General features: G+C 65.1%; 45 protein-coding genes and 2 pseudogenes. 31 read left to right on the top strand and 16 right to left on the bottom strand.

Annotation, left to right across the window (positions count from 1 at the left end):
* From IPP90_15850 to IPP90_15840, 3 genes are all read right to left on the bottom strand, one after another.
* A partial coding sequence (locus IPP90_15850; protein MBL0172164.1) for an amidohydrolase family protein occupies positions 1-1303 on the bottom strand: 1303 nt, incomplete at its 3' end.
* Positions 1300-1770: a PaaI family thioesterase gene (locus tag IPP90_15845; GenBank protein MBL0172163.1), complete on the bottom strand. Its 471-nt coding sequence runs from the start codon at positions 1768-1770 to the stop codon at positions 1300-1302. The genes IPP90_15845 and IPP90_15850, both read right to left, overlap by 4 nt.
* Positions 1767-2543 (bottom strand): hypothetical protein, encoded by a 777-nt coding sequence (locus IPP90_15840; GenBank protein ID MBL0172162.1) that lies wholly within the window; start codon positions 2541-2543, stop codon positions 1767-1769. The genes IPP90_15845 and IPP90_15840 overlap by 4 nt, the downstream gene beginning before the upstream one ends.
* 175 nt (positions 2544-2718) lie before the next feature.
* Between IPP90_15840 and IPP90_15835 the strand changes: the two genes are divergently transcribed.
* Genes IPP90_15835 through IPP90_15825 form a run of 3 tightly spaced genes read left to right on the top strand, consistent with a single transcriptional unit; the run spans position 2719 to position 4971 of the window.
* Complete coding sequence (locus IPP90_15835; GenBank protein ID MBL0172161.1) at positions 2719-3765, top strand: hypothetical protein; 1047 nt, start codon at positions 2719-2721, stop codon at positions 3763-3765.
* 9 nt (positions 3766-3774) lie between these two features.
* Positions 3775-4386 carry a DUF2238 domain-containing protein gene (locus IPP90_15830; protein MBL0172160.1) on the top strand — a complete coding sequence of 204 codons (612 nt, stop codon included), beginning with the start codon at positions 3775-3777 and terminating at the stop codon, positions 4384-4386.
* A 9-nt stretch (positions 4387-4395) separates the two neighbouring features.
* Positions 4396-4971, top strand: a complete 576-nt coding sequence (locus IPP90_15825; protein MBL0172159.1) for an RsmD family RNA methyltransferase — start codon at positions 4396-4398, stop codon at positions 4969-4971.
* 34 nt (positions 4972-5005) lie between these two features.
* Here the strand turns inward: IPP90_15825 and IPP90_15820 are convergent, their stop codons facing one another.
* On the bottom strand, positions 5006-5707 hold the full coding sequence (locus IPP90_15820) for a J domain-containing protein (protein ID MBL0172158.1): 702 nt from the start codon (positions 5705-5707) through the stop codon (positions 5006-5008).
* An 85-nt stretch (positions 5708-5792) separates the two neighbouring features.
* On the opposite strand from IPP90_15820, the gene IPP90_15815 reads away from it, so the two are divergent.
* Complete coding sequence (locus tag IPP90_15815; GenBank protein MBL0172157.1) at positions 5793-6242, top strand: GNAT family N-acetyltransferase; 450 nt, start codon at positions 5793-5795, stop codon at positions 6240-6242.
* A 195-nt stretch (positions 6243-6437) separates the two neighbouring features.
* Here IPP90_15815 and IPP90_15810 read toward each other — a convergent pair whose 3' ends face one another.
* Entirely contained in the window at positions 6438-8663 is a 2226-nt protein-coding gene (locus tag IPP90_15810) for a YfhO family protein (GenBank protein ID MBL0172156.1), read from the bottom strand.
* 154 nt (positions 8664-8817) lie between these two features.
* Here IPP90_15810 and IPP90_15805 point away from each other — a divergent pair, with 154 nt between their 5' ends.
* Both IPP90_15805 and IPP90_15800 read left to right on the top strand, forming a co-directional pair.
* Complete coding sequence (locus IPP90_15805; GenBank protein MBL0172155.1) at positions 8818-10137, top strand: M20/M25/M40 family metallo-hydrolase; 1320 nt, start codon at positions 8818-8820, stop codon at positions 10135-10137.
* A 155-nt stretch (positions 10138-10292) separates the two neighbouring features.
* Positions 10293-11759 carry an amidohydrolase gene (locus tag IPP90_15800; protein MBL0172154.1) on the top strand — a complete coding sequence of 489 codons (1467 nt, stop codon included), beginning with the start codon at positions 10293-10295 and terminating at the stop codon, positions 11757-11759.
* A 69-nt stretch (positions 11760-11828) separates the two neighbouring features.
* Here IPP90_15800 and IPP90_15795 read toward each other — a convergent pair whose 3' ends face one another.
* On the bottom strand, positions 11829-12899 hold the full coding sequence (locus IPP90_15795) for an NADH:flavin oxidoreductase/NADH oxidase (protein ID MBL0172153.1): 1071 nt from the start codon (positions 12897-12899) through the stop codon (positions 11829-11831).
* A gap of 131 nt (positions 12900-13030) precedes the next feature.
* Here IPP90_15795 and IPP90_15790 point away from each other — a divergent pair, with 131 nt between their 5' ends.
* From IPP90_15790 to IPP90_15775, 4 genes are all read left to right on the top strand, one after another.
* Complete coding sequence (locus IPP90_15790; GenBank protein MBL0172152.1) at positions 13031-14926, top strand: Ig domain-containing protein; 1896 nt, start codon at positions 13031-13033, stop codon at positions 14924-14926.
* An 88-nt stretch (positions 14927-15014) separates the two neighbouring features.
* Positions 15015-16247, top strand: coding sequence for an aminoacetone oxidase family FAD-binding enzyme (locus IPP90_15785; protein MBL0172151.1), 1233 nt, complete (start codon positions 15015-15017; stop codon positions 16245-16247).
* The gene (locus IPP90_15780) at positions 16244-16777 is read left to right on the top strand and encodes a GNAT family N-acetyltransferase (protein ID MBL0172150.1); all 534 of its coding nucleotides are present in this window, start codon (positions 16244-16246) and stop codon (positions 16775-16777) included. Before IPP90_15785 ends, IPP90_15780 begins: the two co-directional genes overlap by 4 nt.
* A gap of 117 nt (positions 16778-16894) precedes the next feature.
* A complete protein-coding gene (locus IPP90_15775; GenBank protein MBL0172149.1) occupies positions 16895-17968 on the top strand; it encodes a 6-bladed beta-propeller in 1074 nt (357 codons plus the stop codon).
* A gap of 18 nt (positions 17969-17986) precedes the next feature.
* Here the strand turns inward: IPP90_15775 and IPP90_15770 are convergent, their stop codons facing one another.
* Positions 17987-19480 carry an oligosaccharide flippase family protein gene (locus IPP90_15770; protein ID MBL0172148.1) on the bottom strand — a complete coding sequence of 498 codons (1494 nt, stop codon included), beginning with the start codon at positions 19478-19480 and terminating at the stop codon, positions 17987-17989.
* A gap of 125 nt (positions 19481-19605) precedes the next feature.
* On the opposite strand from IPP90_15770, the gene IPP90_15765 reads away from it, so the two are divergent.
* On the top strand, positions 19606-20604 hold the full coding sequence (locus IPP90_15765; protein MBL0172147.1) for a hypothetical protein: 999 nt from the start codon (positions 19606-19608) through the stop codon (positions 20602-20604).
* 17 nt (positions 20605-20621) lie between these two features.
* Here IPP90_15765 and IPP90_15760 read toward each other — a convergent pair whose 3' ends face one another.
* Positions 20622-21590, bottom strand: coding sequence for a hypothetical protein (locus IPP90_15760; protein ID MBL0172146.1), 969 nt, complete (start codon positions 21588-21590; stop codon positions 20622-20624).
* 133 nt (positions 21591-21723) lie between these two features.
* Between IPP90_15760 and IPP90_15755 the strand changes: the two genes are divergently transcribed.
* From IPP90_15755 to IPP90_15730, 6 genes are all read left to right on the top strand, one after another.
* Positions 21724-22779, top strand: a complete 1056-nt coding sequence (locus IPP90_15755; protein ID MBL0172145.1) for a hypothetical protein — start codon at positions 21724-21726, stop codon at positions 22777-22779.
* Entirely contained in the window at positions 22776-23207 is a 432-nt protein-coding gene (locus tag IPP90_15750) for a hypothetical protein (GenBank protein MBL0172144.1), read from the top strand. Before IPP90_15755 ends, IPP90_15750 begins: the two co-directional genes overlap by 4 nt.
* A 96-nt stretch (positions 23208-23303) precedes the next feature.
* Entirely contained in the window at positions 23304-24866 is a 1563-nt protein-coding gene (locus IPP90_15745; protein MBL0172143.1) for a cytochrome P450, read from the top strand.
* Positions 24863-25738: a cytochrome P450 gene (locus IPP90_15740; GenBank protein MBL0172142.1), complete on the top strand. Its 876-nt coding sequence runs from the start codon at positions 24863-24865 to the stop codon at positions 25736-25738. The genes IPP90_15745 and IPP90_15740 overlap by 4 nt, the downstream gene beginning before the upstream one ends.
* On the top strand, positions 25722-26435 hold the full coding sequence (locus IPP90_15735; GenBank protein MBL0172141.1) for a cytochrome P450: 714 nt from the start codon (positions 25722-25724) through the stop codon (positions 26433-26435). The genes IPP90_15740 and IPP90_15735 overlap by 17 nt, the downstream gene beginning before the upstream one ends.
* The gene (locus IPP90_15730; GenBank protein MBL0172140.1) at positions 26432-27997 is read left to right on the top strand and encodes a cytochrome P450; all 1566 of its coding nucleotides are present in this window, start codon (positions 26432-26434) and stop codon (positions 27995-27997) included. Before IPP90_15735 ends, IPP90_15730 begins: the two co-directional genes overlap by 4 nt.
* Here IPP90_15730 and IPP90_15725 read toward each other — a convergent pair.
* From IPP90_15725 to IPP90_15700, 6 genes are read right to left on the bottom strand one after another with little or no spacing between them, the layout of a single operon-like run.
* Entirely contained in the window at positions 27984-30191 is a 2208-nt protein-coding gene (locus tag IPP90_15725) for a molybdopterin-dependent oxidoreductase (protein ID MBL0172139.1), read from the bottom strand. The genes IPP90_15730 and IPP90_15725 overlap by 14 nt on opposite strands.
* Complete coding sequence (locus IPP90_15720; protein MBL0172138.1) at positions 30184-30642, bottom strand: (2Fe-2S)-binding protein; 459 nt, start codon at positions 30640-30642, stop codon at positions 30184-30186. The genes IPP90_15725 and IPP90_15720 overlap by 8 nt, the downstream gene beginning before the upstream one ends.
* Complete coding sequence (locus tag IPP90_15715; GenBank protein MBL0172137.1) at positions 30639-31121, bottom strand: FAD binding domain-containing protein; 483 nt, start codon at positions 31119-31121, stop codon at positions 30639-30641. The genes IPP90_15720 and IPP90_15715 overlap by 4 nt, the downstream gene beginning before the upstream one ends.
* Entirely contained in the window at positions 31100-31480 is a 381-nt protein-coding gene (locus IPP90_15710) for an FAD binding domain-containing protein (GenBank protein MBL0172136.1), read from the bottom strand. The genes IPP90_15715 and IPP90_15710 overlap by 22 nt, the downstream gene beginning before the upstream one ends.
* Before the next feature lie 52 nt (positions 31481-31532).
* The gene (locus tag IPP90_15705; GenBank protein MBL0172135.1) at positions 31533-32210 is read right to left on the bottom strand and encodes an oligosaccharide flippase family protein; all 678 of its coding nucleotides are present in this window, start codon (positions 32208-32210) and stop codon (positions 31533-31535) included.
* Positions 32182-33858: an alpha/beta fold hydrolase gene (locus IPP90_15700; GenBank protein MBL0172134.1), complete on the bottom strand. Its 1677-nt coding sequence runs from the start codon at positions 33856-33858 to the stop codon at positions 32182-32184. Before IPP90_15700 ends, IPP90_15705 begins: the two co-directional genes overlap by 29 nt.
* Between IPP90_15700 and IPP90_15695 the strand changes: the two genes are divergently transcribed.
* From IPP90_15695 to IPP90_15660, 8 genes and pseudogenes are all read left to right on the top strand, one after another.
* Entirely contained in the window at positions 33828-34556 is a 729-nt protein-coding gene (locus IPP90_15695; GenBank protein MBL0172133.1) for a hypothetical protein, read from the top strand. The genes IPP90_15700 and IPP90_15695 overlap by 31 nt on opposite strands.
* A 25-nt stretch (positions 34557-34581) precedes the next feature.
* The gene (locus IPP90_15690; protein MBL0172132.1) at positions 34582-35067 is read left to right on the top strand and encodes a DUF1772 domain-containing protein; all 486 of its coding nucleotides are present in this window, start codon (positions 34582-34584) and stop codon (positions 35065-35067) included.
* Positions 35068-35105: 38 nt separating this feature from the next.
* Positions 35106-36287, top strand: coding sequence for a VCBS repeat-containing protein (locus IPP90_15685; protein ID MBL0172131.1), 1182 nt, complete (start codon positions 35106-35108; stop codon positions 36285-36287).
* Positions 36288-36712: 425 nt separating this feature from the next.
* Complete coding sequence (locus IPP90_15680) at positions 36713-37300, top strand: hypothetical protein (protein MBL0172130.1); 588 nt, start codon at positions 36713-36715, stop codon at positions 37298-37300.
* A 400-nt stretch (positions 37301-37700) separates the two neighbouring features.
* Positions 37701-37908 (top strand): annotated as a pseudogene (locus IPP90_15675) (type II toxin-antitoxin system HicA family toxin).
* A 3-nt stretch (positions 37909-37911) separates the two neighbouring features.
* Entirely contained in the window at positions 37912-38127 is a 216-nt protein-coding gene (locus tag IPP90_15670) for a type II toxin-antitoxin system HicB family antitoxin (protein MBL0172129.1), read from the top strand.
* A gap of 113 nt (positions 38128-38240) precedes the next feature.
* Positions 38241-39506, top strand: a complete 1266-nt coding sequence (locus tag IPP90_15665; GenBank protein MBL0172128.1) for a beta-lactamase family protein — start codon at positions 38241-38243, stop codon at positions 39504-39506.
* Between the two features lie 22 nt (positions 39507-39528).
* Entirely contained in the window at positions 39529-39726 is a 198-nt protein-coding gene (locus IPP90_15660) for a hypothetical protein (GenBank protein MBL0172127.1), read from the top strand.
* Positions 39727-39947: 221 nt separating this feature from the next.
* Here IPP90_15660 and IPP90_15655 read toward each other — a convergent pair whose 3' ends face one another.
* Positions 39948-40256, bottom strand: a complete 309-nt coding sequence (locus IPP90_15655; GenBank protein ID MBL0172126.1) for a protein kinase — start codon at positions 40254-40256, stop codon at positions 39948-39950.
* A 210-nt stretch (positions 40257-40466) separates the two neighbouring features.
* Between IPP90_15655 and IPP90_15650 the strand changes: the two genes are divergently transcribed.
* Both IPP90_15650 and IPP90_15645 read left to right on the top strand, forming a co-directional pair.
* Positions 40467-43247, top strand: coding sequence for a protein kinase (locus IPP90_15650; protein MBL0172125.1), 2781 nt, complete (start codon positions 40467-40469; stop codon positions 43245-43247).
* A 22-nt stretch (positions 43248-43269) separates the two neighbouring features.
* Positions 43270-45201, top strand: coding sequence for a multicopper oxidase domain-containing protein (locus IPP90_15645; protein MBL0172124.1), 1932 nt, complete (start codon positions 43270-43272; stop codon positions 45199-45201).
* Positions 45202-45249: 48 nt separating this feature from the next.
* On the opposite strand, the gene IPP90_15640 is transcribed toward IPP90_15645, so the two are convergent.
* The gene (locus IPP90_15640) at positions 45250-46419 is read right to left on the bottom strand and encodes a transposase (protein MBL0172123.1); all 1170 of its coding nucleotides are present in this window, start codon (positions 46417-46419) and stop codon (positions 45250-45252) included.
* A gap of 310 nt (positions 46420-46729) precedes the next feature.
* On the opposite strand from IPP90_15640, the pseudogene IPP90_15635 reads away from it, so the two are divergent.
* The 4 genes and pseudogenes from IPP90_15635 to IPP90_15620 form a co-directional block, all read left to right on the top strand.
* Positions 46730-47179, top strand: a pseudogene (locus tag IPP90_15635) (PD40 domain-containing protein).
* A gap of 442 nt (positions 47180-47621) precedes the next feature.
* Positions 47622-47720, top strand: coding sequence for a hypothetical protein (locus tag IPP90_15630; protein ID MBL0172122.1), 99 nt, complete (start codon positions 47622-47624; stop codon positions 47718-47720).
* Positions 47721-47756: 36 nt separating this feature from the next.
* The gene (locus IPP90_15625) at positions 47757-48350 is read left to right on the top strand and encodes an isoprenylcysteine carboxylmethyltransferase family protein (protein ID MBL0172121.1); all 594 of its coding nucleotides are present in this window, start codon (positions 47757-47759) and stop codon (positions 48348-48350) included.
* A gap of 171 nt (positions 48351-48521) precedes the next feature.
* Positions 48522-50479, top strand: a 1958-nt coding sequence (locus IPP90_15620) for a serine/threonine-protein kinase (protein ID MBL0172120.1), incomplete at its 3' end; no start/stop codon positions are given.

Raw genomic sequence — 50479 nt, 5'->3', positions numbered from 1 at the left:
AGAGCGGCATGTTCATCGGCACCATATGTGGCCGGAACCAATCAACGAGAATCACGTCGGCTTTCTTTCCCGGCTCGAGCGAACCGATCTCCTTCTCCAATCCCAGCGCGCGCGCGGCATCGATCGTGACCATCTCCAGCACTTTGCCCGCGGGCAGCACCTTGGTGTCCCGCAAGGCGGCCCGATGATACCGCATGGCCTGGAACATGTGGCGGAACATGTCGTAGCTGCGGTCGGGGGCGACGCCGTCGGAGCCGAGCATCACGGTCACGCCGGCATCGAGCAACTCGACCAACCGGAATGGTTCACGCATGGCAGCGTTCGCGCTGGGATTGTGCACCACGCGTGTATTCGTGCGCGCGACAATCGCAATCTCCTCGTCGGTCATGCCGGTGGCGTGCGAGAGGAGCACGTCGGGGCCAAGAATGTCAAAGACGTCGTTGGCGAACTTCACCGAACCGCGCGAGTGGCCGTCCTGCGTGAACAGGAGACCGTACTTTTTCGATAGCGCGAGGGCCGCGCGTGCCTGCGCGGTGAGCTCGGCGAGGGCCGCTGCGGTGAGCGGCGTGGTTTCGGGATGATGCGTGGGGAATGCCACCGCCATATGCAGGCGCCCTTGGCCCGCCCCATTCCACGTCTTGATGAGCGTTTCCGACACATCGAGTTGCTGCTGGAACGTCACCGACACATCGCGTGATGAGTCGCCCTGCCATTGGGTGTACGTCCATGGGAATGGCGGGCGACGGGGTCCCACGGCCAGGAAGAAGCGGAGCCCCACGGTATCCATCGCGCTCATGTATGCATTGCCGTACACGGGATCGTCCGTGCGCATGACCATGTCGCCACCGCCAAAGAAACTGAGCGAGGTGGTCACGCCGAACCGCACCTTCTCCACCCCAGTCAGCAGCGCTTCGGCGCGCCAGAAATCCACCGATGAGCCGTGCGCGTATATCTGCTCGGTGGCCGGGTACCACTGTTCCGTATCCATCCCGAGTGACTTTACCAGTCCGTGACCGGCGTGTCCGTGCCCGTCGATCAAACCGGGCATCACTACCTTGCGGTGCGCGTCGATGGTTTCGCGTGGCGTGTAGCGCTTCGCCAGTTCGCCAGACGGACCCACGGCCACGATGCGATCGGCCTTGATGGCCACCGCACCGTCGTCCAGCACGCGACGCGTGCTATCCATCGTGATGACCGTGCCGCCGGTGATGAGAATGTCCACCGACTCGCGGGTTGCGTCGCGGCCGGCACATCCGACGAGTCCAAACACGATCAACGTGGGGACGTGTAAGAACGACTTCATGGGCGAAGCACCGCCATGGTGTCCGGGAGTCGCACCGCCAGCACCTGCCCGCGTGCGCACAGCACCTCGCCGGCGAACAGCTCCACCGCCACACGCACCTTGCGCTCGCCAGTTTCTTCGGCGCGCGCCCGCAGCACCAGTTCAACCCCCATCGGCGTCGGCTTCAGATACGTCACATGCAGTGAGGCGGTAACAAACCGGCGCGTGGGGTCGTGTCCTGGCACTTCACCGGCAGCCACCATCGAGGCCGCGGCGGCAGTGGCCATGGCATGACAGTCCACAAGCGACGCGATGAGACCACCGTACACGAAGCCGGGCATGGCCATGTGTTTCGGCGCCGGGTGGAAGTGGGCGGTGCACTCTCCGTCGTGCCACTCGGACTTTACGTGAAGGCCGTCCGCATTCAGACGCCCGCAGCCGTAACAGTACGAGTAGTCGTCGGGATACTTGTCTTGCAGGGCCGTCATGGGATGCGTCGCATCTGGGCGACCACGCAGTCGGTGAATTCTCCGGTCGGCATGCCGTCGGCGTCGCTCTCCAGTGCCGCCCGCAGCGCGTCGTCGAGGTAGACGTACGCATGGTCCTCGGCGTCCTGCAGGTCTTGCTCCACGACATAGGCCCACACGCGTCGCGTGATCTCGCGATCACCAACCGCATCGTCGCCAATCAGCGCCGCGAGTGCTTGGCTCGGCGCCATGGGCCAGAATACCAGGCCGTCGTCATCGAATCGCGCGCCGGCGCGCCGTGCGGCGTCTTGAATCACAAGAGAGAGTGGCTCCGACAGGGCGTTGAAGCGCGGGACCGGTTCGGCCATGTCGTCGGCCGCCATCGCATGGTCGTCATCGTCGGTGTCCACGGGAACTGCGGGTTCAACGATCGCATCGATCTCGACCGCCTCCGCCAGCTCCCAGAACACCGCGGTATCGTCCACGTCGCCAAGCAGGATGGCATCGTCTTCCGTGGCCACTTCCTCGAGTGAACCCAGGCTCCAGAGGTCGGCGATCACCGCCACACCGACCATGGCGTTGTGCGGCAGTGCGTCGAAGTCACTCGCCGCTTGGAACCCCAGCGCGGCCAGGCGTTCGGCGAATTCGGAATCGGTGTCCAGTCGCTCCACCGCTTCGCCGTCGATGAGATCGGAGGCATGAATGGCGACCGTGCCGCGATAGTCGGTGGCGTCGTGACGGACGATGAATCGCGCGGCACCGCGCGCGAGCAGGGTGGCCCAGGGCTGGGGCACGGAGAGTAGGCGCATCCGCCTAATCTACGAGCGACACCCGCGGCGCGAGTCCCCCGGCGCTGGCGGAATTCTGGTGACCGGGGCGCTCGGACAGCAGTCATCCTACCGGCCTCCCGCACCGATTGCGGCGGCCACGGCGTTCACTCTCCGCTGGTCTCGCTGAACAATGTCCCCTATGCGCCATTCGATTGCCCTGTCGCTGATGGCCCTCTCCGCCTGCGGCGGTCACGGCGACAGTACCGGTCCCGCGGACAACGGGAATCCTTATGGCCTCACCGCCACGGGGCCGGGCGTGCTGTCCGTTTCGCCGCTGGATACCAGCACCGTGTTCGCGGTCACGCCGCTGGGAAACCTGGCGCCTCCGGGGCACGTGCTGCCCACCGATCACGTGTACTGGTATTTCGTGAACCCGTGGAGTGGACAGCAGCAGAACAACGATTGTCGCGCGCGGCCGATTCGCGCGGCGGGCAGCGGAGTGGTGACCTTCGTACTGGTCACGGAGGTACAGGGCGACACGAAGGTGAATGTGCAGATGACCAGGACGTTTCACTACTACTACGACCACGTCATTCTGAAGCCGGGTATCGGCGTTGGCTCACATGTGAACGCCGGTGATACCATTGCGACCACCACGGGCCGCTGTCCGTCAATGGACTTGGGCGTCATCGACTATGACGTCACCCCGGCCGGATTCGTGAACCCCAAGCGCTATGGCGACATGGGAGCGCACGCGGTGTCGCCGTACAAGTACTTCAGTGAGCCGTTGCGGTCGTGGTTGTACGAGCGCGTGCGCATGTTCGAGGGCGTGCCGGGGAACAAGGACGGGCGCATTGACTGGGGCGTGCGCGGCAAGCTGGTGGGGGACTGGTTCCATTCGTCGATTGCCAACGACGGGTCGTCGGTGACGATGGGCCCGCAGGGGTGGCCCAAGACGCTGGCATTTGCGTACGACTGGTATGCGACGCAGCCGCGGATTTCTGTAGGTGGCACGCTGACGGAGGCCGGCGTGCTGCGCATCCCATCGACCGATCCCGACCCGGCGACGGTCAGCGTGGCCAGCGGACTCGTGGCCTTTCAGGGGACGCCGGTGATGGGTCGCATAGCGGCCGGCTGGATGCTGGTGCAGATGCTCTCGGAGGAACGTATTCGCGTGGAATACTTTGCGGGCGCCTCAAGCCGGCCGAGCGCGTTTACCGGTGCGGCGCAGGAGTATGTGCGGTAGACTGTCGGCATGACAACGCGCAGATGGGTGCCGTGGCTGGCGGTCGTGGTGGTTGCTCTTCTCGCAGTATCGGGTCTCCAGCCGTACGAGCGCAGCACCTGGCTCATGGAAGTGGCGCCGATCTTCATGGCCGCTCCCGTGTTGTATTGGACGGCGCGGCGTTTTCCGCTGACGTCGCTGCTGTACGTCGTCATTGCGCTCCACGCGATCATCCTGATAGTGGGCGGCGCATACACGTATGCGCGTGTGCCGCTGGGATTCTGGGTGCAGGATCTGTTGCACCTGTCGCGCAATCCGTACGACAAGCTGGGGCACTTTGCCCAGGGGTTCGTGCCGGCCCTCGTGGCGCGCGAACTGTTCCTTCGGTTACGCATCGTTCGGGCCGGTGCCTGGACCTACTCGCTGGCCGTGGCCGTGGCGCTCGCCATCAGCCTGACCTACGAATTGATCGAATGGGGAGCCGCCGTGGCCCTGGGGCAGGGGGCCGACGCGTTCCTGGGTACGCAGGGCGACCCGTGGGACACGCAGTCGGACATGGGCATGGCCTTCCTTGGGGCCGTGATCGCCATGGTGGCCTTCACCCGCCTGCAGGATCGCCAGATCCGTCGCCTGTCCGTGTAGCTTGTTGGGATGAGAATTGTGGGAGGGAAGTTTGCCGGCCGGAACCTGACATCGCCCAGCGACTATCGCGTGCGTCCAACCGCGGAGTTGGTGCGGGTGGGATTGCTCAAGATGCTGCACGCCGATTTGGAGAAGGCGCGCGTGCTGGACCTCTTCGCCGGCACCGGCGCGCTGGGCCTTGAGGCCATCTCGCGTGGCGCGCGCTACGCCGATTTCGTGGAAATCGGACCGTCCAGCCTGCACGCGCTGAAAGCGAACATTGCCGCGTTGCGCTTGCGTGAGAAGACGCGCGTGTTCAAGAAGGATGCCTTGCCGTTTGCCGCGGCACTGGAAGCCGATCGCTACGACATCGTGTTCGTCGACCCGCCATACGGTTCAAAAATGCTCGATCGTGTGATCGAAAGCTGGCAGGCGAACAAGTTCTCGCGCATCCTCGCGGTGGAGCACTCCACCGACCATGTACTGCCGCGCGGCTATGACAAGCGCATCTTCGAGGACACGGCGGTGACCATCTATCGGCAGGAACCGCCGGCACCGACGCCGGTGGTTGTCCCGCCGGTGGTTGTCCCGCCAGTGGTGGCGTAGCACCGCACGGTCGTGGCGCCGCGGGACGCGTTGGCTACGCGGTTTTCGACACGAATCCGCCGGTGGCGTTCGTGAACAATGCCGTAATCAGCCTGGCGTGCAGGGTGAACACCTTGCCCACTTGTCGACAGGAGACAATCACCGCCACCACGTCGAAGGCCGCGCCGACGACCCGGATGGTGCGGTGCACGGGGAACTCGGTGCCACTGTAGATGCTGATGCCGTCCAGCGACAGATCGCGCATGCGTACGTCGGTCACCTCCGACGGCCAGCTTTGATACAGCAGCGCCCAGTCAGACTTGGAGACCCGCAACATCCGGCGTCGTTCAGTGGTGCCGTCCTTTTCGCCCGGGCGCCGCACCGGCGCCAACGGCGCACGACAGCGCAGACACCGCGAATCGGCATGCAGCTGCGCGGGCATGCCCAGATGACACAACGGGCAGGCGGCTGTTGGCGCGCTGTGGCGCGGCGGCGCTGATTGCGACGTGCCGCCGCGCTGCTCGCGAAAGGACGCTCGACCGGCTTTGGCGGCACGTTGCTTGTCATACGCGGCACGCTGCGTCGTATCGGAGAGCACCGCGTACGCTTCGTTCAGCAACGCGGCCATGGCATGGTCGCCGCCGACGTCCGGATGATGGAGGGCCATCAGGGCACGATACGAGGCCTTGATGACCGCCGCCGGGGCGTCGGACTGCACATGCAGGAGTCGATAGTGATTGCGGCGATTGGGGGCCATATTCCCGGACGTTCGTGATCTGTCGCGCGGACTTCACCGCCGCACGGTACTAGCAGGACGCCGACGGCCCAGCCGGGGAAACACCGTGCCGCCTACCGTTTCCGTCGCCATCGCACCGTTGTCTGCTGCTGACCGCGCAGCCTGGGATGCCTTGGCCCGCGGCTACAAGGCGTTTTACCAGACACCAACCACTGATGCGGCGTTCGACGCGGCCTGGCACCGGTTGATGGCGCACGACGGCGTGTTCGGGCTGGGGGCCACGGTGGACGGACAGCTGGTTGGTCTCGCGCACTACCTGTTCCACACCAGCGTGTGGACGCCGACCGTGTGCTATTTGCAGGACCTGTTCACCGCTCCGGCGATGCGTGGCCGCGGTGTGGCGCGCGCGTTGATCGAGGCGGTGGCCGGCGAGGCACGTGGGCGCGGGGCGGCGCGGTACTACTGGTTGACGCAGGACCACAATGCCACGGCGCGCGCGCTGTACGATGCGGTGGCGAAATGCAACGGGTTCATTCGGTACGACTATCCGGTGTGAGCGTAGCTGAACATCACGCTGAGCGGCGGGAGCGGTGAGGGGCTGGAGGGGCGAGCAAAATAAGCGTTGAGCGCGTGAGGGGCCGGCCGGCGAGGGGAGAACCCAGTCCTGCCCTCACCGGCTCACCGCTCTGGCGCTCGACGCTTCCGTTGCTCACCCCTCCGGCCCCTCACTGCTCACCGCTCAGCGAAACCGTCACGAATCAATTGACCGAACGCCCACGCGCCGGGCTATCCATTGCGCCGGACCATCAAGGTGCCGGCGCTGCGTCACCGCTGCGGTCAACACGATCAGCGCCAACACCAGGAGCGGTACTTTCGAACGCGTTGGCACATAGCGCGCCTCGATGCGATGACGCCCAGCCGGCACGTCCACGCCGATGAAGCTGGGCGATACCATGTAGGTCAATGCCTCGACGCCATCGACTTGCACATGCCAGTTCGGGTGGTAGGAGATCTTCAACACCACCGCACCGGCCGTCGCGCATTCGGCGGTGAACGAAACACGTTGCGAGGTGACCCGTTCTTCCGACGTCCGACCACCGTCGGCGCAGCGCGGCGTCGGTGTGAAGGGAACGGCCGGTGTCAGTGACGACGGATAGTCCCATCGCGTGACCTGATGCGCCCCCGGTGCGGCACTGACAAACCAGTCGGACGCCCCGATATACAACTCGCGCTGGGTCCGCGCCGGTCGGCGCGCGGTGATTTCGACGTACTGGGCAATGCCGGTCGTGGGCACGCGCCACACGGCATAGTGGCCGTTGCGCAGCACGTTCTGGAAGAACGGAGGCACCGCGGCGGCCGACGGTGTCACCACCATCCGCACATCGAAGGCATCGTAGAGGCCGGCATCACCGTCGCGAAAGTTGTACAGCAGTCCCGAATTGAGCGCGAGCCCCTGGAATGGATTGCCGATCGATGCCATGCGGTGCGCATTGACGACATCGAAAACGCGAAGACTGGGACCCACCATCAACTGGCCACCCCAGCCGCGGCGCGGTCCGGCGTACACTCGGCCATGGTAGGCGGTGTCGGCCGATGCCGCGCCGAGGGCCGTGAGCACTGCCGACAAATCGGTGTCGGCCGACAGGGCGGTACGCGTTTCGGCGATCACTTGCCGGTTGCCTTCGTAGTAGTGCGTGCGCTCGATGACCGCCGGTGCGAGCACCAGCGCGATGACGGTGAATGCGGAGGCAGACCGAAACCGCGGCGGGAGCACGGTGAGGCGGCTCACGGCATTCCAGATCGCTTCACCACCGATGCCCATGAGCAGGATGGCAAACAACTCCACGGCACCGACGAAGCGATAGCTGACAAAGCCTGAATGTGCCGGCAATGTCCCGCTCAGGCTTCGCAACCATTCGCGCATGGTCAGCAACGCCAGCCAGAGTCCGAATCCACCGAGAGCAAGGATACGCTCCGGTCCCCGGCGTACGGTGGCCACCAGTGCGCCGATCAAGGCGAGTGCGGTGAGCACCGGCCATCGTTGATAGTCGAACAGCCGACCCGACACCACCTGGAGCATGGCGTTGCCCGCCGGCCGAATCGTCAGAATGCCCGGCAAACTGCTCAGGTATGCGTAGCTGGTCTGCAGGAATGGCCAGATCATGTAGGCGGTCAGGGCCAAGGCGAGTCCCGACACCACCAACAGCCGACTGGCGCGCGGTGCCAGCAGACGCCACTGAGCGCGCCACGGCGTGCCCACGATGAGCACGATGAGGCTGGTGACCCCCAGCATGTAGGCGTACACCAGATGTGAAAGCACGGTGGCGCCGAACAGGAGCGCGGTGCGCACATAGCCGCGTCCCTCGTTGACCGTGACGACCAGCGACGCGAGGGCAAGCAGAAACAGGTGCATGCCCCACAGCTGGGTGTAGAGGCCGATCCCGCGCCAGATGTAGCTGTTGTACTCAACGCCAAAGCGCGCATTGGCATTGAAGAGTGTCGCGGCCGCGGCGCCCACGGCCGCGGCCATCCGTGAAAATCCCATGCGCCGCATGGACCAGGCGACGGTGAGCGGAAAACTCACCAGCAGCAGATATCGCACGAGGTGAAAGGCCGTTTCCAGTTCCAGCGTCCCCAGCAGCGCGCGGTGCAGCGCGACAACCGCCAGATGCGGCAAATGCTGGTAGTACACGAACTGCGGGAAGCCGAGTTCGAGCTGCGGAATCCAGAAGTCGAACGGATTGCTGCCGTCGCGGACGGCGTCGCTGGCCGCGTGAACGAGCAGCAGGTGCAGGGCGCTGTCGTTCTTGCTGGGAACGCCGGTGGCAAACTCCGGTGTCAGCATGATCGCGTTGAACAGCACCGGCGCCAGGACCAGCAGCCAGTACCACCACGCGGATTCCGAGTCGGCGGCACCGGGCGCGACATCCTGCTGAGGCGATCGTTTGGAAGGGGCCGGGGAACCGGACGTGCGCATGAATGGCGTGGCAGAAGCAAACGGGCGATGGGCGTACGCGCGGTGGCGCGGCATGGTACGACGATAGCGCCGACGATCTCTCCGTGGCAGAGGTGACGACAGGATCGGCTGGCGTGGCTCGCGCTTCCCCAAGGCCGGGCCCTACATTCTCCAGATGCTTCTCACTACGCTGATTGCCGCCGCGCTGTGGCACGCGCCGCTTCACACGCTGAAACCGCCGGTCGATTCGCTCAAACCGGTAGAGCGGGCCATCGCCCGCGCCGTCGATCGTCGGACGGCCGAGGCGATCGCCCTGCTGGAACGCCTCGTGAACACCAACAGCGGCACCATGAACCTTGCCGGCGTCCGACAGGTCGGCGCCATGCTGCGCGTGCGTCTCGACTCGCTGGGCTTCCGCACGCGTTGGGTGGACGGCACGTCGTTTGGTCGCGCCGGTCATCTGGTGGCCGAACATCCGGGCCCCGGTCCCAAGCTGCTGCTGGTGGGCCATATCGACACGGTATTCGAGCCGACCAGTCCGTTTCAGAAGATGGAGCGGTTGGCCGACTCCACCGCGCGTGGCCCCGGCATCATCGACATGAAGGGCGGCGACGTGATCATGATCCTGGCGCTCGAGGCGTTGAAAGACGCAGGAACGCTGGACGCACTCAACGTCACGATTGTCATGAACGGCGACGAGGAGAACGCCGGCGAACCCATCACCGAGGCGCGGCGCGCGTTGATGGACGCGGCGCGAGGGGCAGCCGCGGCAATCGGCTTCGAAGATGGCGCCGGCATTCTCGGTACGGGCGTCGTGGCGCGCCGCGGGGCGGCGTCATGGCAGCTCGATGTCACCGGCGAAGCCGCGCACTCGTCGCAGATTTTCAAGGACAGCATCGGGTTCGGTGCAATCTTCGAAACCGCCCGCATTCTTGACGCATTCCGCACGCGGCTGTCGAAAGAGGCGTATCTCGCCTTCAATCCGGGCGTCGCGGTGGGTGGTGCGCGGGTGACGCTCGATGCGGAAGCCAACACGGGAACAGCCGAGGGAAAGAGCAACATCGTGGCCGAACGCATGAAGGTGCAAGGCGATTTGCGCACGCTGTCGCCGGAGCAGCTGGCGCGCACGAAAGCCACCATGCGCGAAATCGTCGCCGCGCATCTCGGACACACCACGGCCACCATCACATTCGATGACGGCTATCCGCCGATGGCGCCCACCGACGGCAACAAGCGACTGCTGGCGTTGCACGACCAGGCCAGTCGCGATCTCGGACTGGGTCCGGTCAATCCCGTGGATCCCTCCAAGGCCGGTGCCGCCGATGTGTCATTCGTGGCCGGCATCGTGCCCATGATCATCGATGGCGTGGGATTGGCGGGCCATGACGATCATTCGCCGCAGGAAACGGCCGACCTCCGATCGCTGTCGGTGCGCGCCAAGCGTGCCGCGGTCACGATGTATCGTCTCTCGCAGATGAAAGCGCTGGTTCCCTGACCCCCTCGATCGTGCATACTCTCGCGCGCTGCCTTATTGCGGGTTGCCTCGTTCCCGCGCTCCTGGGCGCGCAGGCGACCACCGACCCACGCATTGACCGCCTCAAGGCGGAACTGGCTCGGGCCATCGACGGCAAGGCCAAGCTTGCCCAACAGATGGTCGATCAGGTGTATTCGTTCGGCGAGCTGGGCATGCAAGAGATCGAGACCTCGAAGTATCTCGCCGGCATGCTGGAGAAGAACGGATTCACCGTGGAACGCGGTGTGGCCGGCATTCCGACGGCGTGGGTGGCCAAGTGGGGAAGCGGCAAGCCGGTTATCGCGCTGGGCTCCGACATTGACGGCATCCCGCAAGCCGGACAGAAGCCCGGCACCGCGCAACGCGATTGGGTGGTGACGGGCGCGCCGGGTCACGGTGAAGGCCACAACAGTGGCGTCCCGCTCAACATTGTCGCGGCGCTGGCGGTGAAGGACATCATGGTGCGCGAAAAGATGTCCGGTACGATCATGCTGTGGCCCGGCGTGGCCGAGGAACAGCTGGCCAGCAAAGCGTACCTCGTGCGCGCTGGGGTGTTCAAGGATGTCGACGCGAATCTGTTTGCGCACGTGAGCGACGAGTTCGGCATCTCCTGGGGCGACGAGCCGGCGCTCACGCTCATCTCGGCGTTGTTCAAGTTCAAGGGGCAGAGCGCGCACGCGGCAGGCGCCCCGTGGCGCGGCCGGAGCGCGCTTGACGCCGTGTTGAACATGGCCAACGCGTGGGAGTTTCACCGCGAGCACATGGAACTGTCGCAACGGTCACACTATGTCATCACCGACGGTGGCGACCAGCCCAATGTCGTGCCCAGTACAGCGGCCATCTGGTTCTTCTTTCGTGAACGCGACCCCGAGCGCGTGACCAAGATGTTCAATGACGCGAAGCAGATGGCCCGGGCGTCGGCGATGGCGACGTTTACGGAGCTTGATACGGCGATGGTGATCGGATCTGCCTGGCGGCCGCACTTCAACAAGCCCATTGCCACCGCCATGCACGCGAACGCCGCGCGCGTGGGCATGCCGGTCTGGGATGAGAAGGACCAGACCATGGCCAAGGCCGTGCAGAAGCTGATCAGTCAGCCCGACAGCGGACTGCACACGACGGTGCCTCCGCTGCGCACGCCGGAGGAAGCGGCGAAAGCGAGTACCGGCACCGGCAGTGATGACATCGGCGACATCACCTGGAGTGTGCCGTCGGTGACACTGTACTATCCGGCCAACATTCCCGGTACGCCGGGGCACAATTGGGCCGATGGTATTGCAATGGCCACGCCGATTGCGCACAAGGGCGTGGTGGCCGGAGCGAAAGTGCAGGCGATGACGCTGCTGGACCTGATGATGCAACAGCAACTCGTGAGCGACGCCAAGACGTACTTCACCGACGTGCAGACGAAGACGGTGAAGTATTATCCGCTGATGTCGGCCAGTGACCAGCCGGCCATATGGCTGAACGCCGAGAAGATGGCCAGATACCGCGACGAGATGCGGAAGTACTACTACGATCCGACGAAGTTCAGCACGTATCTCGAGCAGCTGGGCATCACGTATCCGAAAGTGCCAGCGGTGGTGCCGAAAATAGTGCCGTAGCGATAGTCCGGTGTGCTGCGACCGGGTGGTGCCTCAGCGAACATGTCAGGATTCCGTGGAGACACCGCACTAACGCAGTTGTGCCCGTTCGTATTGCGGCGGCCAGGTGATGGGCGCTCCCAGCGCATGGGCGGCCATCAACGGCCACCGGGGATTGCGCAACAGTTCGCGCGCCATCAGCACCATGTCGGCATCGCCGTCATCCACGATACGCGCGGCGTGCGCCGGTTCGGTGATCAGTCCCACCGCCGCAGTGGCCACGCCGGCGTCGGCGCGAATGCGCCTGGCGAACGGCACCTGATAGCCCGGGCCAATCACCAGCTGTTGGTGCGACACCAGCCCGCCCGACGAGCAATCGATGACGTCAATGCCGAGCGCCTTGAGTTGCATGGCGAGTTGCACGGATTCATCGATGTTCCACCCGCCTTCGGCCCAATCGGTGGCGGAGATGCGTACGAACACGGGGAGCTCATCGGGCCACGCTTTTCGAACCACCGACGCGACCTCCAGCGTCAACCGTGTGCGATTGGCCAACGATCCGCCGTAGTCATCGGTGCGATGATTGGACAGCGGAGAGAGAAACTCGTGCAGCAGGTATCCGTGGGCGGCGTGAATCTCTGCCACTTGAAACCCGGCCATCAGCGCACGCTGTGCCGCCGCGCGAAACGCCGCGACAACGCGCGCAATGCCTTCAAGGGTCAGCGCGTGCGGACGTGGATACGTGTCCGAGTAGGGAATGGCACTGGGCGCCAGCACATCGTCCCATCCGCCATCCCCCGGCAGCACCGCCCCCCGGCCTTCCCAGGGACGACCGGTGCTGCCTTTGCGCCCGGCGTGCGCCAGTTGAATGCCGGCGGCCGCGCCCTGCGCGCGCACAAAGTCGGTGATTCGACGCAGCATCGGGATGTGCATGTCATCCCAGATGCCGAGATCGTGCGGACTGATGCGTCCCTCGGCCGTGACGGCTGCGGCCTCGGTGAACACCAGTCCGGCCCCACCAGTGGCCAGACCGCCCAGATGCACGAAGTGCCAGTCGTTGGCCAGACCGTCGGCACTGGAGTACTGACACATCGGTGAGACGCCGACGCGGTTGCGCAACGTGAGCGACCGGAGCGTGAACGGCGAGAAGAGCGAAGACATGGGGCGCACGGTGATGGTTGGTGCTGGTGGGAAAATGGACATTTCGGTGATTTCACCGCACTATGAAAGTCTACTACAAGTATGCTTGGTGGTCCCGGTTCGCCGCAGAATATCCCTCTTCTCCCATGCCAATGCCCTCACGCGATCGTACGTCCCGCCCGGAATTCCCTGTTCGGTGGCGCGCGGTTGCCGCCAGCTTTGGCGTCGTGGCGATTGCCGCGTGCAGTGGTGGCGGCACCGACGTGACGCCGGTGTGCACGGTCAGTGCCATCAGCGTCAGTGCGCCGAGCACGACGCTGACGGTGGGGCAATCGACACAGGCGGCCGCCGCGTATACGGCGCAGAACTGCTCGCCGACGCCCACGCTGACCTGGACCACCGACGACGCCTCGATCGCGTCGGTTGCGTCTGATGGACGGATTACGGGCGTGGCGCCTGGCGGACCCATTGTGATACGCGCCGCCACCAACGGGCAGTCGGGCACGGTGTCGATAACCGTGGTGCCAGTGCCTGTGGCGACAGTCACCTTGGCGCCAACCACGGCGACCATTATCGCCGGGCAGACCACGACGCTGGTCGCCACGGCGCGCGATGCGGCGGGTGGTGTACTCACAGGGCGTGCGGTGACGTGGGGATCGTCGAACAACGCGATCGCCACGGTGGCGGCTGGTGTGGTGACTGGCGTGACGCCAGGCGGACCGGTGACGATCACCGCAACGATTGGTGGTGTCGCCGGCACTGCCGCGGTCATCATCAATCCTGTCCCCGTCGCCACTGTGAGCCTGAGTCCTGCCACGGCGAGTCTGGTACCAACGCAAGGCGTGGATCTTGTAGCCACGGCGCGCGACGGAGCCAACAATGTCCTGACGGGCCGCACCATCACGTGGACGTCGTCAAACTCAGCGGTCGCCAGCGTGGCGAGTGGTCGGGTGACGGCGGTAGCGCCCGGGGGGCCGGTGACCATCACCGCCACCGTCGAAGGCGTTTCAGCGACCTCGGCCATCACCGTGACGGTGCCCGTCTATCTCGCGTATGGGGTCGCCAATAATGGCACTCCGTCGGCGCCATATCCGGCCACGGAGGCGTACACGGGCGCCGGCGACGCGCCCACGGTGGCCAAAGTCGCCACCGGCAGCTACGAGGTGACGATTCCCGGCATGGCGGCGGGCAACGCCACGCAGCGCTTTGTGTACGTGAATGCCCGCGGGTCGTTTGCCCAGTGTCATCCGAATGGCACGCCAACCAACGTTGCCAACGGGGCGTTGCTGCTCAAGGTGATCTGCGGGTCGGTGAACACCGGTGCGGCCACTGATTCGCCGTTCTCATTCGTGGCGTTCGGTGCTGGCGTGTTCTCGGCGCGCGCCGGTTTTCTGGCAACGCCAACCGCCGCCATCGCGGCCTCACCGTTCTCGCCCACCTCGCCATTCACCTATACGTCGCGCGGCACGGACGCCAACATCACGGTGGAAGGCAGCGCCACAGCGGGCGCGTACACCGTCAAGTTTCTGGCGCTGGGGCGCGTCGGTCCTGACAACCCCGAGAATCACTTTTCGCAGTCCTGGGGGACGGCGCCCGGCACGTGGTGCGCCGACGGCGGTTGGTCCTCAAGCGTATTTTCGGCTGGTGTCTATTGCTATGACCAAACCGGAGCCTTGGTGAACGAACGCTTTGGCACGCTGGTGATTGACGGTGGTCGCGTGGGCAAGCGGTTCGCCGTGGCCTGGGTGAATGACCCTGCCGGGGCCACAAATCCCACGACCGGGTATTCCTGGAGTACGGGTGCAGCGGTCACGCTCGCCAAGGTCGGCCTGGGTATACATGACGTGACATTCCCAGGGCTCGCCGGTTCGGCCTCGGTGCCCGTATCGGTCATTGTCTCGTCGTACGGTGGTACCAGTTCCAACAGTCACTGCTCCGTCCTCACGGTCACCCGCACGGGTGCAGACCTTGTGGCGCGCGTGATGTGTGTGACGGCAGGCGCGGCGCTCAATTTGGATCAGCGCTTTACGATCGCGGTCATCGAATAGCGGTTGCGCGGGGGAGTGTTCCACCGGCGTCGCGGGGCAAACTCGCCCTGCGACGCCGGTGGCGCATTCGAGGCCCTATGTTGTAGGGATGACGAAACGTGTGGTGGTGATTGGTGCCGGCGCCGCCGGCTCGATGGCGGCGATTTTTGCGGCCACTGCGGGCGCGGACACGGTGCTGGTGGAGCGCACGCGCGACGGCGGGCGGAAGATCCTCATCAGCGGCGGCGGACGATGCAATGTGCTGCCGCTGCGCGTGGACGAATCGCGTTTCGTCACCGATTCGTCGCCCAATGTGCTGCGCAAGATGGTGCGCGCCTGGCCGCTGGCGCAGCAGCGGACGTTCTTCGAGGAGACGCTGGGCATCCCGCTGGTCGACGAAGTGGAGTCGGCAAAGGTCTTCCCCGCCTCACACCGGGCCCGCGATGTGCGCGACGCGTTGCTATCGCATGCGCGGGCGCAGGGCGTGGAGATGCGCATGGAGACGCGCGTGACGGCCGTGGCGCCGACGGCCGGCGGATGGGCGGTCTCCATCGACAATGACGTGCCGCTGCTCTGTGACGCGGTGATTGTCGCGACCGGTGGCTTGTCAGTGCCGACCACGGGAAGCGATGGTGCCGGCCTGGACATGCTGGCGGCGTTGGGCCACGACATGCATCCCACGTACGCGGCGCTCACACCGCTCACCACGCAGCACGCGGCGTTCAATGAACTCTCCGGTGTGTCGCTCACGGTCTCGCTGACTGCGCGCAGCGATGCACGACAGGCCCACGCCACCGGCGGATTCCTGTTCACGCACCATGGATACAGCGGTCCGGCGGTGCTGGATGTCTCCCACGTGGTGGTGCGCGCGCGTGCCGAAGGATCAACGGCCACGGTACAGGTGCAGTGGACATCGTTGGATGAAGCAGCGTGGGAAGTGGCGCTCAAGCCGCATGGCGCCCGCACGGTCACCGGCGCATTGCGTGCCGTGCTCCCGGACAGGTTGGCGGCGGCGTTACTGGCCCAGGCCGGGGTGGACGTCACGCGCCCGTTGTCGGAGCTACGGCGCGAAGAGCGACGGGCGCTTGTCAACACGCTGGTTCGCGGCGATCTGCCGTGGCACGGTGACGAAGGCTACAAGAAGGCCGAGGTGACCGGCGGGGGCGTGGCGTTGAGCGAAGTGAATCCACGTACGATGGAAAGCCGCCGACACCCTGGACTCTTCCTCTGTGGCGAAGTGCTTGATGCGTTTGGTCCGATCGGGGGCTACAACTTCCTGTGGGCGTGGGCAACGGGACGTGCGGCAGGCATCGGCGCCGCGGACGTGCGCCCGACGCCGTGAGCGACATCCGGCTGGCGCAGCTCGATGATGTACCGGCGCTCAACACGCTCATTGTCGAGTCGGCCGACGCACTGAGTCGCGGATTCTACCGCCCTGACGAAATCGAGGCGCTCATCACCCACGTGTTTGGTGTGGATACGCAGCTCATTCATGACGGCACGTACTTCGTGATCGAGCAGGAGGGCACGCCCGTGGCCTGCGGTGGCTGGAGTGCCCGCTGCACGCTGTTTGGTGGCGACCAGGCCAAATCGAACACCGACCTGCGACTGGATCCGACCACGGAGGCGGCCCGCATACGCGCGTTTTTCGTGCATCCGTCGGTGGCACGGCAGGGTTTGGGACGGCGGTTGCTGGTGCACTGCGAGACCGCCGCCGTGGCGGCGGGATTTCGGCGGGCCGAGTTGATGGCTACGCTGCCGGGCGAACCCCTGTATCGGGCGCTGGGCTATTCGGTGCTGGAGCCGGTTAGGCATGAGCTGCCGGATGGACGGGCGGTGGCCTTCGTGCGCATGGGTCGGTCGCTGGCCTGACGCTGGCGTGAGCGTTGATGCGCGCCGTGCTTGCGGAATTGACGAGGGTGTCGCAGCCTATGGGGCCGCGCGATGTGCGCGAGCAGACGTGCCGACCTTACCGCTGGAGAGATGTCGATGAATCGGATTGCCGCTGCCGCGCTCACCGCGCTAGTTGTGCCATTCGCTGTGGTCCATGTGGCAGCGGCGCAGTCCGCAGTGCCGGAGATCCGGTTCGACGCCAATGTCGAACCGCTCAAGCTGCCGCCGACGGTGCATTTCGGCGAAGTCGTCGGCATCGCATTGAATTCCAAACGGCATGTATTCGTGTTCACGCGCACCGGCGTGCGCTCCACCGTGCACGGCGCGTCGGCCTCGCAGCTCTTCGAGTTTGACGCGACCGGCAGTTATCTGCGCGAGATCGGCAAGGACCTCTACGGCTTTTCCTTTGCCCACACGGTGCGCATCGACAAGGACGACAACATCTGGGCGACGGACGAAGGGACGAACATGATCGTCAAGTTCAACCCGGCCGGCCGCGTCACGATGGTGTTGGGGCGGCGACCGGAAGCGGTGGAGCAGGAAGTGGCGCTCCCGCCCGGCACCGAGCCACGCGCCGGTTGGGGCACGTTCAATCGACCAGCCGACGTGGCGTGGGATCTGGCCGGCAACATCTTCATCGCCGATGGCTACGGCAATTCACGCGTCGTGAAGGTGGACAAGAACGGACGCTGGATGAAGACCTGGGGTTCGCGAGGCTCGGCGCCGGGGCAGTTCAACATCCTGCACACCATCGCCAACGACGCCAAGGGCAACATCTACATCGGGGATCGCACCAATCGTCGCATTCAGGTGTTCGACGCCGACGGCAACCCGCTGCGGATCATGACCATCGACGTGCCCTTCACGAAAGAACCGAATGTCATGGTCGGTGCCGGGCCTGCGGGTGCCAACACGCTGGCCGTTTCCGGTGCGCCATGGGCCATGTGCATCACACCTGGGAGCACGCAGTACCTGTACGTGTCCGATGCCGTGCCGGGCCGCATCTACAAGCTCACCCTCGATGGCAAGGTGCTGGGTGTGCTGGGTGAGGCGGGGAAGCAGGCGAAGCAGTTCGGATGGATCCACGAGATTGCCTGCCCGTCGGAGAACGAGTTGTGGGTGGCGGAGATCCTGAACTGGCGTGTGCAGAAACTCACGCTGCATCCCTGATCCAGGCATACCGGCGAATCACGCGGCATCCTGCTGGGCGACAGTGCCGGAAACGCTGCGCATCCGGCGCGCGACCCCGAGCAATTCGCGCAGCGCCGTCCGTCCGCCGGGAAGTGCGAGCCATGTCACAGCGTACGCTGTAGTGTAGAACAGCGCGCTGACCGCGAGCCGCGGTCCTGCGGTTTCCGGAAGCGATGCCGCCACGCCAAAGAGCCCCACACCAGCGACGACACTCGCACACGCCGGACGCCAGACCACCTTGCGGTAGTCGTGCCACGTAATCGGGGATTGCCCGAACGCGAGTGTCAGTTCCGGCACCAGCAACAGCCATCGCGCTACAGCGTAGGCTACCGCGACGCCGACCAGCTTCCACTGCGCGCCGATGGCGACAGCGCAGGCCATCACGGCCAGTTGTACGAGGCTCATGCGCAACTGCTCACGGGTTCGCCCTTCTGAAAGAAACAACCAGCGCGTGTGCCGGCTCAAGGCCAGCGCGATGCCGCCAATCGTGACGTATCGGAATACTTCAATGGTTTCCGTCCAGCCCGAACCCAGCAGCGTCAGAATAGTGGCACCCGGCTCCACCACGAAGAACGACAGCGCCGGCAGCATGACGGACAGGATCAACAGCAGCGCGGTGCGCCAGTAGTGGCGATACAGCCGTTCGTTCTCGCGCGAGCGTGAGAGCCCTGCCACGGCCACGTTCAGCAGTGGTGCGTACAGCTGCCACACCGGATAGTGGCCCCAGCGGTAGGCGAGATCGTACAGCCCCATGGCATAGGTGCCGCTGCTGATGCCGATCGTCACGCGGTCGATATTCACCGCTGCGAAGGTGGCCAGATTGGTCGTTGCGTAGCGACGCGCAAACGCCAGCATGGAGTGCGTGGCCGCCGAGTGCGGACCGGCCGTTTCGACGTGCGCGACACGTCGCCGCGGTCGCCATGCCACCAGTTGCCAGGCACTGAAGGCGCGCACCAGCCCCGTGGTGGCACTCTGCGCCACCAGTGCCCAGTAGCCCGCCCCCAACCAGGCCGTCACCAGCGCGACGGCCATGCCTGCGGCGACACTGCCCACCTCGACACGGCGCAGAGCGGCAAATCGCATGGCGCGGATGGCGAGGGCTTCGGGCAACTCGGCCAGCGACATCGCCACCGAGCTGGCGGTGACCGCCACGATCACGGCGGTCAGACGCGGTTCTTCGTACATCAGTGCGAGCGCCGGCGCCGCCACCAGCATCCCCGCGCCCAGCCAGAGCGCGTACCGGAGCCCGACGCGAAACAGCTGATGCAGATCGTCTTCCGATACCTCCTTGGCCTGCACCAGCGCCATCGAAATACCGAACCCGCGGAACGTGGCCACGAAGGCGGTCAGCGTGCTCGCCATGGCCATCACGCCAAAGTCCTCCGGTGCCAGCAATCGCGCCAATGCCAGCCCCGAAACGAGCGACATGACCAGCAGCATGGCCTGCGCCACGATCTGAACGGCGCCCGAGTGCACGGCACGCCGACCCACATCGCTGCTCCCGACCTGAAGGTCGCCGATTTCCGTCAAATGGCTCGTGGAACTGGAGAATGGGTGGGTGGATCGCCACCTTCTACGGCGCGTACGTTGCTCAACCTACAGTCGCAGGGTCTCTGGTGTCACGGCTTTTTGATGTCTACGGCTACGAATTCCGCATCGAAAGCGACTCGCCCGAGCCCGCGCGCAACCTCGCGTCCGACTTCGAGTACTTCGCGGTCACACGCCCGCCACGCGGTCGGCCGGTGAACATCCGTATCCGCAACGAGGATCCGGACTATGACCGCTTGCCGCCGCTGTGCGCCACCGTGTACACGCCGCGGAACGCCTCGTATCGCGACGTCGACGTCACGTGCGCCGACTATCACGGGCGTGGGCTGGGTGTTCACCATCGTCCCACTGGCGATTTCGAGATCATCACCCGCAGCGTGGACCTGCAGTACGAAGCCTGCTACTTGTTTTTGCTGGCCCAGATCGGCGAAGCCCTCGACCGCCGTCACCTGCATCGCGTGCACGCGTTGTGCATCAGTCTGGACAACCGCGCCGCGCTGGTACTGCTGCCCATGGGGGGTGGCAAGAGCACGCTGGGTTCGAATCTGCTGGCCGATCCGGACGTCAAACTGCTCTCGGATGACTCGCCGTACATCGATCGCCGAGGCCAGTTGCACGGGTTCCCGACGCGCATCGGTCTGCTCCCCGGATCCGAGGAGATCGTTCCGGCGGAGTATCGTCGGACCATCCAGCGCATGGAGTTCGGCCCGAAGGTGCTGATCGACTACCGCTATTTCGCCGATCGCGTATCCGGGGCTGCCGATCCCGCTTTCGTCTTTCTCGGCAGTCGCAGTCTTTCTCGCACGTGTGAGATTGTCCCGGCGTCGCACCTCGACGGCCTGCGCGCCATGGTGGCCAATTGCGTGATCGGCATGGGCCTCTTTCAGGGGCTCGAGTTCTTCCTGCAGAAGAGTACCGCGCAGATCGCCGGTCAGGCCGCCATCGCCTGGTCGCGACTGCGCGCGTCACAGCGGCTGCTGAGTCGTTCGCGCGTGATGCACCTGCATCTGGGCCGCGATCAACAGGAAAACACGCGCTGCCTGTTGGAGTACATGCGGTCTCACTAGGCACGCGCGACGTGGTGCTACCAGGACTGATACAGCGCGGAGTCCGCGAATTCCCGGCAAAACGTCTCACCCGAAAGAAACGAGATGTCCTTGGCGGCGAGATACTCGTGTGCGGCGCGGACCTGCGCGGGATCGGTGGCCTTGACCGCGGCCTCATCGAGGCTGTCAAAAAAGAGGGGATAGTCCACGCCGAGGTACTCCATGGCGCCCGGCAGTCGATTGATGAGCACGGGCGTGCGTCGCACGATGCATTCGATCACGGCGTTATTGGCCACCGCCGCGTGCAGGTCGAGAAAAACGACGCTCCGCGCCAGCAGCGCGTCATAGTCGGCGTTGTGGTGACGCGGCAGGACATTGGTGTGCCACTGCTCGAAGGCTGGCGCGTCGGTATGCTGTCGCTCCGATTCGAGCGCGTTGAGGAAACGCGGCATGCGGTCCGTACCGACCGGGATCAACAAATGCTTGCGCGCTTTCGGCAGGGGCAGAAAGTGGATGGAGGCCAGACGTCGCAACCACCACCCCACCTGTACCACCGGTTGTCCGTGGCGCACATAGGTGTCGAAATCGAAGGTGCGTGCCGGAAATTCCGTGGGATGGTGCAGGGCCAGCACGGGAACATCGGGCACCTGTGCACGTACCCAGTCGCGCAAATCCCGCGACAGCGTGATCAATCCGCGACATGAAGGGAGGCTGTCCCGCCACTGGTCGAGCGTGGCGATGTGTCGAAGCGACTTGCTGGTGTCCTGCCAACGGGGTACATCCGGTGGTGCATGGATGAAGCCCGCCCACGGCTGGCAGTAGGGGATCCGCCCTTCGCTGGTGGCAAGATCAAGCTCCCGGGCAAAATTGCGTTCGATCATCGTGTCGAGCACGATGGCGTCCGGGGCGTCAGTGAGGAGCGGCGCCAGTGATCGCTGGGCATAGGCCCACCCGCTGCGCTGGGCGGGGTAGTCGATGAACTGCTCGAATCGGACTTTCGGGATCACGTGGAGCCGCGTATGGGTTCAGTGGTCGCCGAACGTCATCGACCGTCGCTTCTGAGTTCTGGAGGTATCGCTGCTACACGACTCACCGTCAACCGCGATCTACCAATGGGCCGGCCGAGTTCTCGGTCGGACTGTGCTGGCCTCGCCGATTGTGCGAACGATTTACATCCGGCGGAGTGTGGCGGCAGGTGAAGCGGTCTTTCCGCTCAGCGATCTGGATCTGGCCATGGTCATCGATCCGGCGTCCGGCGTCGAGATCGAGACGTTGCGGCGGCGCTACCGATTGGCGCGTCTGGCGTTCCCGAGACTTGGCGAGTGCCAACTGTTCACGCAGGCCGATCTCGACGAGTTCGCGGTCACCGATCCGTATCGGGCGTCGCTCGATCGACGTTTCGCGGTCACCGTGTACGGGCCGCCACCGGCCATTCCAGCGCGACCGATTCCACCGTTGGAGACGGCGCGGCGCCTGGTCTTCTGGTTCGAGCACTTCATCCCGACGGCGATTCGTCAGGGGAATCGCCGCAATCTGCGAAAGTTCGCGCTGGAGATGGCCAATGCGCTGGGCGTGCTGGAAGGTCGGTGGGGGGAGCCGCTCCGGAGTCGTCGCGAGACATCGCAGCGGATGGACCCTCGGCGCACCGACGCCCGGAACGGCAGTCTGCTGGCGGACTGTTGCGAGTACGCCGCGCGGGCGCAAGCGCTGGTTCGGCCGCCGGCACCCTGGCTGTCGCATGTGCTCGAACTCCCAGGGCTCCAGGTGGTGCCGTCGATAGATGCCATTCGCACAACGTCGCGAGCCGAGGCGATGACCGTCGAGGTACTCGACCTGTTGCTGCATACGCAGAGCCCGTGGTTGTGGCGCACGCATGGGAGCGCACTTGAGGCGGCGGGTTTCCAGGTGCCCTCGCCGCTCACGTGGGTGGCGGCAGCGCGACGGTACGCGGGCGGCGAGCGGGTGCGTGGACCGGGATTTCTCGAGTCGGGTACGCACAGTGTTGTCGCGCGGTTGAAGGCCGCAGCGGATATTCTGGGCGGCGAACGGCCGGACCTGCCGCCGGACGGAACGTCCGCCCCGGTGTTCTATCTGGACTATTACGATGCCCTGGTGGCGTGGGCCGCCCGGCTTCGGTCGCGTGTCCCGTCAGTGTCCGCGCCGCGCGCGGCGATCCCCTTTCTGGAGAGCACATGAGATTCGTCACAGTGCGTTTCGCGTTCGCCGCTGCGGTCCTGTCGGTCACGCCGTTGCACCTTCGCGCGCAAGTCGCGACGCCGGTCGCACCGCGCGTTGCGACGTCGGCTGCCATGTCTCCGGACGAAGTGCTTGCCACCCTCAAGAAGCTGATAGACGCACCGGCGCCAGCAGGACTGAACGATCGGGACCGCGTGGAATACACGTCGCACTCGGCGTGGATCAAGAGCGCGTATGATCGCGTGCTGACCGCGCGGGAGCGCGGCAGTGGTATGGCCACCGGCAAACGCCAGCACGGCGTACCGGCGGCGGACATTGTCCGCCTCCAGACCACATTCGAAAGCGAGGGTCGCAAGTTGCAGACGCTGTCCAACACATCCAAGGCACGACACGATATCGCGATGAATGCCATCCGCAACATGAAGTGAGCTGAGGGCGCCAGCCACGCGCACGGACCGCAGATGCGTCGCGTGCGCTGGTGGTGAGGATGGGGCCGGCGGCATAGCTTCACCGCTACCGTGAACATGCTCCGTCTCTTCGAAATTGCCCTCGTCGTAGTCGCCGCCGGCCAACTGGTACGGATCGGCCTCAAGCCGCCGTTCCGTCGCGACATGGTGGCGCTGCCGCACCTGGCACTGGCCGGTGGGGGCGTCGCAATCCTGACTGGCATGGCCGCCGTTGCCGTGGTGTTGCGCTGGCCCGTCGCACTGCACGTCGCGGCGGTGGTCTCGCTGGCGGGATGGGCAATGGCCTGGTGGCGTGCGCGACCATCGTACGGACAGGCGCGACATTGGCCGCCCGGCTCGCTAGGCATCAACGCCTCGCTCGATGCGATTGATGATCGTGACTACTACGGGAATCAGGCCCGCCTCCACGGACCGGTCTTCAAGATGAGCCAGTTCGGTCGTCCGGTCCTGTGCGTGGTTGGCCTCACCCATATCCGCGACCTGTTGCATTCGCATCCGGAGGCGCTGGCCGGCGCGTCGCTGCCGTACAACCGATTTGTGCCCAAGGGGTCGCTTCGCTACATGTCCGGCGACGATCACAAACAGGAAGGGCCGCTGTTCCGCAATGCATTCTCCACACTCGAACTCGAACCCAACGAAGACGCGGTGCGCGCGGCGTGTCGCACCATGTTGTCCACGCTGGCTGAGGATTCCCGGCATGCTGACGGTGGTGTGCGGGCGCGGGAGTACATCAGTCAGTGGGTGCTGCGGTCGCTGGCAAAAGTGTTCTTCGGGATTGAACCGTCCGACCCGCGCGTCCTCGAATTGGAACGGGCCCACCGCGCCCTGGTGCTTGACCGATCCGGTGGACGTGCATGGCGCCGGCAAATGGAAGGCGCGTTTGTCAGCGCGACGGACATTCTTCGCAACAAGGTGCGTGAGGATCTCGCGAATGGTCGCGAGATATCGTCCGGTTCTGCCCTGGGTGCTCTCCTGGCGGCGGATCCGACGGCGCTGGACAACGAAACCAGGATCCGGAACCTCTTCTTCATCTTCCGCCTGGGCGTCGGAGATGCCACGGCACTGCTGGACTGGGTGCTGTATGAGTTGACTGAGCATCCGGAGTGGCAGGTTACGGTGCGCGCGGCACTTCGCGCGACGGGTGCGCCAAAGGGCGCGCAGCCTTCCGATATCGGTGCGCGGGTGGTGCTCGAAACCGTGCGTATGGAACAGAGTGAGTTCCTGTATCGCCGCATCGTTCGCCCGATTGCGTTTGAAGGCTATACGATTCCCGCCGGGTGGCTGCTGCGACTGTGCATCGCCGAGAGTCACCGGGACCCAGCCATCTTCCCGAATCCCGACCGCTTCGATCCTGACCGTTTCATTGGACGCGCATTCGGCCGCAGCGAGTTCTCCCCGTTTGGCGCCGACGGGCACGGCTGCCTGGGTGTTCCACTGGTGCACTTCCTCGGCCGCATTCTCGTTGAAGAACTCTGCCACGGATATTCCTGGCGCGTGGTGCGCGATGGTCCGCTCGAGCGCGGGACTCGACATCGTCATCACTGGCGACCCAGTGCCAAACGACAGATCGTGGTCACGCCGCTCGGGTCGGAGCACCATGCCGACGCGTTCGGTCGATGAACATCATCTCGAACATGGAACTGTGGCTGGAAGTGCTCGCGCTGGTGGTCGCGGCGGCGCCGGTGATGCGCGTGCTGCTCAAGGAACCCGTGCGGCGCGAATTCCGTGCACATCCCGCGCTGGGCGTGTTCGCGGTCGGCGCGGCCGTGTTGGTACTGGCGGTGGTCGTCCGGGTGAGTCTCCACTCGGATATCTTCCGGCGCAGCCTTGTGGTGATCGTAGTGATCGGCGCACTGGTCGTCGCATTCCACGCGCGCGCCAGCTATGGCATGTCGCGCGGACTCCCGCCCGGTTCACTCGGATTGGCGACGTCGCTGGACGCCATTGGCGACCACGACTTCTACGCGCGCGCCGAGCGGCAATGGGGCCCGGTGTTCAAGATGCGGCAGATCCATCGTCCCGTTGTGTGTGTCACCGACATGACGATCGCGCAGCAGCTCCTGCATCGGGACGATGACGCCCTGGGCCAGTCAGACTGGTCGTTCAACCGTCTCGTCCCCGGCGGATATGTCGAGTACATGAACGGTGACGTGCACGCAAAGTACCGTGGCATATTGGCGGCGGGGTTCACGAATGCCATGCTGGCGGAATGCCAGCCCACCATCAGGCTCGCCGCCAGTCGACAGCTTGCGGAGATGGCCCGACAGTCCGGCTCGGCGGGCGTCCACCCGGAGCCGTTCCTGTTGCCGGTGACAATGACCAGTCTCATTCAAGGCGTCCTTGGCGTGTCGCGTGACAGCGATTCCAGCGCCGAGCTCGAGTCGCTCTTCATTCAGTTGCTGCGCCCGGTGGAGTTGTTCCTGCCCACGCCCCGCGTCACGCAGCAGACCTACGAGGCGCTGTACACCGCCATCCGTGCCCTTGGCGGATGATGCCCGCGGGTCGTCGCTCGAAAACGCGCACGATCACTCGGTCCTGTCCGCCATTGTGCGGGCGCACCCAACGGAGGCACCCGATGAGACGGTCATCGGCAACCTGATTCTCATGGTGAAGGAAGGCAGTATCATGGTGCGCGGCCTGCTGCGCTGGCTGGTCAAGCGTCTGGCGGAAGACCCGCGGTGGGCCATGCAACTGCGCGCCACCGAAGGCGACCCGGCGCGGCTGGACGCACTGGCCACCAGTTTCGTGCTCGAAACGATTCGCCTGCATGAGAATCGCTATGTCTATCGCGTCGCCGCACGCGATCTGCGTATCGGACCGTACATGGTGCCGGCCGGTTGGCTGGTGCGTCTGTGTCTGGGCGAGGCGCACGAACATCCTGTGCGGTTCCCGTCGCCGAGAGAGTTCCGGCCCGAGCGATTTGTCACTGGGGAATACGATCATGAGTCTTTCTGTCCATTCGGCGCGGGCCAACACGCCTGTCTCGGCGCGGATATCGCCGTCGAAATCGCCAAGACGTTTGTCCGGGAAGCGGCGCTTGGCTACGACATGGCGGTCGTGCGGGATGGTGCTGCGTGGCGCATCAACAGACATTGGGGGCTCTGGCGCCCAAGCCTGCAACTGCACGTCACGGTGACATCGCGCGGGAAGGGTACCGGCATGCAGTCTCCCTCCGGTATGCCGGCGTGAACCTCACGGCCGACACGGCCATCCGGTGGTTGCTGTTGCTGGTGGCCGCGGTCCCGGCCATTCGCGTCATACTCAAGCGCCCCGTGCGCGACGAGGTGGAAGCGCGACCGTGGCTGGCGCTGGTGATGGTGGCCGGCATTGGGGCCGCGATGGCGCTGGTTCGCTGGAGCGAGTCGCTGTCGGAGCGTGCGCGCTGGATCGTTCCGGTCGCGGCCGCGGTCTGCATGGTGATGGTCTTCCTGCGGGCGCGTCCTGGCTATGGCATGCACCGCAAGCTTCCACCCGGATCATTGAGTCTTGCCACCTCGCTGGACGCGATTGCGCAGGAGGACTTCTATGCCCGGGCGGCCAGGCAATTCGGACCCGTCTTCAAGATGGCGCAGTTCCATCGACCGGTGGTGTGTGTCGTCGACCTGCCGATCGGACTTGCGGTGTTGACCACGCAGGCACAGCGACTTGCTCCACCGAGTCTGCCGTTCGGTCGCTTGTCGCCGGGGAACTACATCGAGTTCATGCACGACGAGCAGCATGCGCGGTATCGCGGCATCTTGCGCACCGCGCTGAGTGGTCGCGTGGTGGCCGAGTGCCGTGACGGGGTGGCGGTGGTGATGCGTGAACAACTCGATGCGATGATGGCACAGGACCAGGGGCAAGGAGTCGATCCGCAGGACTTCCTGGCGCGCATTGCCGTGGTGAGCATGCTGCGCGTCATGTTCGGCATTCCCATCGACGATGCGCGACTGGATGAGATGCAGCAGCTGTTCAACGCGCTCGGGTCGCCGCGGGCATTTGCCGAACGGCGGCCGGAACAACGTGTGGCCACGTTCAGCCGATTGACTCGCTGCTTCTACGAGGTTGGCGACACCATCCGCATCCAGCTGCGGGACGGCCACCAGCCGGCGCGATCGGTGTTGAGTGAAATCCTGCGCGCGGATCCGGCCCATCTGGATGACGAGATCCTGCTGGGGAACCTGGTGCTGATGGTCCATGTCACCCGCAGCAATGTGCACGGCCTACTGGGATGGATTCTCAAGGAGTATTTCGACCATCCCGGTACCGCGCTCCTGCTGCGAGCGGCGGCCCGCCCGGATACCGCCGGCCGTTCACGCGTCGAGGCGTTGGCCACGAATTTCGTGAATGAGACGCTGCGCATGCATCAGAGCGAGTACTTCTATCGTGAGGTGATTGAGGAGCTGTCAATTGGCGGGTTCCGTATTCCGAAGGGTTGGCTGCTGCGCATTTGCGTGCGCGAATGCCACGACAATGCGGCCGTCTTCCCGGATCCGAAGACCTTCAGTCCGGAACGATTTGACGGTCGTCAGTACGAGAAGTCGGAGTACTGTCCCTTCAGCGACGGAACGCACTCCTGCTTCGGCGCGGGGCTGGCGGTCATGATCGCGCGCACACTGGTGGTAGTGCTGGCGTTGGATTTTGACGGGCGCACCGTGTCGGACGGTCCGGTTGAACGCGCCGGCAATCGTCACTGGAGCCATTGGCGTCCCAACCGATCATTCCGCGTCGCACTCGCGCGTCACGACCGCGCGCCTGCTACCCACTCGTAGGCGCTCGGTTGCGCTGTGCGGCCAGCGCCTCGCGAATACGCTCCGGTGATGCCGGCAGCGTATCGATCCACACACCGCAGGCATCATGAATGGCGGCCGTGATGGCGGGAACTATCGGGATCATGGTGATTTCCCCAATCCCCCGCGCCCCAAATGGCCCCGACATCGCGCGATCCTCTACTGCGATGATCTCGATGACCGGCACCGCATCCACCGACGTCGGCACACCGCACCCCTCGAATCCGGTCGCTACCGGCATCCCGCGCTCTACGCGGCAGCGCTCCTGCAACGCGTAGCCCTGTCCCATCACCACACCGCCTTCCACCTGCCCTTCAAATTGCACGGGGTTGATCACTCGCCCGGCGTCAACGGCATTCACCACACGCACCACCGAGACCTGTCCCGTGTCGACGTCGACCGCGACATCCACAATGCAGGTGCTCCACCCGAAAAGCGCCACATGTCGGGCGCGCCCCACGCCCAGCGCCCGGGTCTTCGGGAATCGGAAGGTTGCTCGCGCGGTAAGACCTTCACTCGGGAGCGCGGCCAGGCCGCCCCGTGCCGACATCGAACGGCGCGCGCGCTCGCAGGCGCGTAACACGGCATTCCCGGACGCGATGGTCTGGCGGGACGCGGAACTGCTGCCCGCATCGGGCGCCACGTCGGTATCCTGCCACTCTACCCGAATGCGATCAACAGGCAGGCCCAGCGTTGCGCCGGCAATCTGCGCCAGTACGGTGGCCACTCCCTGTCCCACCTCGGCTGCGCCCACCCGCACGGTCGCACGGTCACGCATGACGTGCACCACCGCAGTGGCATGATCGTCGAATCCGAACCCGAATCCGATGTTCTTCATGGCACTTGCCAGCCCGCGTCCGAACTTCACCGTGTTCGTCGCCGACGGGAGTTTGAGAGCCCGCGCCCGTTGCCGGGCCACCGTCAGCGCCTTTGGCAATCCGGCGCTGCTGGCCAGCGTCGAGCCCGCTCCGAACGTGCCCGGCGCTCGCACGTGGTTTCGCCGGCGTAGTTCGCCCGGATCGAGGGTCAGCGCGTGAGCGAGCTTGTTCATCTGCTGCTCCATCGCGAACGCAACCTGATTGGCGCCGAATCCGCGAAACGCACAGGTGAACGGGTTGTTCGTGTACACCGCCCGCCCGCTCAACGCGACCGCTGCGATGTCGTACGGCCCGCACACATGCACCAGGGCGTTGTCGAGCAGTTGCGCGGAGGTGCTGGCGTAGCATCCGGCGTCTATGAGCACATCGACACGGGCCGCGAGCAGACGACCCGTGTGATCGGCGGCCAGCTCGTGGTGGATGCGAAACGGATGGCGCTTGCCATGCCCGCGGGTGGATTCCGCGCGATCCCACACCATGCGGACCGGGCGCGCCATTTCGCGCGCGGCCAGCAGCAGGAGAATCTGCAACGAAACGTCTTCCCGCCCGCCAAACGCGCCGCCAATCGTTTCCTGCACGAGCCGCAATCGTTCGCGGGGTTCCCCGAGCGCCACCGCCGCCTGCCGCAAATCGGCCTCGGGCCATTGCGTCGCCACATGGATCGTCAGGCGTCCATCAGCATCGTGGTAGGCGACACCCGCTTCCGGCGCGAGGAACGCATGTTCAACGAACCCGGTGTCATAGTCGCCGACGATCACCACGGCAGCGCGCGCAAACGCGCGCGCCACCAGGCCGCGCCGAATCGCCCGTTCCGCCACCAGGTTGGGATGTCGCACATGCGCGCGATGATCGGCATGGACAACAGGAGCGTCCGCGTGGAGCGCCATCGACGGGTCGAAGAGACCGACCACGGGTGATATGGACAGCCTTACACGCCGCGCGCCTTCACGCGCCGCCCGCTCCGTGTCTGCCACCACCAGCGCCACCACATCAGAGGCGCCGCAGATGCGCGATTCCACCAGCACGGGCTGGTCGGCATGAATCAGCCCGAACCGATTGGTACCGCGGACATCGGCGGCCGTGAGCACGCGCCGCACACCGGGATAGGTCAGTGCGCGACTCGCGTCGATTCGCGTGAGCATTCCGCAGGCCACATCCGCACGTACGGTGGCGACATGCAGGCAGTCGCGCGGAACCGGGAGGTCCTGCGGATACACGGCCGCTCCCGCAACCTTCGCGGGGCCATCGGCCCGTTGGACGCGTTGCCCAATGCTGCCCAGGCGAGACGGCTTAGCCACGGTGTTTGCGTCTCTCGTGGGCGCGCTGCACGGCCTGCACAATCTTGGTGTATCCGGTGCATCGACAGATGTTGCCAGCCAATGCCGCGCGAATCGCCGAAGGGCTGGCGCCCGCCCGGATCCGACTCGCGGCGATGATCATGCCAGGCGTGCAGAAGCCGCATTGAAAGGCGCCCGATTCGAGGAACGACGCGCGCATGCGCTCAATCCGCTCATCGCTGCGGGATTCGATGGTGGTCACCCGTCGTCCCTGCGCTTCCACGGCGAGCACGAGGCAGCTGGGAACCAGCTGGTCATCCAGCAGGACGGTGCATGCGCCGCATTCACCCACCGCGCACCCGTCCTTCGTGCCCGTCAACTGGCATTCGGATCGCAGCATCTCCAGCAGTGTGGTGCCGGGTTCGATCTCCCTGGAGACAAGTTCGTCATTCACCTGAAGTGAGACCTTCACGCCTCACCTCGTGTCCGTGCCCGCGACGCTCGCCGGCGCGCGCGATCGATGAGCGCCTCGGCAAGATCCCGATGGGCGTTCGTACTCCCGGGTATGGCGACGACGCGGCACTCGGCGTCAAGGGCCGACGCAATGGCCACACGGGCATCCAGCGACGTGGAGACGCGTCCCGCGATAAACGGGCGCGCACCGATACCGCCAATCGACACACAGTGCAAGCCGTCGCGAATGGCCACTGCCACCGCAACGACGGACCGACTGAACGCATGCCTCGTGCCCAACTTCTCAAACGCACTGTGTCCGCACTTGGGCACACGAACGGCCACGATGAATGTCCTGCCATTGGCGCGCGCGCCGCGGCGCGCCAACAGTTCCGCCAGGGGCACCAGACGAATGGTGGCGCCTGGACTCGCCGTGACCAGTTCAACCGAGGCACTGAGTGCCAGCAGCGCAGTCGTCAGGTCGGCCGCCGGATGCACCGAGGACAGATTACCGCCAACAGTGCCGCGCGCGCGCAACTGCGGTGCGGAGGTTTCCGCGGCCGCTTCAACCAACGCCCGGGCGTGTCGCTTGGCCACGGGATTCGCGATGAGCTCAGTCGCCGTGGTGAGCGACCCGATCCGGATTTCCGCACCGACGTCGGTGATGCCCTGGCGTCGCCAACACCCTTGATGTCGACCAGTACCCGGACCGTGCGCACCGAGGCGTGTCGCTGACGCAGTGCAACCAGCAGGTCGGTGCCGCCGGCATAGATGCGCGCCCCTCGACGCTGCAACGCGTGCAGCACCCCCTCGACGCTTCCGGGTCGACAGTACGACAGGATGGGCAGGTCCGACATGCGACGAACGTTTCTCTCTTTGGTGGAAGCGAACGGGATCACGCGGAGGGCGTTACTTCGTGGAGTCGAGTGGCACCACCGCCGGCCGGAAATCCCGAACGGCAGACATCAGGGCCCGGGCACTGTCGACCCCACCGGGAAGAGCCAGCCAGACCGCGGCAAATGCCATAACGAAGACGATGGAGGAAAGCACAAGGTGCAGTGCCCCGGGTGAACCGCCCAGCCTCGCGCCGACGATGGCCACAATCAATGCGGCACAGACACTGGTGACCAGTGGACGCGCAGCCACGCCAATGATCACGCGAAACGTGATCGGCGAGCCGCGTACGGCATAGGCCACGGCGGGCAACGCCAGCGCGCTGGTCGCGATGGCCATGGCCGAGGCAACGCCGAGCGCACCCCACTGGTACCCGATGAGCGCGGCCAATGCGACCGTCGGCGCCTGGACGAACACTGACCATCGCACCAGGCGCGCGGCGTTCCCCCTCGACAAGTGAATCCACTGGGTCACGCGGGCCAGTGATCCGACGAACGCAACGATGCACAGCAGACGCATGAACGGAATGGCCGGCAGCCATTTGTCGCCCAGCAAGACCTTCACCAGACTGGCCGTGTCGGCGGCGGCGAACGCAATGGCCGGCATGGAAACGGTCAACGTCACCAGAATGGCGCGAGTTGCCACCCGCGTGAACCGCGCGGCGTCACCTTGGACCTTGCTGAGGCTCGACACGGCCAGGTCCGACAGTGAGGAACGACTCCTCGAACGGGTACCAGGACCAACGACGGGCGGTGTCGTAGTACCCCAGCACGGTGGCGCCGCCAACACGACCCACCGCCAGCAGATCGGGTTGGTCATTCAGCCACGCGGCGAGATTCAGTCCGCCGAGGGCGCGCCAGGCGCGTCGCAACTCGGTTATGTCGTCAGGCGCGGAGTGGGCGACCCATCGTGGCCGCCAGTCGCTGAGCACGAAGATGCCGACGGCGCGCGTCACTTCAGTGACCAGCAGTTGAATGGGGAGCGACCAATACCCCGCGCCTTGCCAGGCAGCCGTCACGGCCGCCGCGACACCGAGTACCAGCGCCAGGAGCTGTACCAGCGTGATACGGGGAAACAGCAGGCGCCGTTTGAGGAGTGCTTCCTGAAACGTGGTGAGCGTGAGGAGGAAGACGAGCGCTGCCCACATGGCGGCCACTCCGGTCACCCGGGGCTCGTCGAAAAATCGGGACAACGCGACACCGGCAGCCAGCATACTCGCCGCGATGAACAGGTTCATGCGCACGGCGAACCGGAAGAACGTGCCCAGGTCCGCGTCAGTCAGCGCCGGGCGCTGCAGCAGGGCGGTTTGAAAACAGCGTCCCGACAGGCCCGTAGCGATGATTCCCAGTGGCACGACCATCGCAAAGACGCCAAAGTCGTCCGGCATCAGCATGCGAGCCAGAACGATTGCCGCACCCAGGGAGACGAGGGCTTGGCTGATGCGGGCAACCAGCACAGCGAACCCAGACACAATGGTTCGTCGGCGAAACTCCGCGGGTTGAAGTGCGTCGCCGGTCAATCGGAGTGCAGTGTCGTCCGCCCACTCATGCAGCAGCAGGTTCAGATCCAGATCCGGTGCCAGAAAACACCCGTGACCATGTCCTGCCAGCACGCGCATGGTGGCCCGTGGTGCACGCGACGACATGTACGTGGCCTGCTTGACCGATGGAATGAGGTGATCCTGGTCGGCAGCCAGAAACAGCGTCGGGACGTGCAACTCGGCCAATCGCTTTCGCATATCGTAGCGCGTGAGGATGCGCAGTCGATTCACATACCCGCGCTGCGTGGTGCCGGACGTCAGCATGAGAAATTTCTTGATCTCGTCCCGGTGCGTGTGCGGCGATTGCAGGCGCCAGGCGGTAAGCCGACGCGCGAACTGCATGGTTCGCCAGGGGACCAGACTCATGCCGGCAATGGCCACGTGCAGCTTGAATTGCGGTGCAATGCGTGAAAACGAGTTGAGGATGACCAATTGGCGCACCCGGTGCGGATGTGCCAGGGCAAAACTCATGGCCAGTGCGCCACCGAACGACTCGCCAACGACGACCGCGGGCGTGCCATCCGGCACCGCACGGTCGAGATGGCGCGCCACGTCGGCGATATGCGTCTCCATGTCCTGCGCCTCATCGCGCAACCGGAACGTGATCACGCGAAAACGGTGCGCAAGTAACCGCGCCTGGCGGTAGAATAGCAGACCGGTACCGTCCAACCCCGGGATATAGATGAGCGGCGGTCCCTCGCCCTGCACATGCAGTCGGGCCGGATCATCCGTCCGGGAAAGCGGTATAGACTCGTGGGAGGTACTGTCCAGTGACATCGACTGCGTCGTTGAATACGTCATGGCGTCGGGGAACCCGCCTGGTGTGGGGCGGCCTGTCGGTGGTGATGCTTGAAACGGTCCTGCTTGGTCTCGCGCTGCTGCCGGTGGTGGCGTTCCTGCATTGGCAGTCCATCTGGAGCGTGCCGTTGTGGAAACGGCTCGCGCTAGATGCCATCGCATTCGTGCCGTTGTACCTGACGTTCGCGCTCTCCCTCATGTTGTACTCCGCCTTCGCCACCAGGCTCCTTGGATGGCGCACGCCGGAACATGTGGAACTTCGACTGTCTGACTTCAGCTGGCCAGTGCTGGACTGGGGACGATACCTGATGACGATCCACGTGGTTCGGGTGTTCGCCGGTCCGGCGTTTCGGGCGACGCCGTTCTGGAGCTTCTACATGCGGCTCAATGGCGCAAAGATCGGACATCTGGTGTGGGTAAACAGCCTCTCCCTGATGGACCACAATCTGCTCGAGTTTGGCGACGGCGTCGTGGTCGGGTCGGACGCGCACATCTCCGGGCACATCGTTGAGCGCGGATTGCTGAAGACGGCCCGCGTCCGCCTCGGCGCCGGTACGGTGATTGGGATTGGCAGCGTCATCGGCATCGACGTGTCGACGGGGGCGGGGACGCAGGTCGGTCCGCTCAGTGTCGTGCCCAAGCATACCGCGCTTGAGGCCGGCGTCGCATATTCTGGCGTTCCGGTACAGCGAATTCACTGAGCAGCGGCGAGACAAGGTGAGGCACGTGCGAATCACACGCTGGGTACTCTGGGGGCTGGTGCTGGGCTACGCTTTCTTCCTCGGTGGGCACCTGTACGAAGTCACCGCGGTGGTCCCAAACTGGCGCTCCGGCGATGTCGCCGATGTGGCGCGCTATCGGGACTTCTTTGCGCGCAGCGGTCCGGGCGTCTATTTCGAGCGAGTGCTGTACCCGACGCTCCTGCTGGCGATGCTGGCCATCCCGCTCACCTGGTCCGCGCGCAAAACGCGTTGGATCGCCGCGGTCCCCCTGCTGGTCATTGTAGCATATGCAGTATGGACCATTCGCTATTTTGTGCCCATCAACGAGTACATCGGCGGTACGACGTACGATGCGGCACGACTGCAGTCGTTGGTAAGAGGGTGGGTGATGTGGGAGACGTGGCGGGCACTGCTGGTGACCGTGGGACTGGTCGCGTCCGTCGGCTTGTGTGAGCGATGGGTGGGTGTGCCTCGGCGTCAAGCGCCATAGTCCGGATGCCCTGTCAACTCTTTGGTCGAAGGACTCGCATGCGTTTCACCGCAAGTGCCACCAGCCCTATCGCGGCGTCACTGATACTGATGTGGTCGTCGTCGATCTCCGCGCAGTCGGTGCCCACGTCGCGTATCGCCGAACCCCGTACCTTCGAGCGTGTCCTGCTGCTCGAAGCGCAAGGCGAAACATCGGCCGGCGTGAGCCTGGGTGATGTCGATCGCGATGGCGACCTGGATATCGTGCTGGCCAAGGGCCGCCACTGGCCGCTGAACAATCTGGTGCTGCGCAATGATGGCAAGGGACACTTCACCAGCGACCCCGTGGCCGATGCGCCAGACCGCACGTATACGGCGGCGTTGGCCGATCTCGACGGCGACGGTGATCTCGATCTCGTGGTCAGCAACGATCGACCCGATCGCAAGCTGGTGTATCTCAACGACGGCAAAGGCTACTTTCGCGTGGCCAGCACGTTCGGAGAGGCGGATTGGTCTACACGCTACGTCACAGTGGCCGATGTGAACGGTGACGGTCGTCCCGATCTCATCGCCGCCAATCGCGGCAGCGACTCCACCAAGCCTCGACCAAGCTTCGTGTGTTTGAACGATGGCAAGGGCGCGTTCCCATCGTGCACCGCACTGCCCACGCAGTCAGCCACTATCATTGTGGCGGCGGATTTCGATGGCGACGGCAAGATTGATTTGTTGGTCCCGCATCGTGACGGCGGACAGAGTCTGTTGTTCTGGAACGACGGCAGTGGCACGTTCTCGGCGCCGCCCACGCGCATCGGTCCGGCCAGTTCAACCATTCGCGCGGCCGCGGCGGCGGACATCGACGGCGACGGCGCGACGGACTTTGTGGTCGGTGATGCGAAGACGGGATTGTTCATATACCTAAACAAGGGCGCTCGCGCGTTCGCCGAGCCGGTCATGCAGGGCACGGCCGCCAGTGCGCCGTATTCCATTGGCATTGCGGATCTCAACAAGGATGGCACGCTGGATATTGTTGTCGGCAACGACAATGCGCCGGGCGTGATCTATTTCAATCAGGGTGCAGGGAAAGCATTGAAGTTCGTGTCTTCGACGTGGAATGACGGGAAGGGCGCGGTGTACGGGCTGGCCATCGGCGATCTGGATGGCGATGGATGGCCGGATATCGCGGCGGCGCGATCGGATGCGCCGAATGGGGTGTGGTTCAGCGGGGGTGTGCGTCGCCCGTAGGAGTCACGCGCTGTCCGCAGGCTGTCCGTCGCGGTGGTTGCGCGGCGGGCCGTGGGGAGTTTGTAGACGGCGAAGTCTTTCACGTAGAAGGGGCGGGTAGGCGCGCTCTCAACGATAGCGTGTGCTATGCAGCATTATTCGCAGCATCACTCGACGCAGCGAGTCGGGCGTCGGCTGCACAACCTGTTGCTGCGGAAACGACTGCTCCCAGCTCCGGGGAACTCGGGGAAGTGCTATGCTGCAAAGTCCGCAGGATAACACGCTGCCTGCAGTGACCCCCTGCAGTTGAATAGGCGTTAGCGAGGCAATTCGTGAAAAACTTTCGCGGGCATCGTGTGCATCGCCTCGTGTGACAGTCGTGTTGCACGCGTCGGCCGAGATTGCTTCTAGCGGTGAAGTGGTGGTCAACCTGAGAGGAGTAGACGATGACAGCTGCTGTCGCGATGGACCACGCCGTCCGTTTTGACGCCGCTCGACTTGCGTATGCGTTGCTCCGAATGGAAGAGCCGATGGCGTCAATTCTCCGCACATGCAAGCGAGCGGATGCTCCGGTGCTTGGCGAGGACGCCTATTCCTTTACTCCGTCGTGGGAGCTGATCCCGCGGGCCGAAATTGTCCCATTTCTCGTGTCGCTGCCGTCACCTGCACTGTTGGCTCCCACGACGACGCGAGGCGTCGTCGCGTTGACGCTGCTTCACGAACTGACTGGCGACCGGCGGCGCTGGGGGGAGAAGGTGCTGTCCAATTTTTCCGCGGGTCTCGACCGCTTCATTCTTCAGCTGGGGTTGACCGACGACACCGACGTGCTGCTCGAATTTGAGCAGGAGACCGAAGTCTATTCGTTGGCCGCCGTTCGAATGTGGACACAGCAGTATGGTGTCCTACAGGTCGGGTGGAGCTTGGCCCCGCTGCGTGGCGATGCCCGCGCCCAGGCCCAACTTGTCGTATGCCGAAGCGATGGTCAGTGGTTCCCATCGACGCAGATTGACCAATCACCTGGTGCGGCCACGTGAGCTGCGCGAGCGAGCCCGTGGGGCGTCGTGCCTTCTGCGCACCGCCTTACGACAGACTCCGTGACTACGACGTGCGAGCGCAATGGTGGCGCGCCAGAGTTACGTCGCTCGCGTGCCATTGCACGTCCGTTTGCGCCTAACATCAATCGGGGATATTGTCGTTGATGCTGCAGATTTGGGATACACCGCCACTGGGCTCGCTAACGATGCGTTGCTGCCGTCAGCGCATTTCGGAATGCGCGCTGCGCGCGCAGATTGTTGGGAGCGCTGCGGCAGAACGCTGTCGCGTTATGCTGCAATAGAATGATCGTAGCATTGGCGACGGCGAGGCTGAATGTTGCCGTATCGCGCGTTGACTGCAAACGCGTGCAGTGTCATTCCACTGGCCGAGAGGTGCAGGGTGAAAGTACGCGACGTGCTGCGCTGGCTCGCTGCAGACGGGTGGGTACTGGTTCGCACACGCGGCAGCCATCAGCAATTCCGGCATCCGGCATCCTGTAGAGTCCGGCGTGATCACCGTGGCGGGCTCTGGCAATGACGACCTCGCGCCGGGTACTTTGAATAGCATATTGAAGCAGGCAGGGCTCAAGACCCCGGGCAAGGAGTAACGCGTGCACCGCTACCTGATCATTATCGAAGCCACCCCGACGGGATACTCGGCATACTCGCCCGACCTTTCCGGGTGTATCGCTGCCGGCGCGTCACAGGCAGACGTGGCACGCGCGATGCGCGAGGCGAGCGAGCTGCATCTGGAGGGTCTCCGCGACGCGGGCCTGCCCATTCCGGTCGGCGCCACGTCGGCCACGTACGTCGAAGTTGCCGCATAACGACGCGTTGCTGCTGTCAGCGCTGTGTGGAAGGCGTGCTGCGCGCGCACTTTCATGAGAGCGCTGCAGCAGAGCCAGCGTTCTGCAGCATCCACACACCAACCAACGATTCGATGAATAGCAGATTCACGGTACTGATAGCGCTAGTCTCGTTGGGGGTTGCCCCGAGTCGTGTCCTGTCACAGGATCGCCCAACGGCTGCGCTGATGGCGCGCATCGAAGCGGCGCAGCCTGGCGCCGGTCCGAACGATTTGGGCGCACTGACACTCGCGCAACTCATGGAACGCTTCAAGGTGCCTGGCGTAAGTGTTGCCGTCATTCACAACTTCGAGATTCATTGGGCCAAAGGCTACGGCACGCGAGATGTCGAGACCGGCGCGCCGGTCGATGCGGAAACCATGTTCCAGGCCGCGTCGATCAGCAAACCGGTCGCCGCGATGGGTGTGATGAAGGCGGTGCAGGACGGTCTCTTCACCCTCGACACCGACATCAATCGCATCCTCACCTCATGGAAGCTGGATTGCCAGGGCTTCACGACGGAGCGGCCCGTCACGCCGCGCGGGCTCACGAGCCATACCTCCGGACTCGGCGACGGCTTCGGGTTTCCGGGATATGATCCCGCCGGGAAGCTGCCCACAGTCGTGCAGATTCTCGAGGGACAGCCGCCGTCGAATGTGCGCCGCATCTTCATGGAGCGTGCGCCGGGTACGCTCATGGAATATTCGGGTGGCGGCGTGACGCTGATGCAGCTGGCGCTGAGCGATGCCCGCAAGCGCCCGTTTGCGGACGTGCTGCGGGATGACGTGCTCCGACCCATCGGCATGGTGAACAGCACCTACGAACAGCCGTTGCCGCCGGCCCGAGACCGCAACGCGGCGCGCGCGCACGACGGTGAGGGGAAGCCACGGGGCGCCAAGTGGCATGTCTATCCGGAACTCGCTGCCGCGGGCCTCTGGACCACCTCGTCGGACCTCGCACGGTTTGCCATCGAGGTGCAGAAGTCAGCGGCGGGCGCCTCGAACCGCGTGCTGTCGCGCGCGTCCGTGTTGGAAATGCTGACCCCCGTCGGCGTGGGTGATTTCGCGGTCGGATTCACGATCGAGAAATTGGGGCAAGGATGGTATTTCAGTCACGGTGGCTCGAACTGGGGGTTCCAGTGCCAGCTGCGCGCGCACCGCAGCAAGGGATACGGATTTGCCATCATGACGAATGCCGATCGCGGTGGCGCGCTGGCCGCCGAGTTGGGCCGACGCATCCAGCGGGCGTACGAGTGGGACGCGGTCGCCGAGCCGGCGCCGCGCGGGTTACGCGCCCCCGCCCGCGCGCACCGACATCACGCTCCCGCGCGATGTGCTGGCGCAGTACGTGGGCGTCTATGAATCGCCTCAGCTCACGTTCACGATGTCGCTCGAGGACGGATTACTGCACATGACACCGTCCGGCCAGTCGAAGGTGCGTTTGTATGCCGCAGCGAGGGATACGCTCTTTCCGCGCGTCGTTAACGCGACCGTCGTCATGACGCGCGATGCGACGGGCCAGGTGGCTGGCCTCCTGCTGCGCCAGGGCGGGCAGGATCTGCCGGCGCGCAAGGTGCGCTGAGCATTCGACGGAATTGTTTTGCAGAAGTCCCTCCCTCCGCATCGTCCAGCAATGACTCTTATTCGAGCCCATTCGGGACACCTGCCCCGACCCGTAATTGCTTCGGCGACGCGGCGCAGCGGATGCAGCAGCGGTTGACGTTGAAAGTCTCCCTGGCCGACATCGCGTGCGATTAGGAGTCGATGGTTCCCACCCGACCGCCACCCAGTGGAAGCGATGCGTCAACAATCAAGCCGCGCGCGCAGCGACTCGCCTTCCACGAAGGGCATCACGTAGAACAACAGCCCGTTCGCCTCGCCGCTGTCGAACAGCGGCAGCAGGTTGGGGTGCTGCAGGTTCGCGGTCACCTGGATCTCGCTCAAGTACCGCTCGACGCCGAGCACCGCGCCGAGTTCGGGCTTGAGCACCTTGAGGGCCACGCGCCGGTTGTGCTTGAGGTCGCGGGCGAGGTAGACGGTCGCCATTCCGCCGGCGCCGATCTCGCGCTCGACGGCGTAGCGGCCGGCGAGGGCCGACTGCAGCTGATCCAACGGGGTGGGAGGAGTCACGTCCCAAAGCTTCGCCGTGTAGCGGTACCCGGCGACAATGGGGCGAGCGCTTCGCCAGACGGCATCCTTGTGCGCCGACGCGGCCCCACTCGGGGCGACCACCCGGCCACACTGAGCCGCTCGCGTCCGGCGCGGATTTGCTGCTAGCTTCTCGCCCATGCGCGAGTCGACCTCCCCCGCCTTACACATGGCATGACGGCCATCCCGGAACGGCTCGTTGCCGCCCTCGCGGATCGCTACCTCATCGAACGCGAACTGGGCCGCGGCGGCATGGCCACCGTGTACCTGGCGCGCGACGTGCGCCATGCGCGCCAGGTCGCGATAAAGGTCCTGCATCCGGAACTCGCTGCCGTGCTCGGCGCCGAGCGGTTCTTGGCCGAGATCAAGACGACGGCGAACCTGCAGCATCCGCATATTCTGCCGCTGTTCGACAGCGGCGCCGCCGACGGCCAGTTGTTCTACGTCATGCCGTATGTGGAGGGCGAGACGCTGCGGGCGCGCCTCGCTCGCGAGACACAATTGCCCATTGCCGACGCGGTGCAGTTGGCCCGCGAGGTGGCCGACGCGTTGCAGCACGCGCACGAGCGCGGCGTGATCCATCGGGATATCAAGCCGGAGAACATTCTGCTGCAGGGCGGGCACGCGCTGGTGGCCGACTTCGGCATCGCGCTGGCCGTGCAACAGGCGGGCGGCCAGCGCATGACGCAGACGGGACTGAGCCTCGGCACGCCGCAGTACATGAGTCCCGAGCAGGCGATGGGCGAGAAGACGGTGGACGCGCGCAGCGACGTGTATGCGCTGGGCGCCGTGACGTACGAGATGCTCACGGGCGAGCCGCCGTTCAGCGGGGCGACGACGCAGGCGATTGTCGCGCGCGTGCTCACGGTGCCGCCCGCACCGATTGCGCAAACGCGGACCACCGTGCCACCGCACGTGGAGCATGCGGTACTCACGGCACTCGCCAAGCTGCCGGCGGATCGGCAGGCGAGCGCGGCGCAGTACTCCGCCGCACTTGTCGATGCGAACACCGCGCGCCCCACCGGTGTCGCGCGCGATGCCCAACCGAATCCCGGCGCCGTACGCGGCGGCACTCGCCGGAACCAGCGAGAACTCCTCGCATGGGGCGTCGCGGCCGTGGCCATCGGCACGGCGGCGTGGAACGGTATGCCGCGAGAGGCGCCACCTGCTCCTGCGGCGAAGTTCGACATCGCGTTGCCGGACAGCGTCTTCGTGCCCATCAGCAACTCCCAGAAGCTTGCACTGTCGTCGGACGGCGAGCGGCTGGCCATTGTTGGTGCGCGAAGGGAAGCGCGATCGCAGATCTACGTGCGACGGCTCGACGATGTCGTCGCGGTTCCGGTGCGTGGTACGGAAGGCGGCACCGCGCCGAGCTTCTCTCCCGATGATCGATGGCTGCTGTTCCAGGAGGTGCAGCGTCCTGGCGCCAACAACTTCGCGGCCAACGCCGTTCGCATCGTGCCAGCCGCTGGTGGATCCTCGAGGCTCGTGGTGGATTCGGCCGTGGCGCCCAGCTGGAGTGCCGATGGTCGACAGGTGTTCTTCACGCGTCGCAACGCCGTGTGGATCGTGCCGAGCGAGGGAGGCGAGCCGCGCCGGCTGATGTCGCCGGACTCCACGCGCGGCATCGTCCGCGTCTCGTCTCCTCAGGCACTGCCCGGTGGAACCCATGTGCTGGTCACCTTTTGGAGCACAGCGACCGGACCGCAGACACCGCGTCTCGCCACAGTGTCCATCGCTGACGGCAAGTTTGAAGACCTCGAGACGAGCGGTGCCAACGCCCGGTACGTCGAACCCGGCCACGTACTCTTTGGACGGTCACCGGGCGAGGTGTACGCGGCGCCATTCTCGCTCAAGCGACGGCGCATCACGGGACCTCCGACGCTGCTGCTGCAGGATGTCCGGATGCCTGGCAACGCTTCGTCGGTCGGCTTTGCCGTGTCCCGCTACGGCACGGTGGCGTGGAACACTTCGGTGGGCGCCAGACTCGGGGCGGAACCCTCGCACTTGGTGTCAGTGGATCGTCAGGGCGTCGAGCGCCCGCTCACGCGGGATCCGCAGATGTTCAGCAATCCGCGCGTCGCCCCAGACAATCGACGCGTGGCCGTCACCATCGGCGGCCCGCTCGGTGAGGGGCGTATTTCCCTGCTGGACATCGCCTCCGGCGTCAGCACATTGCTGACATCGGAGTCCCATGCCCGCCGCCCGGAATGGTCGCACGACGGCTCGCACGTTTACTGGTTCGGCTATCCGGGCGGCGATTCCGCGATCCTGCAGCGGCGTCCAGCGGATCTCAGTGCGCCTGCGGCATCAATCGCACAGTTCACGGAAGAGGTACTGGGCGGTGGCGGTTCGGTAGAGTTCGCGCCTGGCCCGAGTCGGGGCCTGTCAGTTCTGCGCCGCGGCAACGTGGGGCCGGACGTCAACCAGCCAAGCACCCTCACGATGGCACCGACGGAATCGCTGACGGTGGCTCGTCCGCTCATTACCAAACGAGCTGCTGTCGCGGGGCCGCGCGTCTCACCTGATGGCCGGCTGCTGGCGTTCTCGTCGGGGGAATCCGGGCGGTTGGAGGTGTTCGTCACACCGATTCCGGGTCCTGGTCCGTTGGTCCAGATTTCGGCGGACGGCGGCAGCGAGCCCATATGGTCACGCAACGGCCGCATTGTGTACTTCCGCAGTGGCCAGTCGACTTCAGACGGCCGGTCGGCCGCGCCAACCATGATGGCGGCGACGATCACGGAATCACCGTCGCTCGGCGTCGTGCGTCGCGACGCGCTGTTCGCCGACGTGTACCTGCGCGACGGCACGCACTCCAACTACGACGTGCTCGGTGAGTCGGGCTTCGTGATGGTCAAGGCGTTGAGCGGCGGCACAGCGCCCGCCATACGCATTTACGGACTGACAAACTGGATGCGACTCCTCGGAACGGCCCCGGCCGGGAGCACGCCGTGACCTGCGGGCACTCATCGTGACGATGCAACGACCCATCCTCCTCGCAACGCTGGCGCTCACGCTCACGGCAGCGCTCGCGGTCTCGCCGGTCGCGCCCCGCGCCGCCCTCCCCGTTGCCATCGCCAATCCGAACACGACTCCCGCGGGCCGCCTGCGAGGTGGAGTACTGGAAATCGAACTGGTCGCGGCGCTCGCCATGTGGCACCCGGACGGCGACGCACGGCCCGGTATTCCGGTCGAAGCCTTCGCCGAGCCCGGAAAGCGACCGCAAGTTCCCGGGCCGCTCATTCGCGTCGCTCAGGGAACCGAGATTCGTGTCTCGGTGCGAAATGCCTTGGCAAACGACACACTCACCTATTCAATCGACATTGGTGACACGCGCGACTCCGTCGTCATCCCACCCGGCTCTGCGGGCACGCTGCGCGTGCGACCTGCGCACGCCGGCAACTTCTTTTACCGCGCCACGACCAGCACCACCCTCGGTCGAGCACTCCGCGTCGGCGGGATGCTCGCGGGCGCCTTGGTGGTTGATTCGGCGAGCAGCAATCGGCGACCGCGCGATCGCATCTTCGTGATCCAGGTCGCGTCCGACGGCCAGATCGGGCGAATCGGTATCCCGCTCTACGAACGATCCGTGTGGGCGATCAATGGACGATCATGGCCGAGCACGGAGCGACTCGCTGCGACCGTCGGGGATTCGGTGCGCTGGCGCGTCATCAACCTCACCACCGACGGACACCCGATGCACCTCCACGGGTTCTATTACTCGGTCGATGCGGTGGACGGATCATCGGCGAGCCTGCGTGCTATGGAGCCGCCGTCCCCGCGGGTGGTGACCGCCCGCCTCGCGGCGTTCGCGGGCATGTCGATGACGTGGGTGCCGGAACGCGCGGGGAATTGGCTCTTCCACTGTCACTTCGCCGATCACGTCGTTCCTCACGGCCCACTCGGCGGTGAATCGCCGACGGCTGGCGTCGACCGCATTGGCGAGTGGCCTGCCCGGGTCAGTCACGCGGAATCGAGGAACCACGCGGCGACCGCAATGGCGGGACTGATCACGGGCATCGTGGTGCGCGACGGTCGCGGCACGCGCGCGACGGACGCGCCCGCTGCGCGACGAACACTTCGTCTCGTGGCCATCCAGGATCCTGAGTTCCCGGACTCGCAGCCTTCTCTGCGTTTCGTCCTCGATGATCCCCGCAGCCCGAACGGTCGCGCCGAGGCTTGGCCTGGGCTCAGTGTGCCCATCAGCCTGACCCGCGATGAGCCAGTTGCGATCACGATTGTCAATAAGATGCATGAGCCCACTTCGGTCCATTGGCACGGCATTGAACTCGACAGCTATGCCGACGGCGTCCCCGGATTCTCCGGCGCCGGTATGCGGCTTAGTCCACTTATCGCGCCCGCCGATTCGTTTGTCGCACGCTTCACGCCGCCGCGCTCGGGCACCTTCATGTATCACTCGCATGTTGACGAGCCGCGCCAACAGCGCGCTGGCCTTGTCGGCCCATTGATTGTCCGCGATGCCGCCCCAGCGGACACAACACTCGACGTCACGTCCCTCTTCAAGCTGGCACGGCATCGCGATAACGGGCCGTTCGAGATCAACGGCAAGATCAATCCCGACACGCTTAGGCTTCGCGCGGGGCAGAAGTATCGAGTGCGTTTGATTGCCCTGCAGAATGAGTTTCCGTACATCAACGTCACGCTCACCGCACGCGCCGATAGCGCGTTCACCGGTGTGCCCGATGCGCAGGTGGTGGAGTGGACTCCGGTGGCGAAGGACGGCGCTGAGCTCCCGGCACCTTACAGGGTGCCGCGAATTGCGATTCAGCGGATGAGCATGGGCGAGACTTATGATTTCGAGTTCGTTCCAGCGCGAGCGGGCAATTTGCGGCTCGAACTGCGACTTGGCGGACGATTGGCAGCGCGTACGCCGATACTGGTGTACTAGTTGAGTGAACAGTCGGGAAGATAGGTGACACTTTGTCCGGGGACATCGTTAACAGTCCTTCTTGAGAGATGGCGCGCCGGTGATGGTGCGGGAACGCTCGTCAAAGCGACCGAGCAGCGTTTCGTAGTAGATCACGTTCCAGACGCCGTCCTGCACCTCCTCGAGACCAATCATCTCGCCGTTGAGTGCTTGGGTTAAGAACTGCTGGCCATTGTGTAAGCGGAACGTGCCCGCCGTGCTGACGCGACGGACTTCGAAGTGGCCAGGATACGCCGGTGGGGTGATGCGCGACGGCAGCGGCCTCGCGGATGGGTGCCAACGCGAGGCGGGGGTCTCGTCATTGAGCGCCTCGTGGGGCCGCACCTCGTTGTAGGTCTGCACGAACGTGTTGAACACGCGCTGTTGGAGTTTCGCGTTTGCCGCTGCGGGCGTGGTGACTTTCGCCTTCAGCACCCGATGCATGCGCTCGTGCGCGCCGTTTTCCTGTGGACTCGCGGGGGTAATGCGCTGATGGACGATGCCGAGTTGCAACCACCACGCGGTGAGGCGATTCAGGCCATGAATGCCGTGCGAGGCAAAGGGCGCCCCATGGTCTCTGCGAATCGCGTCCGGCAAGCCGTGCGTTCGGAAGAGGCGCCGCAACTCGCGGTGCACGCCCTGCGCCTTCACGTCGGGAAAGCTCTGGCAGCACAGTAGGTATCGGCTGAAATGATCGACGATGGTCAACGGGTAGCTGTACACGCCGTCGCGCGTACGGAATTGCCCTTTGAAGTCGATCGTCCACACTGGGTTCGGCGCCGTCGTCTGCAATGGCGTCGCGCCCGGATGCTTCCAGTGTGTGCGCGACCGTCGGCGTCGCACCCGATCGTGCCGGGCGAGGATGTCGAAGATCGTGCTGCGGGCCGGCAGGACGAGCCGCGGATGCGTCGACTGCAACCGTTTCAGGATCTTGCGCGCGCCCCAGCCGTAGCGGCTGTGCTCGGCGAGAATCAGGGCGATCGTCGCTTGTGGCGTCTCGTTTGGAGACGAGAGCGGCGCACGACTGTGCTCTTCCAATCCGCGTACGCCGAGCGACAGGAAGCGCTCGCGCCATTTGTACCCGGTATTGCGACTGATGCCGTAGCGCGCGCAGAGCTCGGTCATCGTCCACTGCCCGCTCGCGAGGTCCTGCGCGAAGTGATGCCGCTCAAACATGGGATCGGTCTCCTGCCAGGGCATCGCCGTCTCTCCGAAGGGGATTCGGAAAGTGTTAACCATGTCCCCGGACAAGTGTGAACCATGTCCCTGTACTGTACCCGCGGGTGTCTAACGACACGTTGCTGCCAACAGCGCCTTGCGGAATGCGAAGCATCGAACGCCTGAACGCGCGACGCCGGCTCAACGTCTGAAATGGCACGAGGCGCACGCCACGCATTGTGGCTACCCGCAGCCGAGCATCACTGCGCGAGACTAGCCATCGTGCAACCCCGCAACGTACCTTCATCGCGATCTGATTGCTTTGGCGTAGCCTCACCGTTTGCGCTCGTCCATGAGTCGCGACGGCATGCATGAATCTTCTTCCAACGAGTCGAGTCACATGCAGCTCCGCTTCGCGTTCGGCACATACCTGCTCAGCGCTCTTTCGATTGCCGATCTGACGGCACAGCCCGCGCAATCGGCATCGGCCGCAACCTGGGACGCCACCGCGCCACGCGGACGCACTCGGCTCATCGAGTTCACCACCCGCGAAGGGACCTGGACTTCAGTCGATCTTTCCAGCGATGGCTCATGGATTGCCTTCGACTTGCTGGGCCATATCTACCGCATGCCAGCGGCCGGCGGGAATGCGGTGGTCCTCACGCAGAGCTCTGGTGTCGCGTCCAACTTCCACCCGCGGATCTCACCCGATGGCAAGTCGATCGCCTTTATCTCCGATCGCGCCGGCGGCGACAACAACCTGTGGGTCATGGACGCCGATGGAGGAAATGCGCGTGCAGTAGCCATTGCACCGCAAACGCGCATGGCTTTTCCGCACTGGACTCCGGATAACCAGTACATCGTCGTGACGCAGGACCAAAGCGGCACTCCTAAAGCACTCGTCATGTACCACCGGGACGGCGGCGCCGGTTCCACGCTGTTGAAGGGCGTCGAAGGGCAGATGCCCTTGCGTTCCACCATGTCTGCCGACGGGCGCTACCTGTATTACGACGTGTACGCGACGAACAATGCCCCCGACGGGCAGGCGGATGTTTTGAAAGGTGCCGTGCAGGTGCATCGAGAAACTGCCGACCGAAGCACCACGGGACTTTGTCCGTCGCAGAACGCAAGCACAGCAACTGGTCAGCGTCACACCCGATGGACTGGACGCCCGCGCGTTGCAGCCCGAGGAGAGCAACCGGACTACCCGCGACCGCGGCTTGTCGCCAGATGGCAAGTGGCTGGTGTATTCCAAACGGGTCGAGGGTGTGACCGGGCTCTATCTCCAAGAACAGCCCTCGGGAACTGAGCGACTGCTCGACCGTGGCAGTCGCAAACCGTGAAAAGTGTTAGACGTACTTAATCAGGATCGGCTACGCGTGCCCTTCAAGCTCGCCTTCATCCTCGCCTTCGTCACGGCTGCGACGGTCGCCTCTCTGGCCGCGCGACGCGCCACGCGACGGCACGGTGGTTCGTTGAATCAGTTGTCGCACGAGGTTCCCGGCCTGCTGGTCGTTCGGGCGGCGCTGGGATTGGTCTTTTACGCGGCGCTGGCCATCTGGCTATTCGACCTTCCGGTAGGTGCATGGTCGTATCTGCCATTGCCCATCTCGGCGCGTTGGTTCGGCGTCGCCTGCCTGTTGCCGGCGCTCTTGTTCTTCGTTTGGAGTTTCACCAGTCTCGGCACAAGCTACCGAGGCGGCGTGGGCCTCTACGAAGCGCACGAATTGGTGACGACCGGACCGTATCGCTTGATCCGGCACCCAATCTATCTTGCGTTCGTTGCGATCATGTTGTTGGTGCTGGTCCTGTCGGCGAACTGGCTCCTCGGTCTGTCCGGGTTCCTGCTGGTAGTCAGCATCGCCGCCGCGAGAATACCTATCGAAGAACGCCAGTTGGCGGAGCGGTTCGGCTCCGCATGGGACGCGTATCGGAGTCACACGGGGCGAATATTTCCGAACCTGCGCCGGTGAACGTGACCAGTGAGTGTGAAGACTGCGCGCGTGACGTCCAACCGAGCGTTGCAGTCTGGCAGCGGCGCGACGGTTCGCGGATTTTTCCTACATCCTCGTTCTGCAGACGATGCGGCGCGGACCTCCTACCACGCCATCGCGACACCAGCCCCCGCATGTCACATTACTAGCGTGACCGAAGCCCCCACCTCCCTCTCCACCGCCCTGGCCGCCCAATACCGCATCGAGCGCGAACTCGGTGAAGGCGGCATGGCCATCGTCTACCTCGCCGAGGACCTCAAGCACGGCCGAAAGGTCGCACTCAAGGTCCTGCGCCCCGAACTCGTCGCCGTCCTCGGCGCCGACCGGTTCCTGCAGGAGATCAGGACCACCGCGCAACTCCAGCACCCGAACATCCTGCCGTTGTACGACAGCGGTCGCACCGCAGCGGCACTGGGCGGCGGCATGGAGTTCCTGTACTACGTCATGCCGTACATCCAGGGCGAGACGCTCCGCGCGAAGCTTGATCGCGAGCAGCAGCTCGGCATCGACGATGCGGTGCGCATCACCAGCGAGGTCGCGGACGCGCTGCAGTACGCGCACGAGCAGGGCGTCATCCATCGGGACATCAAGCCCGAGAACATCCTCCTGCGCGACGGACGGGCGATCGTCGCGGACTTCGGGATCGCGCTCGCGGTGAGCGCGGCGGCCGGCGGCAGAATGACCGAGACGGGACTGTCGCTGGGAACGCCGCACTACATGTCGCCCGAGCAGGCGACTGCCGAACGTCAGATCACCAACCGCTCGGACATCTACTCGCTCGGCTCCGTCCTGTTCGAGGCGCTCACGGGTGAACCGCCGCACACCGGCTCGTCGGCGCAGATGATCATCATGAAGATCGTCGCCGACACGGCGCGGCCGGTCACGGAGCTGCGCCGCGCGGTGCCGCCGCACGTCGCGGCGGCGGTGGCGAAGTCCCTCGAGAAGCTCCCGGCAGACCGGTTCGAGAGCGCGAAGGCGTTCGCCGAGGCGCTGCACAATCCTGCGTTTGCTTCGCGCGTCGCGACGGCGAGGACGGTCGGTGTTGCAGGTTCCGACTCCCGACGGTTCGCGGTGCCCGTATTGGCGGCGGTGACCGTGCTGAGCATCGCACTCGCCGTGTGGGGCTGGCGTGGCGCTGGTCGTCCCTCGACCTCCGTCGCGCGACACGTCACGACGCTCGGCGCGCCCGGCGCGCTCGATGGACTCACGTTCGCCATCGAGACGGCGCTCGCACCCGATGGCTCGGCGCTGGTGTTCCGCAGTCCGCTCGCAGGACCGGGCCAACTCTACATCAAGCGCCGCGACGAAGTGGTTGCGCGGCCGCTGGCCGGCACGGAAGGCGCCTCGGGACCTTTCTTCTCCCCCGACGGTGCGTTCATCGGATTCGTCGCCAACGGCCAACTGCGCCGCGTCCCGATCAGCGGCGGCGCGTCGCTCGTGCTCGCGGAGAACGTCGACGCGACGTACAACCGTGCGGCATGGCTCGATGACGGCTCGGTCGTCTACTACGATCTTGCGACGCACACCCTCCGCCGCCTGCTGTCCGGCGACGCCACCGCGAAGGTGATCGCGTCGCCGGCAATGCTCGATGGGCACTACCCGTGGCTGCCCTCGCCGTTGCCCTCTTCGCGCGGCGTACTCTTTACGGCCCACCTCACGAACTGCGTGGGGCCGGTCAGTTGTCGGCCGAGCCGAGTGTACGTGTACGATGTGCGCAAGGATACCATCCGCGCGCTCTTCGACGACGCGATCGGCGCCTGGTACTCGCCCACCGGTCACGTGCTCTACCTCACCAGCGCCGGCGTGCTCATGGCGGCGCCGTGGGACAACGATGCGCTCGTCGCGACGGGGAAGGCGGTCGCGGTGATGGATGGGATCCAGGCGCCGGGATTCCAGTTGTCCGCTGAGGGGACCGCGTACTACCTGCTCGGACGCCCGGAGTTCGCGCCGGGGCCGCTGCCCAACGCGTCCATCGTGTGGGTGGATCGCACGGGGCGTGTGGAGCCGGTGGATTCGTCGTGGCAGGTGAACACGGGGGGCACGGACAACGGGTCCATCGGCACGGATTGGGGAGTCGCACTCTCGCCGGACGGACGGCGTATCGCGCT

The organism is Gemmatimonadaceae bacterium (assembly GCA_016720905.1).
Classification (GTDB): Bacteria; Gemmatimonadota; Gemmatimonadetes; order Gemmatimonadales; family Gemmatimonadaceae; genus Gemmatimonas.
Note: the sequence above shows the minus strand (reverse complement) of the source record. Positions and strands in the feature narration are given on the sequence as shown.

Bases quoted from the DNA above. Each gene is read 5' to 3' on its own strand.
- IPP90_15800 (MBL0172154.1), top strand. From the start codon at position 10,293: ATGGTCGATCAGGTGTATTCGTTCGGCGAGCTGGGCATGCAAGAGATC.
- IPP90_15845 (MBL0172163.1), bottom strand. From the start codon at position 1,770: ATGACGGCCCTGCAAGACAAGTATCCCGACGACTACTCGTACTGTTAC.
- IPP90_15665 (MBL0172128.1), top strand. From the start codon at position 38,241: ATGAATAGCAGATTCACGGTACTGATAGCGCTAGTCTCGTTGGGGGTT.
- IPP90_15680 (MBL0172130.1), top strand. From the start codon at position 36,713: ATGACAGCTGCTGTCGCGATGGACCACGCCGTCCGTTTTGACGCCGCT.
- IPP90_15835 (MBL0172161.1), top strand. From the start codon at position 2,719: ATGCGCCATTCGATTGCCCTGTCGCTGATGGCCCTCTCCGCCTGCGGC.
- IPP90_15660 (MBL0172127.1), top strand. From the start codon at position 39,529: ATGTCGCTCGAGGACGGATTACTGCACATGACACCGTCCGGCCAGTCG.
- IPP90_15820 (MBL0172158.1), bottom strand. From the start codon at position 5,707: ATGGCCCCCAATCGCCGCAATCACTATCGACTCCTGCATGTGCAGTCC.
- IPP90_15745 (MBL0172143.1), top strand. From the start codon at position 23,304: ATGCTCCGTCTCTTCGAAATTGCCCTCGTCGTAGTCGCCGCCGGCCAA.
- IPP90_15775 (MBL0172149.1), top strand. From the start codon at position 16,895: ATGAATCGGATTGCCGCTGCCGCGCTCACCGCGCTAGTTGTGCCATTC.
- IPP90_15740 (MBL0172142.1), top strand. From the start codon at position 24,863: ATGAACATCATCTCGAACATGGAACTGTGGCTGGAAGTGCTCGCGCTG.
- IPP90_15685 (MBL0172131.1), top strand. From the start codon at position 35,106: ATGCGTTTCACCGCAAGTGCCACCAGCCCTATCGCGGCGTCACTGATA.
- IPP90_15700 (MBL0172134.1), bottom strand. From the start codon at position 33,858: ATGACGTATTCAACGACGCAGTCGATGTCACTGGACAGTACCTCCCAC.
- IPP90_15830 (MBL0172160.1), top strand. From the start codon at position 3,775: ATGACAACGCGCAGATGGGTGCCGTGGCTGGCGGTCGTGGTGGTTGCT.
- IPP90_15825 (MBL0172159.1), top strand. From the start codon at position 4,396: ATGAGAATTGTGGGAGGGAAGTTTGCCGGCCGGAACCTGACATCGCCC.
- IPP90_15750 (MBL0172144.1), top strand. From the start codon at position 22,776: ATGAGATTCGTCACAGTGCGTTTCGCGTTCGCCGCTGCGGTCCTGTCG.
- IPP90_15795 (MBL0172153.1), bottom strand. From the start codon at position 12,899: ATGTCTTCGCTCTTCTCGCCGTTCACGCTCCGGTCGCTCACGTTGCGC.
- IPP90_15645 (MBL0172124.1), top strand. From the start codon at position 43,270: ATGCAACGACCCATCCTCCTCGCAACGCTGGCGCTCACGCTCACGGCA.
- IPP90_15805 (MBL0172155.1), top strand. From the start codon at position 8,818: ATGCTTCTCACTACGCTGATTGCCGCCGCGCTGTGGCACGCGCCGCTT.
- IPP90_15785 (MBL0172151.1), top strand. From the start codon at position 15,015: ATGACGAAACGTGTGGTGGTGATTGGTGCCGGCGCCGCCGGCTCGATG.
- IPP90_15710 (MBL0172136.1), bottom strand. From the start codon at position 31,480: ATGTCGGACCTGCCCATCCTGTCGTACTGTCGACCCGGAAGCGTCGAG.
- IPP90_15810 (MBL0172156.1), bottom strand. From the start codon at position 8,663: ATGCGCACGTCCGGTTCCCCGGCCCCTTCCAAACGATCGCCTCAGCAG.
- IPP90_15790 (MBL0172152.1), top strand. From the start codon at position 13,031: ATGCCCTCACGCGATCGTACGTCCCGCCCGGAATTCCCTGTTCGGTGG.
- IPP90_15640 (MBL0172123.1), bottom strand. From the start codon at position 46,419: ATGCCCTGGCAGGAGACCGATCCCATGTTTGAGCGGCATCACTTCGCG.
- IPP90_15650 (MBL0172125.1), top strand. From the start codon at position 40,467: ATGACGGCCATCCCGGAACGGCTCGTTGCCGCCCTCGCGGATCGCTAC.